46 protein-coding genes, 1 tRNA gene and 1 pseudogene are annotated in these 57,671 nt (G+C 66.4%); 30 read left to right on the top strand and 18 right to left on the bottom strand.

Annotation, left to right across the window (positions count from 1 at the left end; translation table 11 throughout):
• Positions 1-127 precede the first annotated feature (127 nt).
• A tRNA-Gln gene (locus tag QZ755_RS08035) sits at positions 128-202 on the bottom strand.
• A 137-nt stretch (positions 203-339) separates the two neighbouring features.
• On the opposite strand from QZ755_RS08035, the gene QZ755_RS08030 reads away from it, so the two are divergent.
• Positions 340-819 carry a pyridoxamine 5'-phosphate oxidase family protein gene (locus tag QZ755_RS08030; protein WP_294321710.1) on the top strand — a complete coding sequence of 160 codons (480 nt, stop codon included), beginning with the start codon at positions 340-342 and terminating at the stop codon, positions 817-819.
• A 55-nt stretch (positions 820-874) separates the two neighbouring features.
• On the opposite strand, the gene phaZ is transcribed toward QZ755_RS08030, so the two are convergent.
• A complete protein-coding gene (gene phaZ / locus QZ755_RS08025) occupies positions 875-2,107 on the bottom strand; it encodes a polyhydroxyalkanoate depolymerase (RefSeq protein ID WP_294321708.1) in 1,233 nt (410 codons plus the stop codon).
• A 246-nt stretch (positions 2,108-2,353) separates the two neighbouring features.
• On the opposite strand from phaZ, the gene QZ755_RS08020 reads away from it, so the two are divergent.
• The 4 genes from QZ755_RS08020 (at position 2,354) to QZ755_RS08005 (ending at position 8,138) form a co-directional block, all read left to right on the top strand.
• A complete protein-coding gene (locus QZ755_RS08020) occupies positions 2,354-4,132 on the top strand; it encodes an ABC transporter transmembrane domain-containing protein (RefSeq protein ID WP_294321706.1) in 1,779 nt (592 codons plus the stop codon).
• Positions 4,133-4,195: 63 nt separating this feature from the next.
• Complete coding sequence (gene otsB, locus QZ755_RS08015; RefSeq protein ID WP_366509170.1) at positions 4,196-4,966, top strand: trehalose-phosphatase; 771 nt, start codon at positions 4,196-4,198, stop codon at positions 4,964-4,966.
• Positions 4,963-6,759 carry a glycoside hydrolase family 15 protein gene (locus tag QZ755_RS08010; protein ID WP_294321705.1) on the top strand — a complete coding sequence of 599 codons (1,797 nt, stop codon included), beginning with the start codon at positions 4,963-4,965 and terminating at the stop codon, positions 6,757-6,759. The genes otsB and QZ755_RS08010 overlap by 4 nt, the downstream gene beginning before the upstream one ends.
• Positions 6,756-8,138 (top strand): trehalose-6-phosphate synthase, encoded by a 1,383-nt coding sequence (locus QZ755_RS08005; protein WP_294321703.1) that lies wholly within the window; start codon positions 6,756-6,758, stop codon positions 8,136-8,138. Before QZ755_RS08010 ends, QZ755_RS08005 begins: the two co-directional genes overlap by 4 nt.
• Before the next feature lie 324 nt (positions 8,139-8,462).
• Here the strand turns inward: QZ755_RS08005 and QZ755_RS08000 are convergent, their stop codons facing one another.
• Entirely contained in the window at positions 8,463-9,983 is a 1,521-nt protein-coding gene (locus QZ755_RS08000) for a fumarate hydratase (protein ID WP_294321701.1), read from the bottom strand.
• Between the two features lie 119 nt (positions 9,984-10,102).
• Between QZ755_RS08000 and QZ755_RS07995 the strand changes: the two genes are divergently transcribed.
• The 6 genes from QZ755_RS07995 (at position 10,103) to QZ755_RS07970 (ending at position 20,003) form a co-directional block, all read left to right on the top strand.
• Positions 10,103-12,169 (top strand): EAL domain-containing protein, encoded by a 2,067-nt coding sequence (locus tag QZ755_RS07995; protein WP_294321700.1) that lies wholly within the window; start codon positions 10,103-10,105, stop codon positions 12,167-12,169.
• A 79-nt stretch (positions 12,170-12,248) separates the two neighbouring features.
• Positions 12,249-14,387 carry an NAD-dependent DNA ligase LigA gene (gene ligA / locus QZ755_RS07990; protein ID WP_294321698.1) on the top strand — a complete coding sequence of 713 codons (2,139 nt, stop codon included), beginning with the start codon at positions 12,249-12,251 and terminating at the stop codon, positions 14,385-14,387.
• Positions 14,388-14,540: 153 nt separating this feature from the next.
• On the top strand, positions 14,541-17,018 hold the full coding sequence (locus tag QZ755_RS07985; protein WP_294321696.1) for a TonB-dependent receptor: 2,478 nt from the start codon (positions 14,541-14,543) through the stop codon (positions 17,016-17,018).
• Between the two features lie 149 nt (positions 17,019-17,167).
• Entirely contained in the window at positions 17,168-18,268 is a 1,101-nt protein-coding gene (locus QZ755_RS07980; protein WP_294321694.1) for a histidine kinase, read from the top strand.
• Positions 18,265-19,068, top strand: coding sequence for a LytTR family DNA-binding domain-containing protein (locus QZ755_RS07975; RefSeq protein WP_294321692.1), 804 nt, complete (start codon positions 18,265-18,267; stop codon positions 19,066-19,068). Before QZ755_RS07980 ends, QZ755_RS07975 begins: the two co-directional genes overlap by 4 nt.
• The gene (locus QZ755_RS07970) at positions 19,068-20,003 is read left to right on the top strand and encodes a rhodanese-related sulfurtransferase (protein WP_294321690.1); all 936 of its coding nucleotides are present in this window, start codon (positions 19,068-19,070) and stop codon (positions 20,001-20,003) included. Before QZ755_RS07975 ends, QZ755_RS07970 begins: the two co-directional genes overlap by 1 nt.
• A 197-nt stretch (positions 20,004-20,200) precedes the next feature.
• Here the strand turns inward: QZ755_RS07970 and QZ755_RS07965 are convergent, their stop codons facing one another.
• Together QZ755_RS07965 and QZ755_RS07960 are read right to left on the bottom strand one after the other, a co-directional pair.
• Entirely contained in the window at positions 20,201-20,491 is a 291-nt protein-coding gene (locus QZ755_RS07965) for a DUF3297 family protein (RefSeq protein ID WP_294321688.1), read from the bottom strand.
• Positions 20,492-20,567: 76 nt separating this feature from the next.
• Positions 20,568-20,981, bottom strand: coding sequence for a hypothetical protein (locus QZ755_RS07960; RefSeq protein WP_294321686.1), 414 nt, complete (start codon positions 20,979-20,981; stop codon positions 20,568-20,570).
• Between the two features lie 140 nt (positions 20,982-21,121).
• On the opposite strand from QZ755_RS07960, the gene QZ755_RS07955 reads away from it, so the two are divergent.
• The gene (locus QZ755_RS07955) at positions 21,122-21,520 is read left to right on the top strand and encodes an EVE domain-containing protein (RefSeq protein WP_294321684.1); all 399 of its coding nucleotides are present in this window, start codon (positions 21,122-21,124) and stop codon (positions 21,518-21,520) included.
• A 150-nt stretch (positions 21,521-21,670) separates the two neighbouring features.
• Here the strand turns inward: QZ755_RS07955 and QZ755_RS07950 are convergent, their stop codons facing one another.
• A complete protein-coding gene (locus QZ755_RS07950; RefSeq protein ID WP_294321683.1) occupies positions 21,671-22,954 on the bottom strand; it encodes an MFS transporter in 1,284 nt (427 codons plus the stop codon).
• A 271-nt stretch (positions 22,955-23,225) separates the two neighbouring features.
• A complete protein-coding gene (locus QZ755_RS07945; RefSeq protein WP_294321681.1) occupies positions 23,226-24,026 on the bottom strand; it encodes a 2-keto-4-pentenoate hydratase in 801 nt (266 codons plus the stop codon).
• Between the two features lie 118 nt (positions 24,027-24,144).
• Between QZ755_RS07945 and QZ755_RS07940 the strand changes: the two genes are divergently transcribed.
• Both QZ755_RS07940 and QZ755_RS07935 read left to right on the top strand, forming a co-directional pair.
• Positions 24,145-25,182, top strand: coding sequence for a LacI family DNA-binding transcriptional regulator (locus tag QZ755_RS07940; RefSeq protein WP_294321679.1), 1,038 nt, complete (start codon positions 24,145-24,147; stop codon positions 25,180-25,182).
• Positions 25,183-25,307: 125 nt separating this feature from the next.
• A complete protein-coding gene (locus QZ755_RS07935; protein ID WP_294321676.1) occupies positions 25,308-26,840 on the top strand; it encodes a carboxylesterase family protein in 1,533 nt (510 codons plus the stop codon).
• 68 nt (positions 26,841-26,908) lie between these two features.
• Here QZ755_RS07935 and QZ755_RS07930 read toward each other — a convergent pair whose 3' ends face one another.
• On the bottom strand, positions 26,909-27,640 hold the full coding sequence (locus QZ755_RS07930) for a ThuA domain-containing protein (RefSeq protein ID WP_294321674.1): 732 nt from the start codon (positions 27,638-27,640) through the stop codon (positions 26,909-26,911).
• Positions 27,637-29,016: a pectate lyase gene (locus QZ755_RS07925; protein WP_294321673.1), complete on the bottom strand. Its 1,380-nt coding sequence runs from the start codon at positions 29,014-29,016 to the stop codon at positions 27,637-27,639. Before QZ755_RS07925 ends, QZ755_RS07930 begins: the two co-directional genes overlap by 4 nt.
• A 234-nt stretch (positions 29,017-29,250) precedes the next feature.
• Here QZ755_RS07925 and QZ755_RS07920 point away from each other — a divergent pair, with 234 nt between their 5' ends.
• The 4 genes from QZ755_RS07920 to QZ755_RS07905 all read left to right on the top strand — a co-directional run bounded on the left by QZ755_RS07920 (position 29,251) and on the right by QZ755_RS07905 (position 35,832).
• Entirely contained in the window at positions 29,251-32,088 is a 2,838-nt protein-coding gene (locus tag QZ755_RS07920) for a TonB-dependent receptor (RefSeq protein WP_294321670.1), read from the top strand.
• Between the two features lie 68 nt (positions 32,089-32,156).
• The gene (locus QZ755_RS07915; RefSeq protein ID WP_294321716.1) at positions 32,157-33,665 is read left to right on the top strand and encodes a family 43 glycosylhydrolase; all 1,509 of its coding nucleotides are present in this window, start codon (positions 32,157-32,159) and stop codon (positions 33,663-33,665) included.
• Positions 33,666-34,031: 366 nt separating this feature from the next.
• A complete protein-coding gene (locus QZ755_RS07910) occupies positions 34,032-35,300 on the top strand; it encodes an MFS transporter (RefSeq protein WP_294321669.1) in 1,269 nt (422 codons plus the stop codon).
• 79 nt (positions 35,301-35,379) lie between these two features.
• Complete coding sequence (locus tag QZ755_RS07905) at positions 35,380-35,832, top strand: MarR family winged helix-turn-helix transcriptional regulator (RefSeq protein WP_294321666.1); 453 nt, start codon at positions 35,380-35,382, stop codon at positions 35,830-35,832.
• A gap of 4 nt (positions 35,833-35,836) precedes the next feature.
• Here the strand turns inward: QZ755_RS07905 and QZ755_RS07900 are convergent, their stop codons facing one another.
• From QZ755_RS07900 to QZ755_RS07890, 3 genes are read right to left on the bottom strand one after another with little or no spacing between them, the layout of a single operon-like run.
• The gene (locus QZ755_RS07900) at positions 35,837-36,145 is read right to left on the bottom strand and encodes a 2Fe-2S iron-sulfur cluster-binding protein (protein WP_294321665.1); all 309 of its coding nucleotides are present in this window, start codon (positions 36,143-36,145) and stop codon (positions 35,837-35,839) included.
• Positions 36,145-37,377 carry an FAD-dependent oxidoreductase gene (locus QZ755_RS07895; RefSeq protein WP_294321663.1) on the bottom strand — a complete coding sequence of 411 codons (1,233 nt, stop codon included), beginning with the start codon at positions 37,375-37,377 and terminating at the stop codon, positions 36,145-36,147. Before QZ755_RS07895 ends, QZ755_RS07900 begins: the two co-directional genes overlap by 1 nt.
• Entirely contained in the window at positions 37,374-38,471 is a 1,098-nt protein-coding gene (locus QZ755_RS07890; protein ID WP_294321662.1) for an aromatic ring-hydroxylating dioxygenase subunit alpha, read from the bottom strand. Before QZ755_RS07890 ends, QZ755_RS07895 begins: the two co-directional genes overlap by 4 nt.
• A gap of 114 nt (positions 38,472-38,585) precedes the next feature.
• Between QZ755_RS07890 and QZ755_RS07885 the strand changes: the two genes are divergently transcribed.
• Positions 38,586-39,536 (top strand): LysR family transcriptional regulator, encoded by a 951-nt coding sequence (locus QZ755_RS07885; RefSeq protein ID WP_294321660.1) that lies wholly within the window; start codon positions 38,586-38,588, stop codon positions 39,534-39,536.
• Positions 39,537-39,569: 33 nt separating this feature from the next.
• On the opposite strand, the gene QZ755_RS07880 is transcribed toward QZ755_RS07885, so the two are convergent.
• Positions 39,570-41,948, bottom strand: coding sequence for a TonB-dependent receptor (locus QZ755_RS07880; RefSeq protein ID WP_294321658.1), 2,379 nt, complete (start codon positions 41,946-41,948; stop codon positions 39,570-39,572).
• A gap of 254 nt (positions 41,949-42,202) precedes the next feature.
• On the opposite strand from QZ755_RS07880, the gene QZ755_RS07875 reads away from it, so the two are divergent.
• The 4 genes from QZ755_RS07875 to QZ755_RS07860 are packed head-to-tail and all read left to right on the top strand — an operon-like array spanning position 42,203 to position 46,590.
• Complete coding sequence (locus QZ755_RS07875) at positions 42,203-43,252, top strand: alpha/beta hydrolase (protein ID WP_294321657.1); 1,050 nt, start codon at positions 42,203-42,205, stop codon at positions 43,250-43,252.
• Between the two features lie 21 nt (positions 43,253-43,273).
• Positions 43,274-44,263: an alpha/beta hydrolase gene (locus QZ755_RS07870; protein ID WP_294321655.1), complete on the top strand. Its 990-nt coding sequence runs from the start codon at positions 43,274-43,276 to the stop codon at positions 44,261-44,263.
• 60 nt (positions 44,264-44,323) lie between these two features.
• Positions 44,324-44,842, top strand: a complete 519-nt coding sequence (locus tag QZ755_RS07865; protein ID WP_294321653.1) for a DUF3237 domain-containing protein — start codon at positions 44,324-44,326, stop codon at positions 44,840-44,842.
• Between the two features lie 14 nt (positions 44,843-44,856).
• Positions 44,857-46,590, top strand: coding sequence for a tannase/feruloyl esterase family alpha/beta hydrolase (locus QZ755_RS07860; protein ID WP_294321652.1), 1,734 nt, complete (start codon positions 44,857-44,859; stop codon positions 46,588-46,590).
• A gap of 54 nt (positions 46,591-46,644) precedes the next feature.
• Here the strand turns inward: QZ755_RS07860 and QZ755_RS07855 are convergent, their stop codons facing one another.
• Genes QZ755_RS07855 through QZ755_RS07845 form a run of 3 tightly spaced genes read right to left on the bottom strand, consistent with a single transcriptional unit; the run spans position 46,645 to position 49,248 of the window.
• Positions 46,645-47,532, bottom strand: a complete 888-nt coding sequence (locus tag QZ755_RS07855; protein ID WP_294321651.1) for an amidohydrolase family protein — start codon at positions 47,530-47,532, stop codon at positions 46,645-46,647.
• Positions 47,529-48,584 carry a 4-oxalomesaconate tautomerase gene (locus tag QZ755_RS07850; RefSeq protein WP_294321650.1) on the bottom strand — a complete coding sequence of 352 codons (1,056 nt, stop codon included), beginning with the start codon at positions 48,582-48,584 and terminating at the stop codon, positions 47,529-47,531. The genes QZ755_RS07855 and QZ755_RS07850 overlap by 4 nt, the downstream gene beginning before the upstream one ends.
• On the bottom strand, positions 48,577-49,248 hold the full coding sequence (locus QZ755_RS07845) for a 4-carboxy-4-hydroxy-2-oxoadipate aldolase/oxaloacetate decarboxylase (RefSeq protein ID WP_294321649.1): 672 nt from the start codon (positions 49,246-49,248) through the stop codon (positions 48,577-48,579). The genes QZ755_RS07850 and QZ755_RS07845 overlap by 8 nt, the downstream gene beginning before the upstream one ends.
• A gap of 106 nt (positions 49,249-49,354) precedes the next feature.
• On the opposite strand from QZ755_RS07845, the gene QZ755_RS07840 reads away from it, so the two are divergent.
• The 7 genes from QZ755_RS07840 (at position 49,355) to pobA (ending at position 55,942) form a co-directional block, all read left to right on the top strand.
• The gene (locus QZ755_RS07840) at positions 49,355-50,551 is read left to right on the top strand and encodes a LysR family transcriptional regulator (protein WP_294321648.1); all 1,197 of its coding nucleotides are present in this window, start codon (positions 49,355-49,357) and stop codon (positions 50,549-50,551) included.
• A gap of 54 nt (positions 50,552-50,605) precedes the next feature.
• On the top strand, positions 50,606-51,436 hold the full coding sequence (locus QZ755_RS07835; protein WP_294321645.1) for an NAD(P)-dependent oxidoreductase: 831 nt from the start codon (positions 50,606-50,608) through the stop codon (positions 51,434-51,436).
• Positions 51,433-52,452, top strand: coding sequence for an amidohydrolase family protein (locus QZ755_RS07830; protein ID WP_294321642.1), 1,020 nt, complete (start codon positions 51,433-51,435; stop codon positions 52,450-52,452). The genes QZ755_RS07835 and QZ755_RS07830 overlap by 4 nt, the downstream gene beginning before the upstream one ends.
• Complete coding sequence (ligA, locus tag QZ755_RS07825; protein WP_294321640.1) at positions 52,449-52,859, top strand: protocatechuate 4,5-dioxygenase subunit alpha; 411 nt, start codon at positions 52,449-52,451, stop codon at positions 52,857-52,859. The genes QZ755_RS07830 and ligA (QZ755_RS07825) overlap by 4 nt, the downstream gene beginning before the upstream one ends.
• Entirely contained in the window at positions 52,859-53,701 is an 843-nt protein-coding gene (locus tag QZ755_RS07820) for a class III extradiol dioxygenase subunit beta (protein ID WP_294321639.1), read from the top strand. The genes ligA (QZ755_RS07825) and QZ755_RS07820 overlap by 1 nt, the downstream gene beginning before the upstream one ends.
• Positions 53,702-53,828: 127 nt before the next feature.
• Positions 53,829-54,776 (top strand): Gfo/Idh/MocA family oxidoreductase, encoded by a 948-nt coding sequence (locus QZ755_RS07815; RefSeq protein WP_294321637.1) that lies wholly within the window; start codon positions 53,829-53,831, stop codon positions 54,774-54,776.
• Complete coding sequence (gene pobA, locus QZ755_RS07810) at positions 54,773-55,942, top strand: 4-hydroxybenzoate 3-monooxygenase (RefSeq protein ID WP_294321635.1); 1,170 nt, start codon at positions 54,773-54,775, stop codon at positions 55,940-55,942. The genes QZ755_RS07815 and pobA overlap by 4 nt, the downstream gene beginning before the upstream one ends.
• Positions 55,943-56,159: 217 nt before the next feature.
• Here pobA and QZ755_RS07805 read toward each other — a convergent pair whose 3' ends face one another.
• On the bottom strand, positions 56,160-57,119 hold the full coding sequence (locus QZ755_RS07805) for an IS481 family transposase (RefSeq protein ID WP_294321633.1): 960 nt from the start codon (positions 57,117-57,119) through the stop codon (positions 56,160-56,162).
• A gap of 343 nt (positions 57,120-57,462) precedes the next feature.
• A pseudogene (locus QZ755_RS07800) lies at positions 57,463-57,671 on the bottom strand (MBL fold metallo-hydrolase); the annotation flags it as partial.

The raw sequence follows: 57,671 nt of genomic DNA, 5'->3' as shown, positions 1-57,671 counted from the left end.
CGCGGCCTTCCCGGCCAGCGCATTGGCACAATCCGATGCACAATTGTGCAGGTGCCAACGGCCGACCCTTATAGTCAGCCAGCATCTTCAAACACTTAGCAGCCAATTGGCTGGGATTTCAGGCAGATGGCTGGGGCGGCAGGATTCGAACCTACGAATGCCGGTACCAAAAACCGGTGCCTTACCGCTTGGCGACGCCCCAGCGACCGCGGCGTGCGCGGTGGAGGGAGGCACTAGGGGGAACTGCCGGGATTCGCAATGGGGTTTGCGTGGGGGTGCCGTGGGAAACCTCACGCCTCTGGGTCGTTGGGAGGAGGCATTGTCCAGGAAGGAAAATCCATGTCGACCAAAAGCCCCGCTGAAATCCGCGACGCCATGTGGAAAGCGATGGCGGCCAACCCGTATGTCATGCTGGGCCTGACCGGCAAGCACCAGCATAGCGAGCCGATGTACGCCGTGCTGGACGAGGACGCGCACAGCGAGTTCTGGTTCTATACCAAGCGGGACAACCGTGCCGCGTCGGGCGGCCCGGCGATGGTGCAGTTCGTCGCCAAGGGCCATGACCTGTTCGCCTGCATCAGCGGTACGCTGACCGAGGAAACCGATCCGGCGGTGATCGACCGCTATTGGTCGAAGCCGGTCGAGGCCTGGTACGAACAGGGCCGGCAGGACCCGTCGCTGTTGATGCTGCGCTTCGACCTCGACAGTGCCGAGGTGTGGGAAACCGACCAGTCGCTGCTCGGCAAGCTGAAGATGTTCACCGGCCAGACGATCAAGAGCAGCGACGAAGCCGGCAGCCACGCGGTCATCGACGTCTGAACAAAAAAGGGCGGGGGGTTGCACCCCCGCCCCTTTCCAATGCGTCGGCCAGCGATCACCCGTTATGGGTGGCGATCCATTCCTCCAGCACCGGCGCGATGCGGGTGCGCCATTTCGAGCCGTTGAATATACCGTAATGGCCAACTTCCGGCGCCATGTGGTACTGCTTCATGGCGTCGGGCAGCGCGGTTGCCAGCGTGAGCGCGGCGCGGGTCTGGCCCAGGCCGGAAATGTCGTCGCGCTCACCCTCGATCGCCAGGACGGCCGTATCGGTGATCGCGCCCGGATCGACCGCACGCCCGCGATGCTTCATCGTGCCTTCGGGCAGGGCATGGGTCTGAAACACCAGATCGATCGTCTGGAGATAGAATTCGGCGGTCATGTCGCATACCGCGCGATATTCCTCGTAGAAGCGCTGCGTCGTACCCGCTCCCTCGCCATCGCCCTGCACCAGATGCTTGAACATCTCGTAATGCGAGATCATGTGGCTGCCCAGATTCATGCTCATGAACCCGGCGAGCTGCAGGAAGCCCGGATAGACGCGGCGGCCGGCACCCGGATAGGTCATCGGCACGGTCGCGATGACATTCTGTTCGAACCAGGCGTGGGGGCGCTGCGTCGCCAGCGTGTTGACCGCGGTCGGCGCCTCGCGCGTGTCGATCGGCCCACCCATCATGGTCAGCGTGCGCGGACGGTTGGGATGCCGGTCCGCGCCCATCAGCGCCGTCGCGGCATAGACCGGGACCGAGGGCTGGCACACCGCCAGCACATGCGACCGAGCGTCGCCGGTTTCGCCCATCTTTTCGAGGAAGGCGACGACATAATCGATATAGTCGTCGAGGTCGAAGCGCCCATCGGCCACCGGCACCAGCTTCGCATCGCGCCAGTCGGTGATGTACACATCGGCGCTCGGCAGCATCCGTTCGACGGTACCGCGCAGCAGCGTCGCATAATGGCCGCTCATCGGCGCGACGATCAGCAGCTTGGGACCGCCCTCCACGCCGTCGCGGACGAAGCGTTTCAACTGGCCGAACGGGCGGCGCAGCACGATTTCCTCGCGCACCGCCACCGGCTTTCCGTCGACCGTCGTACCGGTGATGCCGAACGCCGGCTTGCCGCGCGGCGCGGCGGCGTGGGCGAACACCTGCAACGCCGATCCCAGCACCGGGCCGCCGCCGAAATAGGCGAACGGATTGCTGGGGTTCTGCAACAGGCCTGCGCCGAAATTCGCCATCGCGCTGGCCCCGGCCAGCAGCGAGCGTTGCCATTCATATGCGTCGTACAACATGGGCATCCCCGGACCTTCTCTGACGGGAACTACCCGTACCAGTGAAAATATAGCGATTCGTTGCCATCGGCAACGCTTCGAACGTCGTACGCCAAACCTGTCCCGACGCTGAAAGCGCACCCCTGTCCCGCGTCCCGAAGGCCCGGAGGCGGACACCGTGCCTGGCGCCCTTCGATACGTTCAAGCAACGAAGGTGGTCGGAGGTTCCCTTTGCGATAGCCGCTGGCAGGCGCTAGGCAGCGCGTCATGGCCGACACGCCCCCCGCCCCCGACCGCGCAAAGATGCTGCCGGCGCTCCAGCTCGTCTGGCGCTTCACCTTTCGCTACAAGCTGCAACTGATCGGCGCGCTCGTCTCGCTGATCACCGCCGCGGTCGCGACGCTGTGGATCCCGCGCACCTTTCAGAAGGTGGTCGACAACGGGTTCGCCGACGGGGCGAGCATGACGGACATCGGCATCTATTTCGAAGGCTTGCTGGGCGTCGTCGTCGTGCTGGCCATCGCCACCGCCGGGCGGTTCTATTTCGTGTCGTGGCTGGGCGAGCGGACCGTCGCCGACCTGCGCGTGGCGGTGCATCGCAACCTGCTGACGCTGTCGCCCGGCTGGTTCGAGGAGAACCGGCCATCGGAGATCGCGTCGCGCCTGACCGCCGATACCGCGATCGTCGAGGGGATCGTCAGCACCACCGTGTCGGTCGCGCTGCGCAACCTCTTGGTCGGGGTCGGCGGGGTGATCTACCTGTTCAGCCTGCAGCCCAAGCTGACGCTGTACCTGATCGTCGGCATACCCGTGATCGTGTTCCCGATCATGTGGCTGGGCGGGCGGGTGCGCAAATTGTCGCGGTCCAGCCAGGACCGGATCGCCGACATCGGATCGGTCGCATCCGAAACGCTGGGCGCGATGAAGATCGTGCAGGCGTTCGGACAGGAAGGGCGCGAGGGCGAACGGTTCGAGGCCGCGGTCGATCGCGGCTTCGCCACCGCCAAGAAGCGTTTCGCCACCCGCGCGGTGATGACCGCGTTCGTCATCGGCATGTTGTTCGCCGCGATAACCCTCATCATGTGGGATGCGGTGAGCGACGTCGCCGCGGGGCGGACGACCGGTGGCGCGATCACGGCGTTCGTGCTGACCGCCGCGCTGGTGACGGGATCGTTCGGCGCACTGACCGAAGTCTATGGCGACCTGCTGCGCGCATCGGGTGCCGCCGGGCGGCTGGCCGACCTGCTCGCGCAGCGCCCGGTCATCGCCGCGCCGGCCGACCCGGTCGCGCTGCCCGAACCGGCACGCGGCGCGGTGACGTTCGACGGCGTGACCTTCCATTATCCGACCCGGCCGGAAGTCGCCGCGCTGTCCGACTTCACGCTGGACGTGACACCGGGGGAAACGGTGGCGGTGGTCGGCCCGTCCGGTGCAGGCAAGTCGACGCTGTTCCAGCTGATCCAGCGCTTCTACGATCCGGAAAGCGGGCGGATCGCGGTGGATGGGGTCGGCGTCCGGAATGCCGATCCGGCGGCGGTGCGTGCGCGGATCGCGATGGTGCCGCAGGAAACGGTGATCTTTGCCGCATCGGCGCGCGACAATCTGCGCTATGGCCGCTGGGACGCCAGCGACGAACAGCTCTGGGCCGCCGCCGATGCCGCCAATGCCAGCACGTTCCTGCGCGACCTACCGCAAGGGCTGGACACGTATCTGGGTGAAGGCGGGGCGCGGCTGTCGGGCGGGCAGCGGCAGCGGGTGGCGATCGCCCGCGCGCTGCTGCGCGATGCGCCGATCCTGCTGCTGGACGAAGCGACCTCGGCACTGGATGCGGAGAGTGAGCGGCTGGTACAGGATGCGCTCGACCGGCTGATGGCGAACCGCACGACGCTGGTCATCGCCCACCGGCTGGCGACGGTGCGCGCGGCGTCGCGGATCATCGTGATGGAGCAGGGCCGCATCGTGGAGAGCGGGCCGCACGCGGAGCTGATCGCGCAGGGCGGCCTCTATGCCCGGCTGGCGAACCTGCAGTTCCACGAAGCGGGTTGAGGGGAGCGTCATCCCCTACGACAAAGGACATTCGCCAAAATACACCGCACCTGCGAAACGATTTTGCCCGACGCCGCGTTCACGAACGTGATGCCGTACCAGGACCTCCCTCCCCCGCCCGCCGGCCTGCTCGATGATGCCGGCCTGTTCCTCGATTTCGACGGTACGCTCGTCGAGCTGGCCGATAAGCCCGATGCGGTGACGGTCGATCCGGCGCTCCACGCCTTGCTCGCCCGCCTGCCCGCGCGGCTGGACGGACGGGTAGCGATCGTCAGTGGGCGGTCGATCGCACAGATCGACGGCTTCCTCGGCGACACGATCCGCGACTTCGCGGTCGTCGGCAGCCATGGCGCCGAAATCCGCCCGGCCGGTGGCGACACCCTGCTGCCCGATCGCCCCGCCAGCCTGACCGCCGCCGAGCGCGCCTTTACCGATCGCTTCGCCGACGATCCCCGTATCGTGATCGAGATCAAGACATTGGGCGTCGCGATCCATTATCGCGGCGCTCCGGAGGTCGAACAGGAGGCACACGCTCTGGTCGATGCCTTCGCCCAGCGCGACTGGCTGACCGCACAGGCAGGCAAGATGATGATCGAACTGCGCATGGCCGGCCATGACAAGGGCACCGCGATCGCGACCCTGTGCGAGGACGCCCCCTTTGCCGGCCACGCGCCGGTGTTCGTCGGCGACGACCTGACCGACGAACCCGGCATGGTGGTCGCCGCGCATCACGGCGGGGCGGGCATATTGATCGGGCCGATGCGCGACACTGCCGCTGCCTATCGGCTGGACGATGTTGCCGCATTCCTCGACTGGCTGGAGAACAACGCATGACCGCGACGATGGACCTCTGGCCGATCGGCAATTGCCAGGTGTCGGCGCTGGTCGACCGCAACGGGCGGTTCGTGTGGGGCTGCCTGCCGCGGGTGGATGGCGATCCGGCGTTTTCGTCGCTGCTCGACGATCGGCGGCGCGCGTCGGACGGGGCGTTTGGTTTCTGGGAAATCGACCTCGACGGCTGTGTCGAGACGCAGCAGACCTATATCCGCAACACGCCGGTGCTGGTGACACGCCATGTCGACGCGCAGGGCAACGCGATCGAGGTCGTTGACTTCTGCCCGCGCTTCAAGCGGCACGACCGGATGTACCGTCCGGTCGCGTTCTGCCGGATCGTCCGGCCGCTGGCCGGGTCCCCCCGCATTCGCGTGCGCCTGCGCCCCTCGGTCGACTGGGGCAGCGCGCCGGCCGAGCGCACGCGCGGGTCGAACCATATTCGCTACCTGCTGGATCAGGAGGCGATCCGCCTGTCAACCAGCGCACCGGTCGGCTGGATCGAGGACGAGCGGCTGTTCCGCGTCGAACGCACGCTGCATTTCTTCCTTGGGCCGGACGAGAGCTTTTCCGACGAGCTGCCCGCTTCGATCGAACGGATGCTGAAGAACACGATAGACGAATGGCGGCACTGGGTGCGCGGCCTCGCCACGCCGATCGAGTGGCAGCAGGCGGTGATCCGCAGCGCGATTACGCTGAAACTGTGCCAGCATGAGGAAACGGGCGCGATCGTCGCCGCACTGACCACCTCGATCCCCGAACATGCGAATAGCGGGCGGAACTGGGACTATCGCTACTGCTGGATTCGCGACGCCTATTACACCGTGCAGGCACTCAACCGCCTCGGCGCATTGGATGTGCTGGAGGGGTATCTCGAATATCTCCGCAACATCGTCGACAATGCCGCCGACGGGCAGATCCAGCCGCTCTACGGCGTCGGCGGCGAAGCGACGCTGGTCGAGCGCGAGGCGGAAGGGCTGGACGGCTATCGCGGCATGGGGCCGGTGCGCGTCGGCAACCAGGCCTATGAACAGGTCCAGCACGACGCCTATGGCCAGATCATCCTGTCCAATGCGCAGGGCTTTTTCGACCAGCGGCTGTTCCGCGTCGGCAAGCAGGCCGATTTCGAAGCGCTGGAGCCGATCGGCGAGCGGGCATGGGAAGCCTATGACAAGCCCGACGCAGGCCTCTGGGAACTGCGCACCAAGAGCCATGTCCACACCTATAGCGCGGCGATGTGCTGGGCAGCGTGCGACCGGCTCGCCAACGTCGCCGGTACGCTCGGCCTTACCGAGCGAGAGATCTTCTGGCGCGACCGGGCGACGGCCATGCGCTCGAAGATCGAGCGCGAGGCATGGCGGCCGGAAACGAACCGCATGTCGGCGACCTTCGGCGGCGACGACCTCGACGCCAGCATCATCCAGCTCCTTGACCTGCGCTTCCTCGAGCCCAGCGATCCCCGCTTCATCGGCACGCTGGAGGCGGTGGAAAAGGGCCTCAGGCGCGGCAGCCACATGCTGCGCTATGCGATCGAGGATGATTTCGGCCTGCCGCATACCGCTTTCAATGTCTGCACGTTCTGGCTGATCGAGGCGCTGCACGCGACCGGGCGCGACGAGGATGCGCGCGAATTGCTGGAGGAGATGCTGTCGCGCTGTACGCCCGCCGGGCTGCTGTCCGAGGATATCGACCCCGAAACCGGGGAATTGTGGGGCAATTATCCCCAAACCTACTCGCTGGTCGGCATGATCAATTCCGCCGTCCTGTTGAGCAAGTCATGGAATGTCGTCAGATGAGTCGCTTGATCGTCATCTCGAACCGGGTGCAGGCCCCGCAGCCGGGCACCGGCGGCGGCGCGCAGGGCGGCCTTGCCGTCGCGCTGAACGCTGCGCTCGCCGAAGAGGACGGTATCTGGTTCGGCTGGTCGGGCGACACCAGCGACAATCGCGAGTTGCGGTTCCAGACCTATGGCGGCGTCACCAGCGCGGTGATGGATCTTTCGGAGCAGGACGTCGAGGAATATTATGACGGCTATGCCAACCGCACGCTGTGGCCGCTGTTCCACTACCGGTTGGACCTGACCGAGTTCGAACGCGATTTCCAGGGCGGCTATGAACGCGTCAACCGGGTGTTCGGCGAACGCATCGGCCCGCATATCCAGCCAGACGATCTGGTGTGGGTCCATGACTATCACATGATCCCGTTGGGCTGGGTGCTGCGCCAGCAGGGGGTGACCAACCGCATCGGCTTCTTCCTGCATATCCCGTGGCCGCCGCGCCGGCTGTTGACCGCGCTGCCCGATCATCGCCGCATGGTCGAGGCGCTGTTCGCGTACGACGTGGTGGGGTTCCAGAACGAGGAATGGCTCGACAGCTTCTTCAACTATGTGAAGGAGGAGATGAGCGGCACGGTCGAGGGCAACAACGTCACCGTCGGCGGGCGCACGATCTGCGCGATCAGTTGCCCGATCGGGATCGAGGCGAAGGACTTCATCGCCGGCGCCGCCGGGCCGGTGGCGCGGGCGGCACAGCTCAACCAGCTGGAAAGCGCGGTCGGGCGCAGCCTGATCGTGGGCGTCGACCGGCTGGATTATTCGAAGGGCTTGCCCGAGCGGTTCTCGGGCTACGAACGGTTCCTGCAGAACCATCCCGACCGGCGGGCGCTGGTGTATCTGCTGCAGATCGCGCCGCCATCGCGCACCGCGGTGCAGACGTACCGCGACATCCGCAACACCCTCGAACAGATGTCGGGGCGGATCAACGGCGCCTATGCCGATACCGACTGGGTGCCGATCCGCTATGTGAACAAGGGCTATCCGCGCGAGGTGCTGGCCGGCATCTACCGCGCGGCGCGGATCGGGCTGGTCACGCCGCTTCGCGACGGCATGAACCTGGTGGCAAAGGAATATGTCGCGGCACAGGACCCACGCGATCCGGGCGTGCTGATCCTGTCGCGCTTTGCCGGGGCGGCGCAGCAGCTGTCAGTCGGGGCGCTGATGGTGAACCCGTACAGCGCCGAAGACATCGCCGACGGTATCGACAAGGCGCTACGGATGCCACGCGCCGAACGGATCGACCGGTGGCAGGCGATGATCGAGAATGTCGTCGACGAGGACGTGATATGGTGGCGCAAGCGGTTCATCGGCGCGCTGTCGGTGGACACGAACGCAGGGTAGCGTCCAGCCGAGCATTTCGTCACCCCGGCGCCGGCCGGAGTCTCGCGCGGCCCTTGTCCCGTTCCATTACCGGGAGACCCCAGCCTGCGCTGGGGTGACGTGACTGGGAAGGATCAGGTCACGCACCCCCGTCATCCCGGCCTGCGCCGGGATGACGACGTTGAGGGGGACAGGTTGTCCGCCCCATCGTCGTTCCCGCGAAGGCGGGAACCCATAGACGCAACGCTCGCACTTCTATCCGCAACGTCAGTGTCTATGGATTCCCACCTTCGCGGGAATGACGGAAGGGAGCGTCATCCGCTCCCGCCCGTCCCTGAGCCAGGATCACGCCCCCTCGAGCAACCGCTCCTTCGCGATCTTTTCCCGCCACACGAGCGGCGCGAGGTGGTGGACGTTCTGCCCCTCGCTATCGACCGCGACGGTCACCGGGAAGTCCTGCACCTCGAACTCGTAGATCGCTTCCATGCCGAGGTCCTCGAACCCGACGACCTTCGATCCCTTGATCGCACGCGCGACGAGGTACGCCGCGCCGCCGACCGCCATCAGATACGCCGACTTGGCCTCGGCGATCGCCTTGGTCGCATCGGCGCCGCGCTCGGCCTTGCCGACCATCGCCAGCAGGCCCTGGTCGAGCATCATGCGGGTGAACTTGTCCATGCGGGTCGCGGTGGTCGGGCCGGCCGGGCCGACCACTTCCTCACCCACCGGATCGACCGGCCCGACATAATAAATGACGCGCCCGCGGAAATCGACGGGCAGCGCCTCGCCCTTCGCCAGCATGTCGGCGATCCGCTTGTGCGCGGCATCGCGGCCGGTCAGCATCTTGCCATTGAGCAGCAACCGGTCGCCATGCTTCCACGTCGCGACGACTTCGGGGGTCAGCGTGTCGAGGTCGACGCGGATCGCCGCCTTGTCCGGCGTCCAGTTGACGTCGGGCCAGTCGGCAAGGTTCGGCTGCTCCAGATAGGCCGGGCCGCTGCCGTCGAGCGTGAAGTGCGCGTGGCGGGTCGCGGCGCAATTGGGGATCATCGCCACGGGCTTCGATGCGGCATGGGTCGGCCAGTCGAGGATCTTGACGTCCAGCACGGTCGACAGGCCGCCCAGTCCCTGCGCGCCGATGCCAAGCGCATTGACCTTGTCCATCAGCTCGATCCGCAGCGCCTCGATGTCGGTCTGCGGCCCGCGTGCCTTCAGCTGGCCCATGTCGATCGGCGCCATCAGCGATTCCTTGGCGAGCAGCATCGCCTTTTCCGCCGTGCCGCCGATGCCGATGCCGATCATGCCCGGCGGGCACCAGCCGGCACCCATCTGCGGGATCATCTCCAGCACCCAGTCGACGATCGAATCACTGGGGTTCATCATCTTGAACTTGGACTTGTTTTCCGACCCGCCGCCCTTGGCCGCGACATCGACCGATACCGTATCCCCCGGCACCATTTCGACGTGCAGCACCGAGGGCGTATTGTCCTTCGTATTCCGCCGGGTGAACGCCGGGTCGGTGAGGATCGAGGCGCGCAGCTTGTTCTCGGGGTGCAGATACGCACGGCGCACGCCTTCGTCGACGACCTCCTGCAACGACCGGTCGCTGTCGAGGCGGCAATTCTGGCCCCATTTCACGAACACCGTGACGATGCCGGTATCCTGGCAGATCGGGCGATGCCCCTCCGCACACATCCGGCTGTTGGTCAGGATCTGCGCGATCGCGTCCTTGGCCGCGGGCGACGTCTCGGCGGCATAGGCCTCTCCCAACGCGCGGATATAGTCCATCGGATGGTAATAGCTGATGAACTGGAGCGCGTCGGCGACGCTGTCGATCAGGTCGGCTTCGGTGATGGTGACGGTCATCCTGGGGTCCATGTCTGTCGAAAATCTTTCTCGCCCTACAGGGGGATGGCCCGCCCGTGCAAAGAATTCGTTCACTTATGTGACGCTATCCTTGCCCCGCATCACGCAGGGGAAGCGCATTGACGAGCGGCGGTTTGAAGGCGGCACTGCGGTCGTTGGTCCAGGGGACCGACGACAGCGCGCGCGCGCCGGCCGACCGCGACCATCGCCTGATCCGCGAGGCGGAAAACCACAGCCCCAACTGGTTCTGGCAGACCGATCGCAACGGCCGGATTTCGTATCTGAGCGACAAGATCGTCGCGGTGTTCGACGCCGCCGGCATCGATCCGCTCGGCCGGCCACTGATCGACATATTGCGTATCGCCGGCGACGAATCGGCACAGGGCGATGCCGAACGCACCATCGCCTTTCACCTGTCGGCGCGCACCGCCTTCACCAACTATGTCGTGACGCCGGCGGCATCGGGACAGGGCGATCGCAACTGGACCGTATCGGGCAGCCCGTTCACCGACCCCTATGGCCGGTTCGAAGGGTTCGTCGGCACCGGCACCGACATCGCCGCCGTCCAGCAATCCGACGCGGCGATCACCCGCCTTGCCCTGTTCGACAGCCTGACCGGCCTTGCCAACCGGCAACGGATGCGGATGTCGCTGGAACAGACGCTAGCCCAGCCGGGCTATGACGGCACCGCACTGTTCCTGCTCGACCTCGACCGGTTCAAGGCGGTCAACGACACGATGGGCCATCCGGTCGGCGATGCGCTGCTCAAGCAGGTGGCGCAGCGGCTGCTGCGCACCGTCGGCGATGCCGGACTGGTCGGGCGATTGGGCGGTGATGAATTCAAGGTCATCCTGCCGCGCATCGGCAGCCGGGCGGGAATGGCCGCGCTGGCACAGGCGATCATTACTGCGCTGTCCCAGCCCTATTTCCTGAACGGCGCGGCGGTGTCGATCGGCTGTTCGGTCGGCATCGCCGTCTCGCCTGACCATGGCACCACCCCCGATGCACTGGTCAGCCATGCCGACCTTGCCCTTTATGCCGCCAAGGACGCCGGGCGCGGCGTCGCCCGCTTCTTCAACGATGCAATGCTCGATGGCGCCCGGTCGCGGCGGCAGATGGAGGACGATCTGCGCGTCGCGCTGTCGCTCGACCAGATGCGGATCGTGTACCAGCCGCTCGTCGCGCTGGACGACAACCGCATCACCGGGTTCGAGGCGCTGCTGCGCTGGGAACATCCCACGCGCGGCACCCTGCTGCCCGCCGAGTTCCTTGGCGTGGCGGAGGAGAGCAAGCTGATCGAATCGATCGGCGAATGGGTCCTGCGCACCGCGTGCCACGATGCCGCCACATGGCCGGGCCAGCCGCGCCTCTCCGTGAACCTGTCGGATGCGCAGTTCGGCAACCCCGCGCTGCCCGCGATCATCGCCAATGCCGTCGCCCGGTCGGGCCTGCCGCCCGAACGGCTCGAACTCGACATCGACGAAGCCGCCGTGCTGCGCGACATGCGTGCCGCGATCGGCACCTTCGCGGCATTGCACGGCATCGGCGTGCGCATCGCGCTCAACGATTTCGGCGCGGGACAGGCGTCGATGTCGTGCCTGCGCCGCGTGCAATTCGACCGGATCAAGATCGATCGGTCGTGCGTACGCGGGATCGGCGATCCGGAAGGGCGCAACGCCGCAGTCGTCCGCGCCATCACGACGCTGGCCGACACGCTGGGCCTCGACATCACTGCCAAGGGCGTGGAATATCACGACGAACTGACCGCGCTGCGCGACCTGGGCTGCACCGACGTGCAGGGCTTCGTCTATGGCCAGCCGCTCGACAACGGGGCGGCGGCGGCGCGATTGCTGGCGGAGGGCGGCGCGCTGACGCCCCGCGGTCCCAAGGCGCCACGCTCGCCGCGCACCCGGATGCTGCGGTCGACCACGATCGAGGTCAACGGCACCCGTCGCTCGGCCCGCATCCGCGACCTGTCGAGCAACGGCGCGCTGATCGACCTGGTCGATTTCGACGAATCCGCGATCGGCACGACGCTGCGCATCGATACCGGTGGCGGACAATGGACGGCGGCGACGCTGCGCTGGGCCGAGGATGGCCGCGCCGGGCTGCATTTCGACCACCCGATCGTCGTCGAACGCCGCGTGACGATCCGCCGCGCCGCCGGACGCGAAGCTGGGGCGTAACGCTCCGCGTCCTGCCGTCCGTCCCCCTCGCAACCCGCACCCCCTTGATCGCCCCGCATCGCCCCGATAGCGGTCGGCCATGACCAGCGAAGCCCTGCCCGCCACCGAAGACGACGCCCGCGCCGAACTGGCGGAGCTGGCCGATCGCATCGCCCGTGCCGACACCGCCTATCACGGCGATGACGCGCCGGAGATGACCGATGCCGAATATGACGCGCTGGTCCGCCGCAACCGGGCGATCGAGGCTGCGTTTCCCGCCCTCGTCCGCGCCGACTCTCCGTCGCTGCGGGTTGGCACGACGCCAGCGGGGCATCTGGCAAAGGTCGCCCATGCCCGCCCGATGCTCAGCCTCAACAACGCCTTTGCCGATGATGACGTCGCGGAATTCGTTGCCAGCGTCCGCCGTTTCCTGCGCCTGACCGATACCGAATCCGTCGCGCTGACCGCCGAGCCGAAGATCGACGGCCTGTCCTGTTCGCTGCGCTATGAGGATCGCCGGCTGGTCCGCGCCCTGACCCGCGGCGACGGCGCGGTGGGCGAGGATGTGACCGCCAATGTCGCGACCATCGCCGACATTCCCCGGACGCTGCCCGCCGCCGCGCCGGACGTGTTCGAGGTGCGCGGCGAGGTTTACATGGCCAAGGCGGACTTTGCCGGCCTCAACGCCCGGCTGCTCGCCGAAGCCACCGATCCGGCCAAGGCACGGCAGTTCGCCAACCCGCGCAACGCCGCCGCCGGATCGCTGCGGCAGAAGGACGCCGCCATCACCGCCACGCGCCCGCTTAAATTCCTGGCGCATGGCTGGGGCGAGGTGGCCGCCCTTCCCGCCGACAGCCAGGCGGGCGTGGTCGCGGCGCTGCGCGACTGGGGCTTCCCGATCGCCGACGCCTTTCAGCGCTGCGACGGTGCCAGCGAAGCGCTTGCCGTGTACCGCACGATCGAGGGGAGCCGCGCCGACCTGCCCTATGATATCGACGGCGTGGTCTATAAGCTCGACCGGCTCGACTGGCAGGAACGGCTGGGCTTTGTCGGCCGGGCACCGCGCTGGGCGATCGCGCACAAATTCCCGGCAGAACGCGCGCAGACCACGCTGAAGGCGATCGACATCCAGGTCGGCCGCACCGGCGCGCTGACCCCGGTCGCGCGGCTGGAGCCGGTGACGGTCGGCGGCGTCGTCGTCACCAACGCGACGCTGCACAATGCCGACGAGATCGAACGGCTGGGGGTACGCCCCGGCGACCGGGTCGTGGTGCAGCGCGCCGGCGACGTCATCCCGCAGATCGTCGAGAACCTGACCCGCGACGAGGCCCGTGACCCCTGGGCCTTTCCGACCAGCTGCCCCGAATGCGGGTCGCTGGCCGAACGCGGCGAAGGCGAAGTCGTCGTGCGCTGCACCGGCGGCCTCGTCTGCCCGGCGCAGCGGGTCGAGCGGCTGATCCATTTCGTGTCGCGCCACGCCTATGACATTGCCGGATTGGGGCTCGTCCGCGTCGAGGCGTTTTTTCGCGACGGGCTGATCGCCTCGCCCGCCGACATCTTTCGCCTCCACACCCACCGCGACGCACTGGTCCAGCGCGAGCGCATGTCGGAACTGGTCGTCGACAAGCTCCTCGCCGCGATCGATGCGCGGCGCAGCATCGGGCTGGACCGGTTCCTCTTCGCGCTCGGCATCCGCCATGTCGGCGAAGTCACCGCCCGCGACCTCGCCCGCCGCTATGGCACGATCGAGGCATTCCTAGAGATGATCCAGCGCGCGCTGGTGGTGCGCGCCGAAACCGTGCCGGCGATCGGGGAGAACGACCGCAAGTTCGTGCTGCGCCGCGGCCGTGCGCTGGTGGCGGCGGTCGAGACCCAGGGCATCGGTCCCGAAGTCGCCGACGCGCTGCTCGCCTTCTTTGCCGAGGAGCATAATCGCGCGGTGGTCGACGATCTTCTCGGCGAGGTCACCCCCCTGCCCGTGGAACACAAGGCGGTCGCGTCCGAACTGACCGGCAAGACCATCGTCTTTACCGGCAAGCTGGAAACCCTCAGCCGCGACGAGGCAAAGGCGCAGGCGGACGCCTTGGGCGCGCGCGTATCAGGGTCGGTGTCGAAGAAGACCGACCTGGTCGTGGTCGGTGCCGATGCGGGGTCCAAGCGGGCGAAAGCGGAGGAACTGGGCATCCGCGTAATCGACGAAGCGGGGTGGGCGGAGATCGTATCCGCTGCAACAACGTGACGTTTTTGCAACGCACCGAAAGAGACTGAGTTCCCCGCTTCCGGTTGTCGCAAAATAGAAATATGGCGCGTTCATTGGCGCCGGGACGGTGAATGCCACCGCCTGAACCAGCGTACTCGAGTCGCGCCAGACACTGCGATTCAAAGGGGACTTATGAACACCAAGCTTTATGCCGGCGTGGCCTTCGCCGCGCTCCTCCTGCCTGCTTCGGCCTTTGCGCAGTCGACCGGTTCGACCGATTTCGAATCGGAAGAAATCGTCGTGACCGGTTCGAGCGTCCAGAACGGCGTCGACGGCATCAAGATTCCCGACAGCCCCAAGGCGCGCGTCGTGCTGGATCAGGAGTTCATCGCGAAGCAGGCGCCAGGCAACACCGTTCTCGACGCGCTGAACATCGTGCCGGGCGTGAACTTCACCCAGAGCGATCCGTTCGGTTCGGCCGGCGGCAACATCCGCATCCGCGGCTTCGACAACAACCGCGTGTCGCTGACCTTCGATGGTTTCCCGCTGAACGATTCGGGCAACTACGCGATCTATTCGAACCAGCAGCTTGATCCCGAGCTGATCGACGAGATCAACGTCAACCTCGGCGCGACCGACGTCGACAGCCCGACCGCATCGGCCGCCGGTGGCACGATCAACTATCGCACGCTGATTCCGTCGGAAACCCTGTCGGCGACGCTGGTCGCCTCGTACGGCGATTATGATTTCCACCGCGTGTTCGGCCTGATCGAAACCGGCAACCTGACCTCGTTCGGCACGCGCGCCTTCCTGTCGGCGTCGAAGGCGTCGAACGACAAGTTCCGTGGTCCGGGCGGCATCCGCAAGCAGCAGTTCAACGCGGGCATCTACCAGCCGCTCGGCGACAATGGCGACTTCATCCGCATCTCGGGCCATTACAACGAGAACCGGAACAACTTTTACCGTTCGGTCTCGGTGGGCGACATGCGCACCCTGTTCGGCACCGGGGTCATCCCGGCGAATGCCAATGCATCGCCGTCGAACCCGATCCGCATCGACCTGACCGACAGCCAGTTCGAAACCGTCAACAATTTCGAGAATGACGAGTTCTGCTCGACGCCGACCCCGGTCAACGGCACGGCGCAGGCGGCGAACAACTGCTCGAACTATTACGGCATTCGCGTCAACCCGTCGAACACCGGCAACGTCCGCGCCAATTCGCGCTTCTCGCTGACCGATCAGCTGACGCTGACGCTCGACGGTTCGTACCAGTACACGCTGGCCCATGGCGGCGGCACCTCGACGCTGGCCGAGAACTCGGCGCGCGCCAAGGGTAGCCTGACGACCTCGCCGGGTGTCGATTTCAACGGTGACGGCGACTTCCGCGACACGGTGCGCTTCTTCTCGCCCAACATCACCAACACCAACCGCTACACTGGCATCGCGTCGCTCCGCTACGACTTCAACGACGACCAGCGCGTCCGCGTCGCCTATACCTACGACAATGCGAACCACCGTCAGACCGGCGAATGGGGCTATCTCTATTCGAACGGGATGCCGGAGGATATCTTCTCGGGTCGTAACGGTCGTCCGGTGCTTGCCGCCGACGGGTTCGTGATCTCGCAGCGTGATCGCAAGTCGGTGGCCCTGCTGAACCAGATCTCGGGCGAATATATCGGCCGCTTCTTTGACCGGGCGTTCACGCTGCAGGTCGGCCTGCGCGCGCCGTTCTTCAAGCGCAACCTGGAAACCTACTGCCCGATCGAGGCACGCGGTTCGGGCTTCGCATATTGCACCAGCGAACCGGTCGCCTCGCTGCGCATCATCGCCCCGAACGCGGTCGTCCCGACCACCGGTGCGACCCCCTATTATGCGCCGTTCGCGCAGACCTATAAGTATGATGCGTTGCTGCCCAACGCCGGCTTCACCTACAACTTTGCTGACACCAACGTCAGCATGTTCGGTAGCTATGCCAAGGGCTTCTCGGCACCGCGCACGGACAATCTGTACCGCGCCCCGTTCATCGGCGTGCAGCCGGAAAAGACCGACTCGTTCGATCTCGGCGTTCGTTACAACAGCCGCATGGTGCAGTCGCAGCTGACCGGCTGGTACATCAAGTACAAGAACCGTATCGTTACCTCGTTCGACTTCGATCAGGGCATCTCGTTCGACCGCAACATCGGTGCGGTGGAAAGCTATGGCTTCGATGGCACCGTCACGGTCCGTCCGACGACCTGGTTGGGGCTGACCGCGATCGCGTCGTACACCCACACCGAACTGCTCTCGAACGTGCAGACCGCCGGCACGGCGATCGCGCAGACGAAGGGCAAGAAGGTGCCGGAAACGCCGGAATGGCAGTTCGGTGGTCGCGCGGAGTTCAACTACGGTCCGCTGAACGTCGGCGTGCAGGGCAAGTATGTCGACGAGCGCTTCGCGACCGACGTCAACGACGTCGTTGTCGGTGCCTATACGCTGGTCGATCTGGACGCGCGCTTCAGCCTCGAACAGTACGGCCTGAAGCGCACCAGCTTCTCGGTGAACGTCCGCAACTTGTTCGACGAGAAGTATTTCGGCAACATCAGCACGCAGGTCGATGCGCTGTCGGGCAACCCGAACTTCTCGGTCGGCTACCCGCGCACGGTCATCGGTTCGATCAAGTTCGGCTTCTAAGCCCTACCCGGACCCACCAAACGGCAACCGCCGTCCCGGCAACGGGGCGGCGGTTTTCGTTTGGGGGCCGCTTGCGCTAAGGCCATTTTGCCAACCCGCCCCCGCCCGGCTATGACGCGCATCGGGGCACAAGACGACTGACGGAGCGCATGACGCCGAAGCCCGCCATTTTCTCGCGCCCCTTCTTCGAACAGAAGAACCGCGCCTTCTGGCTGCTGCAGGCCGCCGGCTGGACCGGCTATCTGCTGCTGCGATCGGTTTCGACCGTCGCCAGCGCCGCGTCGCTGAAGAATGTGCTGGGCAATATCGTCGAGGTGATCGTCGGTTACTGCCTGACGCTGCTGATGAGCGTGCTGTACGGCTATTACCGGTCGCTGCCGCGGGTGCCGGCGATCTTCCTGACGATGTGTACGCTGTCGGCGGCGACCTTTGCCTATTCGCTGATCGACGCGTTCGTCTTCACCTTCATCCGCAACGTGTCGCCCGATGTCAGCCTGTCGCTGGTGCTGGGCACGCTGTTCCTGAACTTCACCGTGCTGACCGGCTGGTCGGCACTGTATTTCGGGATCAATTTCTACCTGGTGGTCGAACAGCAGGTCGACGAGATGCGGATGCTGGAGATGCAGGCGTCCTCCGCACAGCTTGCCATGCTGCGCTACCAGCTGAACCCGCATTTCCTGTTCAACACGCTCAATTCGATCTCGACGCTCGTGCTGCTGAAACAGACCGAGAAGGCGAATGTCATGCTCAGCCGGCTGTCGTCGTTCCTGCGCTATACGCTGGCCAACGAACCGACCGCGCATGTCACGCTGGAGCAGGAGGTTGAAACGCTCAAACTCTATCTCGATATCGAAAAGATGCGGTTCGAAGATCGCCTGCGCACCAGTTTCGACATCGACGGCCGCGTCGCGCACGCGCGGCTGCCGTCGCTGCTGCTGCAACCGCTGGTCGAAAACGCGATCAAATATGCGGTCACGCCGCAGGAGGACGGGGCCGATATTTCGATCACCGCTCGACTGGCCGGGGATCGGGTGCAGATCGCCGTGTCCGATACCGGCCCCGGCTTGATCGACGGACCGAAGCGGCCGACGCTGTCCACCGGTGTCGGCATACAGAATATCCGGGACCGGCTGGCACAGGCATATGGCCCCGACCATCGTTTCGATACCCGTTCCGGCAATGACGGCGGGTTCGTGGTCGAGATCGAACTGCCGTACCAGACGCAAGACGTTACCAAAGAGGCTGCATGACCATCCGTACCATCCTTGTCGACGACGAATCGTTGGCGATTCAGGGCCTCGAACTACGCCTGCAGGCGCATGAGGATGTCGAGATCATCGACCGATGCCAGAACGGCCGCGAGGCGATCCGTTCGATCAAGACCCACAAGCCCGACCTCGTGTTCCTCGACATCCAGATGCCGGGCTTTGACGGCTTTTCGGTGGTGCAGGGACTGATGGAGGTCGAACCGCCGCTGGTCGTCTTCGTGACCGCGTACAGCGACCACGCGATCCGCGCGTTCGAGGCGCAGGCGGTCGATTACCTGATGAAGCCGGTCGAGGAATCGCGCCTGGCCGATACGCTCGACCGCGTGCGCCAGCGGCTGACCGAAAAGCGGGGCCAGGCCGAGGTCGAAAAGCTGAAGGAAGTGCTGGCCGAGGTCGCGCCCGACACGGCGGCCGAGATGGAGGCGGAAGGCGACGATGCGGTCGGCGCGAACCGCTTCGAAAAGCTGATCAACATCAAGGATCGCGGCCAGATCTTCCGCGTCGATGTCGACACGATCGAGATGATCGAGGCGGCGGGCGATTACATGGTCATCAACACCGGCGACAATTCGCTGGTGCTGCGCGAGACGATGAAGGACCTCGAAAAGCGCCTCGACCCGCGCCGGTTCCAGCGCGTCCACCGCTCGACCATCGTCAATCTCGACCTGGTCAAGCAGGTGAAGCCGCATACCAACGGCGAATGCTTCCTGATCCTCGAATCCGGGTCGCAGGTGAAGGTCAGCCGCTCGTATCGCGACGTGGTGGCGCGCTTCGTCCACTGATGACCGGGTTGACGGTAGCGGCGCTGTACCGCTTTACGGACATCGCCGACCCGTCGGGGACCCGCGACACGCTGGAGGCGGTACTGGCTGGCGCCGGCGTTCGCGGCACGCTGCTGATCGCGACCGAAGGGGTCAACGGCACGATCGCCGGCAGTGCGGAGGGCATCGCCACCGCGCTCGCCGCGATCCGCGCCCTGCCGGGCTGCGAGGATCTGGCGCCCAAGTTCAGCCACGCGGCGGCGATGCCGTTCCACCGGCTGAAGGTGCGGGTGAAGCAGGAAATCGTGACGATGGGCGTGCCCGGCACCGACCCGACCGCGATCGTTGGCACCTATGTCGCGCCCGCCGACTGGAACGCGCTGATCGCCGATCCGGAAACGGTCGTGATCGATACCCGCAATGCCTATGAGGTGAAGGTCGGTACCTTCGCCGGCGCAGTTGATCCGCACACCGACAGCTTTCGTGACTTTCCCGACTGGTTCCGCGCCAACCGGACCAAGTTGCTGGCCGGCAAGCGGAAGGTTGCGATGTTCTGTACCGGCGGCATACGCTGCGAGAAATCGACCGCCTTCCTCAAGGGCGAGGGCATTGAGGATGTCTATCATCTCGACGGCGGCATCCTGAAATATCTGGAGGACGTGCCGGTCGAGGCCAGCGCCTGGGAAGGCGAATGCTTCGTCTTCGACGAACGTGTTGCGGTCGGCCACGGCCTTGAACAAGGTACCCATGCACTATGCCGCGGCTGTCGGATGCCCGTCAGTCCCGAAGACCGTGCATCACCGCTGTTCGAGGAAGGCGTGCAATGCCCCGCCTGCGCCGGCACCCGCGACGCCGCGACGCTGGCGGCGAAGGCGGAACGGCATCGGCAGGTGACGCTGGCGGCGAAGCGCGGCGAGCAGCATGTCGGCAGGCGGATGGAGCGGGAAGAGGATTGATCGCCCCCATCCTTCGCCGCCTTCGGCGCCTCCTTCCCTCTCCGTCGGAAGAGGGAAGGAGGCGCAGAGCGCCGGAAGGGTGAGGGTCGCCGCCGTCGATCGGTTTTGATGCCGACTACGAACTATGCTGCGGTTGCTGGGTAGCGGACGCGCGCATCGCTGCAAGAGGTCCCGGCCTGTGCCGGAGCAACGGAGCCTTATTCCGCCTCGTCGGCCTTCACGTCTTCGGCCGGCGCTTCCGCGCCCTCGGCCGGGGTCTGGAAATAGGCTTCGACTGGGCCGGACAGCTTGATGGTCAGCGGCTGGCCCTTGCGGTCGACCTTCTTGCCGAGCGCGACGCGAATCCAGCCTTCGGAAATCGAATATTCCTCGACGTCGTTGCGCTCGGCGCCCTTGAAGCGGATGCCGATGCCACGCTCCAGCACGGGCTGGTCGAAATGCGGGCTGCGCGGATTGATCGAGAGGCGATCGGGGGGCGTATCTGTCATGGGCGCGGCCCATGCCGCAAAACGCCGCCCCCGCCAAGCGGAAAGGGCGGAGGATCATGCTCCCCCGCCCCGTCCATCAGTTGCAGACGCGCACGCGCACGGTCTGGTCGTAATAGGGATCGTAGCGGCGTTCGACCCAGCAACGCTGATAGTTGTTGTAGCGATAGGCGTAATAGCCGTCGTTCGGATAATAGCCGCGCTGACGATAGTAACGATCGTCATAATCATAGGCATAGCCGCGGTCGCGGTAATAGCGGTCGCGATAGCGGCGGTCGTTGGCGCTCGATACCAGCGCAGCACCGATCGCAAGTCCGGCGATCCCGGCAACGACGGCGGCACCGCCATTGTCCCGGCCCCGGTGCCAGCCGCGATCATAGCCCCGGTCCCAGCCATAGCCGCGACGCCACTGCGCATCGGCAGGGGCAGCGGCGGTGAGCGCGGTCACGGCGAGCGACAGCCCCAGGCCCGCCTTGGTCAGCAAGGTGTTCATGCCAATCTCCTCAACATGCGTGGGGGCCACGTCGCCCCTTGTCACGTCGACGCATCTGCGCCGATGATCGATTCGATACGCCCGTGCGACTGAACGGACGTGGAACCGGGCATTCACCGGCCGTTTAGGAAAGGTTGACCATGGCGTACTGGCTGTTGAAGTCCGAACCCGACAGCTATGGCTGGGACGATCTGGTGCGGGACGGCGGTACCGAATGGGACGGCGTGCGCAACCACGCCGCCGCGAACCATCTGCGCGCGATGGCGGTCGGCGACCGGGCGCTGTTCTACCATTCGGGCAAGGACAAGGCGGCGGTCGGCGTGGCGCGGATCGCCCGCACGGCGCAGGCCGATGGCGACGATGGCTGGGTGTCGGTCCGGGTCGAAGCGGACCATGCCCTGCCTCGTGCGGTGACGCTCAGCGCGATGAAGGCGGAGGAGGCGCTGAAGGACATGGCCATGCTGCGCCAGTCGCGCCTGTCGGTGTCGCCGGTGCGTGACGCCGAATGGGCGGTCGTGACCGGGTTGGCGGGGGAATAGCTGCCGTCACCTCACCCACACCGTTCGGTCCGAGCAGCTTCGAGCGAAGTCGAGAAGCGTCCGTCGAGAACGGGGTGCCCCAAACCGGGTGTTCCCGACGATCGCTTCTCGACAGGCTCGAAGCTGCTCGAACCGAGCGGAGCGGGTAAGCTACGCCCCCTCCACCCGCGCCAGCCGTGGCGACAGCACATGCACCAGCAGCAGCGCGACGAAGTACGCCGACCCGGCGACGAAGAACAACGGCGCATAGCTGCCGATCCCGTCCAGCACATAACCGGCATACTTCGCCATCAACATGCCGCCGACCGCGCCGACCGTCCCGCCAATGCCCACGACCGACCCGACCGCCGCGCGCGGGAACAGGTCGGAAGGGAGCGTATAGAGGTTCGCCGAGAACGCCTGGTGCGCCGCCGTCGCGATCCCGATCACCAGCACCGCGACCCACAGATTGTCGATCGACTGGGCAAAGAACACCGGCAGCACCGCGACCGCGCAGACGAACATCGTCGCCTTGCGCGCAAAATTCACGGTTCGTCCGCTGGCGATCAACCGCGACGACAGCCAGCCACCTGCGACGCTGCCCAGGTCGGACAACAGGTAGATCGCGACCAGCGGTGGCCCGAAGCTCAACAGGTCGAGGTCGTAGCGGTCGCCCAGATAGCCCGGCAGCCAGAACAGGAAGAACCACCAGATCGGGTCGATGCAGAACTTGCCCAGCGCATAGGCCCAGGTCTCGCGCTTCGTCACCAGCCGCCTCCAAGCGATCGTCTGTACCGGATCGGCCGGGTCCTGTTCGATCCACGCCAGTTCGCCCGACGACAGCTTCTGGTGATCGCGCGGGGACCGGTAAAAGGCGAGCCACGCGACCAGCCACACCAGGCTGACGACGCCGGTCACCACGAACGCCATGCGCCAGCCATAGGCGATGGTCAGCACCGGCACCGCCAGCGGCGTGATGATCGCGCCGACATTGGCCCCGGCATTGAACACGCCGATGGCAAAGGCGCGTTCCTTGGCCGGGAACCATTCGGTCACCGCCTTGATCCCCGCCGGGAAATTTCCCGCCTCGCCCAGCCCCAGCCCGAACCGCGCCATCGCAAACTGGGTGACGCCGTAGGCGCCGCCATGGGCGATATGCGCGACCTGCCAGATGACGAAGGCGACGGCATAGCCCATCCGCGCGCCGATCACGTCGACGATCCGCCCGAACCCGATATAGCCGATGGCGTAGGCCATCTGGAAAAAGAAGATGACGTTGGCGAAATCGGTCTCGGTCCAGCGAAGGTCCTTCGACAGCGTGGGTTTCAGCACCCCGATCATCTGCCGGTCGACATAGTTGATGACCGTCGCCATGAACAACAGCGCGACGATCCCCCAGCGATAGCGACCCGCGCGTGCCACCGCGCGTTCGATGCCGTCACCCTGCTCCGTCATTCCACGCCTCCGCTTGCATCCTCTGCGGCCCGGCCCGTCTGCTGGGGCCGATTCCGCGTTGTTGGTTTGGGGCGGGATAGGGCGACCTTCCGATCGCCATCATCCCTCACCGCCGTTTCGTACCCCGGCGAAGGCCGGGGCCCAGTTGGGGGACGCCTGTGCCTTGCCGGAAGGCCTTCCCAACTGGACCCCGGCCTCCGCCGGGGTACGACCATGTATGCCAAGGCACGCCGCGCCCACCGTCTATCATAGGATCGCGGGCGCGTGCCGATCAGGCAGCATCGACCTGCGCCCCGGCCGCCGCCACGATCCCGCACGCCACATGCAGCACCCCAAAATCCGCCTCGAACCGCTGGCCCGGCCGGATCTGATGCACGCCGGTCACCGCGCCCGACGACACCCATGTTCCCGGCGCCAGCGGCTGTCCGCGCGCCGCGAGGCAATCGACCAGGAACGCCACCGCGCCGATCGGCCCGTCGAGCATGGTCCGTGCCGTCGCGCTGCCGACCACCACATCGTCGATACGCGATTCCACCGGCCAGTCCAGAAAGCCCAGTTCGCGCCAGCCCGGCACTTCCGCCCCAATCAACAGCCCGAAATTATTGCCGTAATCGCTGATCGTCACCAACGGGCCATCGGCGTTGATCCCGACATAGGGCGAACTGGCGATCTCGACGCCGATATGCACCGCATCGACCAGATCCAGCGCTTCGTCCAGCGACAGGGCGGTGCGGCCCGGCGCGGGCGCGCGACCGATCCGCACGCAATATTCCGCCTCCGCAGCGGCAAAGCCATCGGCGATGACCGCCATTTCTGCCGTATCCATGCCGAACACCTGGTCGGCGAAGATTGGTCCGGCCAGGCGGTTTGCGCCCAGCGCTGTATCCAGCGGCGCGTTGATCCGCCCGACCTTCCACCCGGCGACAACGCGCCCGTCGATGGCGATTGCCCGGTCCTGCACCGCATAGGCATCGGCAAGCGTCTTCGGCGCGTCGCCGGGATAGGGCGACAGGCCCGTCGCCTGCCGCCGCGCCGTCACGAACGCCTGTGCGATACGATCGCGATTACCCATGCCCCAGCCTCTCTCTTCTCTAAGCCGCGGCGTATAGGAAACCGGTGTCACACGCAAGGCGATGAAATCGTCCCACCGGGACATTGGCGGATCGCGCGCCCCGCGCTATCGATCGGCCATGAAGAAGACCGGCCAGCCGACCATCAACGACGTCGCCCGCCTTGCCGGGGTTTCCAAGAAGACGGTCAGCCGGGTGATCAACCAGTCACCCCTGCTGAACGGTGAGACACGGGACAAGGTACAGGCGGTCATCGCCGAGCTGGGATACATCCCCAATCCGCAGGCACGCGCGCTGGCGTTGCGCCGCAACTTCCTGATCGCGCTGATCCACGACAATCCCAATGCGCAGATGGTGTTGCGGGTGCAGCAGGGGTTGCTGGAGGTGTTGCGCGACACCGAATTCGAACTGCTGGTCCATCCCGTTGATCGCGGCGCGCCCGACATGCGGGACGAAATCCGCCGCTTCCTCGAACGGCAGCGGCCGTACGGCGTCATGCTGCTTCCCCCCATCTCCGAAAACGATGCGCTGGCGGCACTGTGTGCGCAGATCGGCTGCCGCTATGTCCGCATGGGGTCGGCCGCGTTCGACGATCCGGGGCATATGGTGTCGTCGAACGATCGGGAGGCGGTGCGCGGTGCGATCGATCACCTGTTCGCCGCCGGGCACCGCCGAATCTGCATGATCGCCGGTCCGCACGGCTTCCGATCGGCGTTCGAACGGCAGCAGGGTTACGAGGAGGCGATGGAGGCCGCCGGTCTGGGCGTACAGCGCACCTGGATCGCGCAGGGTGACTATACCTTCGAATCGGGAATGCGTGCCGCCGAACGGCTGCTCGACCTGTCGCCGCGCCCGACCGCGATCTTTTCATCCAACGACGAAATGGCGGCGGGCGCGCTGCATATCGCGCGGCAACGCGGGCTGGACGTGCCGGAGAACCTGTCGATCGTCGGGTTCGACGACACCTCGATCGCGTCGCACCTGTGGCCGCCGCTTACGACCGTCCGCTGGCCGATCGCCACCATGGCCCGCGCCGCCGCGTTGAAGCTGATCGGCGAGGATGACGACGAACCCGACGCCGATGCGCCAGAGGCGGAGGCGACGCTGTTCGTCTCGACGTTGATCCGCAGGGCATCGGTCGCAAAACCGCAGGGGTAACTTGCCCCAGCGGATGACACCGATTACCCTCTCCCTACAACGCTCGCGCCACCGCGTCGCCCCGTAAGCGCGCAAGGGCGATGCGACCGCCGGCAACGACCGGCATTTTCTGGGGGAGAGGACCCATGACCCTGCCGATCGCCCGTCGTGACCTGATCGCCGGTGCCGCCGCCCTCACCCTGATCCGCCCGGCGCGCGCCGCCGGTACCGACCCGGTGGTCACCGCGCCCGGCGGTCGGTGGCGCGGTACGACGCAGGCCGGGGTGCAGGTGTTTCGCGGCATCCGCTACGGTGTCGACCCGACCCGCTTTCGTTTCCGACCGGTCGCGGCGCCCGCACCGCAGCGCGAGACGCTGGACGCGACCGCCTTCGCACCCTCCTGCCCGCAGCGCGCCGACACCGCCAACCAGCGCGAGGACTGCCTGTTTCTCAACGTCTGGACGCCCGAGGCCCGTCCGGGGGCGAACCGGCCGGTAATGGTCTATTTCCACGGCGGCGCCTATATGAACGGCACCGTCGTCGACCCGCTGGTCGATGGCCAGCGGCTGGCGGCGGACGGCGACGTCGTGGTGGTGACGGTCAATCACCGCCTCAATGCGCTGGGCTATCTGTATCTCGCCCGGCTCGACCCGCACTTTCCCGACAGTGGCAATGTCGGTCAACACGACCTGCTGCTCGCGCTGCGCTGGATACGTGCCAATATCGCGCGGTTCGGTGGCGATCCCCGCCGGGTCATGCTGTTCGGCCAGTCGGGCGGCGGGGCAAAGATCGCGACGCTGATGGCGATGCCGGACGCCCATGGCCTGTTCCACGCTGCCGCGACGATGAGCGGGCAACAGGTCACCGCCTCCGGCCCGCTCAACGCCACCCGCCGGGCGCAGGCGTTCCTCACCCGGTTGAAGGCAACGCCCGCCGAAGCGGCAACCCTGCCCGTCGCCCGGTTGATCGACGCGCTGTCGGCCGAAGACCCGATCCTTGGCGGCGGGGTCTATATGGGGCCGGTGCTGGACATGCGGTCGCTGACACGTCACCCCTTCTGGCCCGACGCCCATCCGCTGGGCCGGCCCATCCCGTTGATATTGGGCAACACGCGCGAGGAAACCCGCGCCTTCATCGCGCCCCAGCCGGACCCGACATGGGACAACCTCGCCGCCCGCATCGCGCCGCAACTGCGCGTCGACGCGCTGCCCGAATGGGTCGTGGCGCAATATCGCGCGCAATTTCCGGCGATGACGCCGACCGACATCCTGTACCGCGCGACCACCGCCGGGCGCAGTTGGCCGGGACAGGTGATCGAGGCAGAGGCGCGCGCCGCCGCCGGTTCGCCCGCCTGGGTCTATCAGCTCGATTACAGCTCGCCCGTCCGGCCCGGTGGCCGGGCAGCGCATACCGACGATATTCCATTGGTGTTCGGCACGCTCGACGCGCCCGGATCGATGAGCGGCACCGGCCCCGCCGCCCGTGCGCTGTCGGCACGGATGATGGCGGCGTTCGTCTCCCTGGCCCGCAACGGCCATCCCGGTCGCGACTGGCCGCGCCACACCCTGCCCCGGCGGGAGACGATGGTGTTCGACACGACCAGCCGCATGGCCGACGATCCCCGGCGCTGGGAACGCGAACTGTTCGCCCGCTTTCCGTATATCCAGCCGGGGACCTGAGGGCCTACGATCCGATCGTCATCCCAGCGCAGGCTGGGACAACCTACCGGATCGGCGCGTAACCCCGGTCAGCGCCGCCGCCCGGTCGCCCAGTCCAGCGCCCCGCCGACATGGGCAAGCACGCGCGGATCGCCCCAGCTTTCCTTGCGGTGGCCAAGTCCGGTGTAGAATACCCGCCCCTTCCCCACGCGATGCGCCCAGGCGAGCGGCTTGGGGTTCACGTCGCCGGCACCGATCGACTGCGGATCGAACGTCAGCAGGTGGTCGATGTCGGTCGACAGGTCGCGAAAGCCGTACCATTCGTCGGCGATCCGGAAATGATCGGGCAGGCCGTTGGTCGCCGGGTGGCGATGCGGGGTTCGCGTGACCTCCGCCTCCGGCGTGCCCGGCGGATGCTGCGCGAACCGCCCGCCGATCATCCGCGCATACCACGGCCAGTTGTAATGCGAATCGGCCGCGGCATGGATCGCGACGATGCCGCCGCCACCCTCGACATAGCGCTGCAGCGCGCCCTGTCGCGGACCGACGAACCATTCGCTCTCTGGCCGTTTCGGGTCGGTGGTCGTCGATACCAGCACGATCGCGGCATAGGTCAGCGGCTGGTCGAATACCGCCGGATCGTCGCTGGCGACCGGCTCCATGCCACGCTCGCGCACGATTTTCGTCAGCGTGACGACGGCGGCCGGGATCGAGTCGTGGACGAACCCGGTCGCGCGGTGGAACAGCAGCACGCGCGGCGCCGCATGTCCCGGCACCGCGAACAGCAGCGCCAGCAGCGTGACGACCAGCCGCACGATCATTGCCGCATCGCCCGGTCGCGCACCGAAAGCGATTCCTGGATCGGCCCCTTCTGCCCCGGATAGCGTCCCGATTTCGGTTCCATCGTCACCAGATCCCACTCCCCCTCGACGAACGGCGCCGTGGTCGGCACCGGATGGGGATATTCGCTCACTTGCCGTTCGTCGTCGATGATCTTTCCGCGCCCCTCGGCCACAAAGAACAGCACGCGGATATCGTCGGCATCGCGGTCCCATGGCCGCGCACCGGCATTGGCCAGCACATGGGTCTCGACATCCTGCGCCGGCAGCACTGGCAGCCCGGTCGGCCAGACCGGCGGGGTCTTCACCTCGATCAGCTTCGCCCGCGTGTATCCATAGCGGCCGAACATCGGCAGCGGGCCGCCATGCTTGTCGACCGCGACGTTATCGCGTCCGTGATAGCGCAGGTCGCCATCACCGCCCAGCATCAGGAACGGCAGGTTCGCATCGGTCGACGGCCCGGCGCGCAGGACGTTGCCGACCGCCGACAGCTTGCCCTCCTGATATTCGTGCCCCGCCCATTCGAGCGCCATCAGGTTGTAATGCACCGCGCGCGTGCCGGGGTCGTAGATCAGGTTGTTGACCACCGCCGCCTGCACGCCCCCTTTCAGCAGCGGGCTGCGCTCGACATTATGGGCATAGATGTTGCGCCAGATCAGCACGTTGGTGGCGTTGTCGTGGATCAGCGACCCCTTGCTGTGTTCGCCCTTGGGATGGCTGGCATCGGCAAGGCCTTCGGACAGCAGATTGTAGCTGAAGGTGATGTCGTGGCTGGTTCCGCGCCGCCAGTCGTCGGGCGTCGTGCCGGCAAAGCGCGGGCCGGACGCGGACAGGTTCTCGTCCAGCGCCCAGCTCATCGTGCAATGGTCGACGATGACGTTATGCGCCGACACGGTGTTCATCGCATCGACCTCCCACCCCGATCGCTTGGGCTGCCCGTCGAGGCCGGGCCGAACGCGCAGGTGGCGCACGATCACGTCATGCGCGCGAATGTCGATGCCGCCGCGGATGATCGTGATGCCAGGCGACGGTGCCGTCTGTCCGGCGATGGTCAGATAGGGTTCGGTGATGGTCAGCGTCGAGCGGCCAAGGTCGATCACCCCGCCCACCTCGAACACGACGATGCGCGGGCCTTTCGCCTCCAGCGCCGCCTTGAACGATCCGGGGCCATCCGCCGCCAGCGTCGTCACGCGCAGGATGCGCCCGCCACGCCCGCCGGGCGTCGCCGCGGCCCAGCCCTGCGCCCCCGGAAATGCGCCGACACCCGCCGGGGTCGCGACAGTTTGTGCAGGCGCGGTGCCTGCGATCAGCGCGATCGGCAAAAGCCCGCACAGGGTCAGGGCGATCCGTCGGTTCATATCGATTTCCTCTCCGAGCGCTTCTTGACAGCTTCGTCGTGACGGCACAATGTCGCGTTGACACCGGTTTCTCAAGCCGAAAACGGCAAAACCGGATTCTCGCGGCGGTTCGCATCGCGGCGGGGAGGATCGACGGAGGCACGGACCGAACCGGGACCCGCGCCGCCGATAGCTGGATGACCGGCGGGGTAGCGAAATTGCCCCCGGTGTCATCGCGCAGGGAGAGGGATTGCCATGGAAGTTCGCACCGATCGTCGCCTCATTCGCGCGCTGCTTGCCGCGACGTCGCTCATTGCCGTCGCCGGCGCGGCGCACGCACAGGAAACGCCCGCCCCCGCCGAACCGGCACCGACCGCCGAGGATGCCGAGGGCGAAATCGTCGTCACCGGCTTTCGCGCGTCGCTGAACGCCGCGCTGAACGTCAAGCGCCAGTCGGTCGGTGCGGTCGACGCGATCGTCGCGGAAGACATCGCCAAATTCCCCGACCAGAACCTCGCCGAATCGCTGCAGCGCATCCCCGGCATTGCGATCCAGCGTGACGGCGGCGAGGGCCGCGCGATCACCGTACGTGGTCTCGGCGCACAGTTCACCCGCGTCCGCGTCAACGGGCTGGAAACGGTCACGACGTCGAGCGACGGCGCCTCGGCCAATCGCGACCGGTCGTTCGATTTCAACGTGTTCGCGTCCGAACTGTTCAGCTCGATCGTCGTCCACAAGACCGCCTCGGCCGATCTGGACGAAGGGTCGCTGGGCGCGGTCGTCGACCTGAACACCGGCAATCCGCTGGCCGGCAAGACCGGCGTGACCGTCGCCGCCTCCGCCGTCGCCAACTATAACGACCTGTCGAAGACGGTCGGCCCGCGCTTCGCCGGGCTGATCGGGTGGAAGTCGCCCGATGGCACGCTCGGCGCGTCGGTGTCGGTCGCGTACCAGGACACGGTGACCAAGGAGATCGGCAACAACACCGTCCGCTGGGCACAGGCGCGCTTCGATTCGGTCGACGGCACGCGCTGCTGGACTGCGCCGAACCGGGGCGGCACCTATGTGTCGAGCGCAGCGTGCGACAAGGCGGCACTGTCATTCCACCCGCGCATCCCGCGCTATGGCGAAGTGACGCACAGCCGCGAACGCCTGGGCATCACCGGCAGCGTGCAATGGTCGCCGACCGATGCGACCAAGGTGTCGATCGATGGCCTCTATTCGCGCTTCCGCGCCGACCGCGAGGAAAAGTGGGGCGAGGTGCTGCTGCGCTCGAACGAGCGGCAGATCGACGTGCTGAACCCGACCTATGATTCGAACAACAACATGGTGTCGGCGACGCTGAACGACGCATGGGTCCGCACCGAACATTATCTGCGCCAGTCGCAGACCGAATTCTACCAGATCGGCGGCACCTGGGATCAGGATGTCGGCGACAAGTTCCGCTTCACCCTGCTCGGCGGCTTCTCCAAATCCGATGCCAGCGTGCCGGTCGAAACCACATTGGTGTTCGATGATCGCGATGCGCAGGGCTATCGGTTCGATTACAGCGACAAGAATTCACCGCTGCTCGCCTTCGGCACCAGCGTGACCGACCCGGCTAATTTCCAGCTGGCCGAAATCCGCGACCGCCCGTCCGACGTGGTGAACCAGTTCAAGACCGCGCAGCTGCGGACCGAATGGGACGTGGCCGAAGGGTTCCAGGTCCGTGTCGGCGGCGTATGGCGGCGCTATGATTACGACACCACCGCCTTTACCCGCGATACGGCGGTGTGCGGCAATGGCGGACGCGATCTGGTGCTGGGCACGATCACCTGTTCGGCCAGCACAGCGTTCGGCCCGACCGCCGTCTATGGCTTCCAGGCAACGCAGCAGCTGTCGGACCTGTTCACGCTGAAGGGGGCGAAGGCGCCATCGGGCACCACCACCCAGTGGCTGATCCCGAACCTCGACGCGGCGACGCAGTTCACCGGCCTGTACAACCGTCCGCTGGCACTCGACGTCGGCAATAACCGTGGCGTGACCGAAGAGACGAAGGGCGGCTATCTGCAATTCGATGCCAAGGGCACCGTCTTCGGCCTCGAATATGCCGCCAATGCCGGCATTCGCTACGTCCGCACCGACCAGTCGTCCTATGGCATCAACAGCGGCGTCAACGTGACGGTGAAGCGCGATTACGAGGACTGGTTGCCCTCGATGAACGTCGCGCTCTATCCAACGCCCGACATCATCGTGCGCGGCGCGATCGCCAAGGTCATCACCCGCCCCTCGCTCGGCAACCTGACGCCGGGCGGGTCGGCGGACGGCTTCAACTTCCGCGTCACCAGCGGCAATCCGTTCCTCGAACCGTTCCGCGCGACCAATTTCGATCTCGCCGCCGAATGGTATTTCGCACCGCAATCGGCCTTCTCGGTCGCGTTGTTCCGCAAGGACGTGGCGAGCTTTCCGGTCGCGATTTCGCGCAGCGGTACCTTCACCGAAACCGGCCTGTCGCCCGCCGTGCTGGTATCCTCCTCGCCCGCCGCGCTGAACCCCGCGCTGCAGTCGCAGGACATCTGGACGATCTCGACCACCGGCAATGGCGAGGGCGCGAAGCTCGACGGGATCGAAATCGCATTGCAGGCGCCGTTCCGCTTCCTGCCGGGCGTGCTGCGCAATTTCGGCGGGATCGTGAACGCGACCTTCGTCCGCTCGAGCGCCGATTATACGCAGCAGGGTCCGGCGACGACGCCGGGCGGCACGCTGCCGACCGTGACGCGCACCGAAACGCTGTACAATGTGTCGAAGCGGCAGTTCAACGCGACGCTGTATTACGAGGATGCGAAGTTCAGCGCGCGTACCTCGGTCGCCTATCGCGGGCCCTATGTCGATGGCGGGTCGGGCACCGGCAACATCTTCGAAGGCTATGATTCGATCGCCAACGTCGATGCGTCGATCCGCTACAAGCTGACCGACTTCCTCGAATTGTCGCTGGAGGGCACGAACCTGACCGATGCCTATCGCCGCCGGATCACCGACGTCGATGCGCGCCGCAATTACGAGAACAACCATTTCGGGCGCACGCTGCTGGTCGGCGCGCGGGTCAAGATGTGAGGGACCTGTCGCGGCGCGGGGTGATGGCGGGCGCGACGCTGGGCGGCGCGCTCTCCGCGCTGCCCGCCATGGGATGGTCGACCCCCGCCCCGTCGCCCCGCCGCGGGTACGATAACCAGCGGATCGCCGATCAGGGCGACGGGCGGTTCCTCAACCCGCTGATGGCGGGCGACCATCCCGATCCGACGATCCTGAAGGATGGTCGCGATTATTACATGACCTTCTCCACCTTCGATTCCTATCCGGGGCTGGTCCTCTGGCATTCGCGCGACCTGGTAAACTGGACTCCGCGCACCGCCGCGCTCAAGGCCAATATCGGGTCGGTCTGGGCGCCCGAGCTGACGAAGCACAAGGGGCGCTACTACCTCTACATTCCGACCAAGAACCCGACGACCAGCTGGGTGATCTGGGCCGATCATATCGACGGGCCATGGTCCGAACCGATCGACCTGAAGCTGCCCGACCATATCGATCCGGGCCATGCTGTCGGCGAGGACGGGTCGCGCTGGCTGTTCCTGTCGGGCGGCGACCGCATCCGACTGTCCGACGACGGGCTGTCGACGGTGGGGACGGTCGAGCATGTCTATGACCCATGGCGCTATCCCGATACGTGGGACGTCGAGGGGTTCAGCCCGGAGGGGCCGAAGGTCACGCGGCGCGGCGACTGGTTCTACCTCGTCACCGCGGTCGGCGGGACGGCGGGTCCGCCCACCGGCCATATGGTCATCGCTGCGCGCTCGCGGTCGATCCACGGGCCGTGGGAGCATCATCCGGGCAACCCGATCGTCCGGACGACCTCCCCGCAGGAAAGATGGTGGTCGCGGGGGCACGCGACCCTGGTCGAGGGACCGGACGGCAGCTGGTGGTCGGTCTATCACGGCTATGAGAATGGCTATTGGACGCTCGGCCGACAGACGTTGCTCGATCCGGTCGAATGGAGCGCCGATGGCTGGTTCCGCATGACCGGCGGCGACCTGTCCCGCCCGCTGCCAAAGCCGCGCGGCGGACAGGTGGTGCGCCATGGCCAGCCGCTGACCGATGACTTCAGGATGCTGGCGCTCGGCACGCAGTGGAATTTCTTTCGGCCCACGCCGCAGGACCGCACACGGGCACGTGTGGAGGACGGCGCGCTGTTGCTGGATGCGAAGGGCACGGCACCCTCCGACGGATCGCCACTGCTGCTGATCGCCGGTGATACGCGCTATCGCTTCGAATGTGATGTCGAGATCGCGCCGGGCGGGACCGCCGGGCTGATCCTGTTCTACGACGACAGGCTCTATTGCGGGCTGGGGTTCGATCGGGACCGCTTCGTCACCCACCAATATGGCATCGAACGCGGGCGCCCGGCCAATCCGTTTGGAGCGAGGATGCGGATGCGGGTCACCAACGACCGCCACATCGTGTCCTTCCATACCAGCGGCGATGGCGGCGCGACATGGCAGCGGTTCGACCGGGGGATGGAAGTGTCGGGCTACCACCATAATGTGCGCGGCGGCTTCCTGATGCTGCGGCCGGGACTGTATTCGGCGGGCGCGGGTACGGCCCGGTTCCGCGATTTCCGGTTTCACGCGCTATAGCAAGCTATTCGTCGACCCGGATCCAGTCGTGACCTCTGCGAAAGCTCCCTTGCGCTACCCCGGCGAAGGCCGAGGTCCAGTGGGATAGCTTTTCCGTATCCTGGGCCACTTCCCCAACTGGACCCCAGCCTTCGCCGGGGTAGCGCAAGGGGTCGGCTTCGCTAGAGACTAGAACCAATCGACATTCAGGGCTGATTGCCTTCCTCGACGCATCTGCCTGAATCACGCTCCTTCCTGGAAGGGAGGGGAAATGCTGACTGTCGATCAAGCCCAAGCCCCAGATGACAACTATGTCTGGGACGATGGCGGCTTCCGAAATCCGCTTGCCGCCCGTCCGATAACCCGCCACCACCCCCACCGAAGGGAATGGCGATGAACGATGGCGGCACGCAGCACGGGCTTTCGCGCCGGTCGATGACCATCGCCGCCTTTTCGACGGTGGTCGAATGGTACGACTTCACCCTGTATCTCTATCTGGCGACGATATTGTCGCGAGTCTTCTATGGCGGGGGCACGACGTCGCTGGCGGTGACGCTGGGCGGGTTCGCCGTGTCGTACCTGATGCGGCCGATCGGCGCCCTGGCGTTCGGGCAGGTCGGCGACCGGTTCGGGCGGCGGCGGATGATGTTGCTGTCGATGGCGCTGATGACCATCGCCATGCTCGGCATCGCGCTGCTGCCGACGCGTGCCGCGATCGGACCGGCGGCGGGGTGGCTGTTGCTCGCCCTGCGCTGTGTCATGGCGTTCTCGGTCGGGGGCGAATATACCGGGGTCGTCGCCTATCTCTACGAAGGGGCGCGGCCCGACCGACGTGGGCTGGTCACGTCGTCGGCTTCGGCGGCGAGCGAGGTCGGCGGGTTGCTCGCGGTCGGCATTTCAGCGGCGGTCGTATCGCTCCTGTCCACGGCGCAGCTGGCGGCATGGGGCTGGCGTATCCCGTTCTTCATCGGCGCGGCGCTGGCCGCGACCATCGGCATCGCGCGATCGACGTTGCAGGAATCGCCCGAGTTCGAACGGCAGCAACGCGACGGGTCGGTCCCGACCAACCCGATCGCCCATGCCCTCACCCATCATCGTGCGGCGATCGCGCGCGGTTTCGCCATCTCGGCATTGGGGTCGATCACCTATTATGTCGGCATCGTCTATGTGCCGTCGTTCCTGACCAGTACCGGCGCGATGGGCGAAGGGGCGGCGCTGTGGCTGGCGACGGCCGCCGCCGTCATGGTGATCGCGGTGACACCGCTGGTCGGGTTGTGGTCCGACCATGTAGGGCGCAAGCCGGTGCTGATCGCGATCTGCATCGCCGCCGCGATCCTGCCGATGACGATGTTCGCATGGATGGCGGGTGCCGGATCGGCTGCGCTGATCGGCGCGCTGGTGCTGGCGGCACTGGGCGGCGCGATGAGCGCAGTCGGCGCGGTCGCCACCGCCGAACAACTGCCGGGCGAGGGGCGGCTGAGCGGCCTCGCGCTGGGCGCGACGGCAGCCACCGCGATCTTCGGCGGGCTGACGCCGCTGGTGTCGCACTGGCTGCTGGAATGGACCGGCTGGGTCATGGTGCCGGGCGCCATGATCGCGGTCGTGGCGCTGGCGGTGGTTCCCGCCATCCTGGCCCTGCGCGCACCCCTGCGCTGATGCTTCGGGAGCGCCCGATCGCGCGGCCTGCAAGCGATTTGGATTTGACGCGGTTCGCGGAACATGGCTTGCCGTCGGAATGACCGAACCCCAACCCCATACCCGGACGCTCGGCCGGCTGGTCGGCTATCGCCTGCGTCGCGCCTCCGCCGTCTTTGCCAGCGACTTCGCCGTGACGCTCGAAGGGACCGGCATCCGCCAGATCCCGATGGGCATTCTGGCGGTGGTCGCCGACAATCCCGGCATCAACCAGGGCACGGTCGGTCGCCTGCTGGGGATCAAGCGCGCCAACATGGTGCCGCTGATCAACGAACTGATCGAGGCCGGGCTGATCGTTCGCGAAACCGACCCGACCGACCGCCGTGCCTTCACGCTCGACATGTCAGTGGAGGGCAATCGGATGCTGACCGAGTGCGTTGCCCGGATCGAGGCGCATGAGGAACGGTTGCTGACAGGCTTCACCGACGCGGAAAAGGCGTTGTTGCTCGACCTGCTGGAGCGGATCGAACAGCGGGCGGTGACGACGGACTAGCGCGTCAGTCCTCCGGCGCGATCTCCACCCGCAATCCGTCGAACATCGCGATCTGACACGACAGGCGCGACCGTTCGGTGCGATGCTCCGACACATCGAGCAGATCGTCCTCGTCCGCCGACATCGGCGGCAGCCGCGCCAGATCGGCCGCATCGACATAGACATGACAGGTCGCGCACGAACAGCATCCGCCGCAGACCGCCGCCAGTTCGTCGATCCCGCCGTCGCGAATGGCCTCCATCACCGACAGCCCGACCTGTCCGTCAAGGGCGCGTACCGATCCGTCGCGGGTCGTCACGGTCAGCATGGGCATCAGAGCAACTCCTTGAGCGGCATGTTCGCATCGGCCAGCCGGTCGCGCGGCGGCGATGCACCCTGCTCCACCAGCTTGCGCCCCTGCACATAGTCCCGCGTGACGTTCACGCAGTCGAGCGCAATCACCTGCCCCCCGCGCAGATAGACGATCGAAAAGGCACGCGCGGCCATGTCCCCCCGGACCACCGCATCGTCATGCCCGATCGACAGCCCGACCGTCTGCAGGCGCAAGTCGTACTGGTTCGACCAGAACCATGGCAGCGCGGCGTGGGGAGCCACATCGCCGGTCGCGATCAGCGTCGCGACGGTCGCGGCCTGGTCGTTGGCATTCTGCACGCTCTCGACCCGGATGCGCGCGCCTTGCGCAAAGCGGTTCGCCTGCGCCGCGCAATCGCCGATCGCAAAGACATCGGGCAACGTGGTGCGGCACCACGCATCGACCTCCACGCCATTGCCGCCGGCCGCCCCGGCCGCCAGCAGCGGATCGACCGCCGGCACGATGCCGATGCCGACGATCACCATCTCGCACGCGAAGGCGCCGCCATCGGCGGTCCGCACCGACAGCTTGGTCCCCTCGCCACGCTCGACGCAATCGACCGTCACCCCGGTCCGCAGGTCGACGCCCGCCGCACGATGTTCGGCTTCGTAAAAGGCCGACAGCGGCGCCCCCGCGACGCGCGCCAGCACGCGGTCCTGCGCCTCGAGCAGCGTCACCTGCTTGCCGAGCTTCGTCAGCACGGCAGCCGCCTCCAGCCCGATATAGCCGCCGCCGATGATGCAGACCCGCGTCACCCCGTCCAGCTCGGCCATGATCGCATCGACATCGGCGCGTGTCCGGACACCATGGATGCCGGGCAGGTCGTGGCCGCTGCACGTCAACCGGCGCGGGCTGCCGCCGGTGGCCCAGATCAGATGACCATAGCCGAACGCCTCACCGTGATCGGTTTCGACCCGGTGCGCATTGGCATCGACCGCCACGACCCGCCGGCCGAGCAGCAACTCGAGCGACCGCTCCTCCCAGAAGGCCACAGGACGGAGGAGGATGCGGCCGAACGGTTTGTCGCGGGCAAGATATTCCTTGGACAAGGGCGGGCGTTCATAGGGCGGGTCGCGTTCGTCGCCGACGATCGCGATGCTTCCCGCAAACCCTTTCTGCCGGAGCGCAATCGCCGCCTGCGCGCCGCCATGGCCGCCACCGACGATCAGCACATCGAACCGGCGCTCGCTCATTCGGGCTCGACCCGTTCGCGCGCGATCGCCCGGTCGATCATCAACCGCGACCGCACGCCGCCGGCATCGATGTTCAGCTTCAGCAACTTGCGCTCGGGAAATTGGCTCAGGTTGCGCTGCTGCTGTTCGAGCATGTCGAGATCCTCGGAGAAAATCTTGCCCTGCCCCGTGCGGATCGTCTCGGTCAACGCCGCATCGTCGACCGCGAACTGCCGCGCCATGCCCCAGAAATACCAGTGCGACGTCTCGGTCTCCGGCGTGATGAAGTCGACGACGATGCTCGCCGCCTTCTTGTCCGCAGGCGCGTCATAACCGCCCTCCCCCTGCAGCGCGACGCCGACCTCGATCATCACATGGCTGGGCAGGGTGAACCGGCATTTCTGCCACCGGTCGACGACGGCATCCTCGGGCAGGCCCGCGCCGCGCATCGCCATCTGCCAGAAGGGCGGTGCCGTCACGCCGTCCATCGTGCGGCTCGTCACCACTTCCTCGGGCGTCGCCTCGGTCCTGACCGGGGCCTCGTCGATCTCCTTCTGCCCGATGCTGCTGGCATGGACATAGGTTTCGTGGGTCAGGTCCATCAGATTGTCGATCATCAGCCGATAATCGCACGCGATATGGAACAGCCCCCCGCCATAGGCCCAGTCGGGGCTTTCCGCCCAAGGGAGCGGATGCAGCTTATCCGCCGACGCCTGCGCCGGATCGCCCGGCCACACCCAGATAAAGCCATAGCGTTCGATCACCGGAAAATTCTGCGCCGAGGGGAACTTACCGACCTGCTGCCCCGGCATATTGTCGGGCCGCCCTTTGCAGTTCAGCGCCAGCCCGTGATAGCCGCACACGATCGTGTCGTCGCGCACGAAGCCCAAGGACAGCGGCGCGCCGCGATGCGGGCAGAAATCCTCCAGCGCGACCACGGTGCCGCTTGTCGGTCGGAAGAACACCATGCGCCGCCCGGTGATCTGGCGCGCGAGCGGCTTCGCCGTCACTTCGGCAGCGGTCGCGGCGACATACCAGGCGTTGACCGGCCACGTCGCGCGTGGGACATCGGTGGTACGCGGCTTGGCGCGCGCGACGAAGGTGTCGGTGGTCATATCCTGCTCCTGTTCGGTCCGGTTCCTGGTTCCGGTACGCGATCGGGCAACGCTACCACTCGTCCACATCATAAGCATCGCGCATTATCGTTATAGCCAGTATAAGCACGACATATGTCGCCGCTCGACCTCAACCTGCTGCGCGTACTGGATGCGCTGTTCTCGCACGCCAGTGTTTCGGGTGCCGCCCGCGCGCTTGGCCTGACCCAACCGGGGGTCAGCATCGCGCTGCGCCGGCTGCGGGAGCATTTCGGCGACGACCTGTTCGTGCGACAGGGCGGCGCGATGGTGCCGACCGCGCTGGCGGAGGCGCTACGCGAACCGGTGCTGCGCACGCTGGCAACGATCCAGTCGGAAATCCTGCCCGCCGGGCGGTTCGATCCGCTGCGGTCCGATCGCAGCTTCGCGATCAGCCTTTCAGACCTTGGCGACCTTGTTTTCCTGCCCGACCTGATGGCGCGGCTGCGCGAACGGGCGCCGGGCGTCACGGTGCAGTCGGTCGCCGCCGATCCCGCCCAGCTGATCGACGGCATGGCGCGCGGCACGATCGACCTTGCCATCGGCCACCTGACCGACGCCAATTCGGCCAGCCTGTTCGAACAGACGCTGTTCGTGCAGCATTTCGTCTGCCTGGTACGCGGGGATCATCCGGGCGTAGGCGACACGCTCACCCTCGACCAGTTCCTCGCCCTCGACCATATCGTCGTGTCGCAGGAAGGGCGCAGCCAGGAACGGTTCGAACGGCAGGTGCGCGAACTGGGCCTCGACCGCCGCATTGCGCTGCATTCGCCGCATTTCATGAGCGTGCCGCTGCTGGTCGCGGGGTCGGACATGATGACCGTGGTGCCGCAGGCGGTCGGGCGCATCTATGCCCGGTTGCTGGGGCTGAAGCTGTTGCCGCTGCCCTTCACCGTGCCGGGCGTCGAGCTGCGCCAGTTCTGGCACCGGCGCGCGCATACCGACCCGGCGGTGTCGTGGCTGCGCAAGCTGGTCGCCGAATGCTTCATCGGGCGCGACCCGACCCAGGCGCGCGATTCCGTATTCTGGTCCGATTACAGCGCATGACCGAAGCGGCTCCCCGCCGCCCCGGCCCACAGATCAGCGCAAATTCATGCCCAGCCGCACGCCATAGGTGCGCGGCGGATCATAGTTCGCGGTGGTCGAACTCCACACCGTCACCAGCGTGTTGGGCACGCGGCTGTCCTCGACATTGTTGACGAACGCGGTGATCGAATAACGGTCGTCGGCGTCCTCGAACCGCAGGTTCAGGTCGGTCTTGGTATAGGCGTCGCGCCGGCTCTGCGCATAATTCTGCACGTCGCTATAGGTGTGCGACTGGGCATAGAAATCGACGCTGGGGATCACCCGCCCGCCGCTCGACAGGTCGAAGGTGTGGGCATAGCTGAACCGCCCGCTCCACTCCGGCGCATTGGCCAGCCGGTTGCCCGACGCATCGATGCTGAGGTTGGACGGCAGCGGGCGGAAACCGAAGGCGGGTGCAAAGGCATTATAGTTGCCGCTCGCCGAATTGAGGTTGTCCGATGCGGTCGGGAAGGATTTGATCCGCGCGTCGAGGTAGGACACGTAGCCGCTGATCCGGTCGGCGGGCGTTGGACGCAGGCTCGCCTCCAGCTCGATCCCGCGCAGCCGGGCGGTGGCGGCGTTGGTGGTGACGGCCGATACCTGGTTGGTGAGCGGGTTCAGCACGATGCTGGACACCTGCAGGTCCTTATATTCCATGTTGAAGCCGGTGGCGCTGAGGTACAGCTTGCCGTCCAGCAACGTCGTGCGCACGCCCGCTTCGTAATTGGTCACGGTTTCCGGGCGATATTGCCGGAACTGCGGGGCGTTGCCGCTGGCCTCCAGCCCGCCGCCGCGGAAGCCGGTGCTGACCGTCGCATAGACGAGGGTGGTCGGGCTGACCTCGTAATTCGCGCCGACCTTCCAGCTGATATTGTCGAACTTCGCTTCGGGCCGGTTGGTATCGTTCGACAGCGCAAAGACGAACGGGATACCGGGACAGGTCGTGGCGGTAATATTCTGCCGGTTGATCGTGTCGCCGGGGCAGACCAGCTCGATGTTGCGCGCATTCACCTGTTCCCAAGTCGACCGGATGCCGCCGATCAGCTTGAGGCCCGGCAGAATCTCCAGCGTCCCCTGCCCGAACACCGCCTGCGACTTGGTGCCCTGCCCGCGATAGCTGGTGACGACATCGACGCCGCTGATGGTCGAGATGCCGGTGCCGGTCCCGCGCACCTTCGCGCCGATCAGGTTATAGACGGTGTTGAACGGCGCGGGCGCGGTGTCGCCCGCATGGAGCAGCCGCGTGCCCGAAGGCTGGCGATCCTGATACAGGAACCCGCCGACCACGAGGTTCAGGATGCCGCGATCGTAGTTCACGTCGACCTCGTGCGACCAGCTCTCCGTCCGGCGGTCGATCGATTCCTGCGTGAACACGCCGGTCGCGGCATCGATGCCGTCATTCTTGAGCAGCGTGTAGCCCGCCAGATAGGTGAGCGACAGACCATCGGCGACCTGCCACGCCAGCCGCGAGCGCGCCGAATAATATTCGAGGTCCATGCGATTGTCGGTCACCGCCGCCTGTCCGACGTTCAGCGCATCGGTTTCGATCACCTGCCGCGGCCCGAAGGTGCCGGCGGCAAGGTTGCCCTGCGGATAGGTGTTGATGCTGGTCAGGTAGCTGGCCGGGATCGTCCCTTCGTTGCGACCATAGTTCAGCGACAGCCGCCACGTGACCGGCCCGACATCGAGCAAGGAGGTGACGCGCAGCCCCGACTGGTCGGTCTTGCCGTATCCATGACGCGCGGCGTAATGGTCGTCCACCCCGTCATCGACCTGGCGATAGGCGGCGAAGCGCAGGCGGAACGCATCGCTGACCGGCAGGTCGACCGCAGCCCGCGCGCGGACCTCGTTGAAGCGGCCGAGTTGCAGGTCGGCGGTGACCCCGCGCGTCTTGCGCGGATCGGCGGTGTTGATGTTGACGACGCCGGCGGTGGCGTTGCGGCCATAGACGGTGCCCTGCGGCCCACGCAGCACTTCTACCGCGCCCAGGTCATAGAGGCCGAACGACAACGCCTGTGCTGATGGTTCGTAGATGCCGTCGATCTGCGTCGCGACGGTCGAATAGCCGCTGAAGCTGTTGTTGCTGCCGATGCCGCGCACCGCGAAACCGTTGGCGCTCAGTTGCAGGTTCGGCACCGTGGTCGCCAGCGCCGTGGCGGAATCGACGCCCTGCCGGGTCAGCGTATCCTGCGACACGACGCTGATCGCGATCGGTGCGCGCGACAGGCGTTCGGACGTCTTCTGCCCCGTCACGATGATGTCGCCGACCGCGCTGTCGTCGCTCGCGGCGGTCGCGGTGGCGGGTTCGGCGGGCGGCGCGGCATCCTGTGCCCAAGCGGTCGCAGGCAACAGCGCGGTTCCGGCCAGCAGCAACGTCCATCTACGCATCATCATCTCCCCGGTGTCGGTCGTTTTGCCGGACACGAACGAAGCGACGGCAACCGCCGCGCACGGCGCGACCGGTCGACCATGCGGATGCGCCGCATGGTTCCTCTCCTCCGTTGGCATCCTCCAACTGCAATGCTTCATAGCAATATGTTAAATCGTTTGCAAACGGAAGTTGCCACGTACGAAAATAACGTTATCGATCATAACGAAGACGCAAACCGATCGACAGGAATCGGACGCGCCGCAATTGGGAGAGCGGGATGACACTGGAACGACGGGATCTGCTGCGCGGTGCGGCGCTGACGGGAATCGCGGCGATGTTGCCAGTCCGGTCGCTGGCGGCGACACCGCTCGACCCGATCGCGGCGGTTGCCCCCGAACTACGTGCCGCCGCGCGACAGATCCAGGCGATGGTGGCCGCGATGCCGCCGATCACGCAGGCTTATCGAACGATGCGCGCCGGCCCGCAGCCGCCGCCCGCGACCGACATCCCCTATGTCGAACGCCGCATCCCCGGCGCCGCCGGACAGCCGCCGGTAACGATCTATGTCATCAATGCGAAGCCCGGCACGCGTCGCCCGGCGATCCTGCACACCCATGGCGGCGGCTATATCGTCGGTTCAGCCAAGGGGTCGGTCCTGCAGTGCCAGGACATCGCCCGACAGCTCGACTGCGCGATCGTCACCGTCGAATATCGGCTGGCCCCCGAAACCACCTATGCCGGGTCGGTCGCCGACAATCACGCCGCGCTGCTGTGGCTGCATGCCAATGCCGCAACGCTCGGCGTCGATCCGGGCCGGATCGCGCTGTTGGGCGAAAGTGCCGGCGGCGGCCATGCCGCGCTGCTGGCGCTGATGGCGCGCGACCGGCGCAGCGTGCCACTGTGCGCGCAGGTGCTGATCTATCCGATGCTGGACGACCGTACCGGCAGCAGCCGCGCGATACCCCCGTTCATCGGCAAGGTCGGATGGGACGCGCCCGCCAACGTCTTCGGCTGGAAATCCTTTCTGGGGCAGGCACCCGGCGGCGCGGCGGTGCCCGTCGCCGGCGTTCCGGCACGGGTGCGCGACCTGTCGGGCCTGCCGCCGACCTTCATCGGCGTCGGTTCGGTCGACCTGTTCGTCGAGGAGGACATCGATTATGCCCGGCGGCTGATCGCGGCGGGGGTGCCGACCGAACTGGTCGTGACGCCGGGGGCGTTCCACGGGTTCGATGCGGTCGCCCCCGATACCGGGCTTGCCAAGCGCTTTACCGCCGCCAAGATCGCCGCGCTGCGCCGTGCCTTCGGGTCCGACGGCACGCCGACATGACTCATCGACAGGATATTGCCCATGGCCGCCCGTTCCCTGCCCCTTCGCGCCGCGTTGCTGTTGTCGCTCGCCCTGCTGCCCGGCGCCGTTGCCGCGCAGGGCGTCGTGGCTGAACGCCCCGCCCCGCCGGCGGCATGGACCGCCGCACCGTTCGTGCCGCTATGGACCGGCACCCCGCCCGGCGGCGGTTTCCGCCGGGTCGCCGTGCCCGCCGACAGCCCGGCGACCTTCCTGCGCAATATCGACCGGCCCGGCCTGCGCCTGTTCCGCCCGGCACGTGCCAATGGCGCATCGGTAATGGTCATCCCCGGCGGGGCCTATGACTTCCTGTCGATCGGCAACGAAGGCGTTGAGATCGCGGAGCGGCTGAACGCGCTGGGCTATACCGTCTATGTCCTCGTCTATCGCCTGCCGGGCGAAGGCTGGGCCAACCGGTCGGACGTGCCCTTGCAGGATGCGCAGCGCGGCCTGCGCATGGTCCGCGCCGCCGCCACGAAGGACGGGCTGGACCCGCACCGGGTCGCGGTGCTGGGCTTTTCGGCGGGCGGGCATCTGGCCGCCACGCTGGAAACCGATTTCGCGCAAGGCGTCTATGCCCCGCGCGACGCCACCGACCGGATCGACGCCCGGCCCGATGCCGCTGCACTGATCTATCCGGTGATCGCCGCCAGCGCACCCTTTACCCATGCCCTGTCCGCCGAACGGCTGCTGGGGCCGAAGCCCGATGCGACGGCGGTCGCGCGGCGATCGCCCGTCGATCATGTGACGGCGACCACGCCGCCGACCTTCCTGCTGCACGCGATGGACGATGGCGCGGTCGTCCCAGACAACAGCCTGGCGATGATGGCCGCGCTGCGCCGCGCCGGTCGCCCGGTCGAGGCGCATTTCCTGGCCGAAGGCGGCCATGGCTTCGGCGTCGGATCGTCCACTCTGCCCGCCGGCCACTGGGTCGAGGCCTTCGACCATTGGCTGCAACGGGAATCTGCGAAGGCGACGCCAAGCGCCGGTTGACGCCCCATCGATTTTAGCTATGCATAATAGCAAATAACGAGAGGATCGAGAATGCCGGACGTGAAGACCGACGGTTTGACCCGGCGCTCGATCCTCGGGGCGTCGGCCGCCCTGGCGGGATCGGCCGCGTTGCCGGCGCTGGCGGCCACTCCACCCGAACGGCTGACCAGCATCGGCCTGACCTTCGCTTATGAAGCGATCGTGACGCTGGGCAAGGCGGAGGAGGTCGGCGCGACGCCGCTTGGCAAGCGTATCCGCATTCCGATCACCGGCGGCCGCTTCGCCGGACCGCGCCTCTCCGGCACGATCCTGCCCGAAGGGATGGACTGGCAACTGGTCCGCGCCGACGGATCGACCCTGCTCGAAGCCGCCTATCTGATGCGCGAGCGCGACGGCACGCTGATCCACATCACTAATAAGGGCGTCGTGTTCGACGGAAAGGTCCGCACGACCCCGGTGTTCGAAGTGCCGTTGGGCAAGCATCAATGGCTGAACCAGGGCAATTTCCTCGGCACGGTCGGCCCAGCCGATCCGGCGGACGGCGCGGCGGTGCGGATCACCGTCTATCAACTGGCATGACGATGGAGCGCGACATGATGCAACGATCGATCACGATCGCCGCGATGCTGGCCGGATCGGCACTGGCAGGATGCGCGACCCCGGTGACGCCGGTGGCCACGACGCAGGCATCCGCGCCGCAGGGCTGTGCCGCGCTGATGGCGGGCGGTTGGAGCGATCCGACCATGCGCATCCTGACCGCCGACGACCGCGCCGCCGGGATGGTCGTCGACATGGGGATGGGGGCCAAGACCGCCCCCCTGCCCGCGCATTGCGAGGTCACCGGCACCTTACGCGAACGCACCGGGCAGGACGGCCAGAAATACGCCATCCATTTCCGGATGCGCCTGCCCGACCAGTGGAACCGGCGGTTCCTGTTCCAGGGCGGTGGCGGCACCAATGGCGATATCGGTTCGGCGATCGGCCCGCTGAACGCCGGACAGACCGCATTGGCACAGGGCTTTGCCGTCATCAGCCAGGATTCGGGCCATTCGAACGAGACAAACGCCGATCCGGCACGCGGCGGGACGGTGGCGTTCGGCTTCGATGCACAGGCGCGCGCCGACTATGGCCATGCCGCGCTGAAGGCCAGCTACGACGCCGCTCGCGCGATCCTTCGGCGGCGCTATGGCGGCGATCCGGCACACAGCTATTTCGCGGGCTGTTCGAAGGGTGGGCAGGAAGGCATGGCCTTTGCCCAGCGCTATCCCGACGCGTTCGACGGCATCCTCGCCGCCGCGCCGGGCTTCGCCCTGCCCAAGGCGGCGATCGCCGAGGCATGGGACACACAAAGCTATGCGGCCGTCGTCCGCGTGGCCGGTGAACAGAGCGTACCCATTGCGCGGCTGGCACAGGCGTTCTCCAACGCCGACCTGCTGCTCGCGCGGCAGGCGGTGCTGGCGGCGTGCGATGCGAAGGACGGCCTTGCCGACGGGCTGGTCGGTGCGTTCGCACAATGCAGCACCCCGGAGGTCGTCCGCGAACTGCGTGCGCGCCAGTGCAGCGGACAGAAGAACCAGAGCTGCCTTGCCCCGGCACAGATCGATGCGATGGTGCGCGGGTTCGGCGGCCCGCGCGACAGCCGGGGACAGGCGCTCTACGCCAGCTTCCCGTGGGATGCCGGCATGGCCGACAATGGCTGGCGCATCTGGAAGATGGGGCTGGAGACGCCGGCCGTCCCCGCGATCAACGCGGGCATGGGGGCGCCGGCGCTCGCCACGATCTTCTCCACGCCGCCGCGCGCGCTGGGTCCCGGACCACAGGCGGGGATGGACTATGCCATGGCCTATGACTTCGATCGCGATCCCGCCAGGATCCATGCCACCGCGCCGGGCTTTCCGCGATCGGCATGGGCGGACATCGCCGCGCGGTCGAGCGACCTGTCCGCTTTCCGCAGGCATGGCGGGCGGATGATCGTTCCGCACGGCGCGTCCGACCCGGTGTTCTCGATCAACGACACCATCGCATGGTGGAACGATGTCGACGGCAGGAACGGCGGGCAGGCCGCGTCGTTCGTCCGCGTCTTCCCGGTGCCCGGCATGGCGCATTGCCAGGGCGGGCCGGCCACCGACCAGTTCGACGGGCTGGGCGCGCTGGTCCGCTGGGTCGAACAGGGGCAGGCCCCCGACCGGATCGAGGCCAGCGCCGGCCCGATGACGCCATGGCCCGGCCGCACCCGCCCGCTCTGCCCCTACCCGCTGGTCGCCCGGCCGGTGGCGGGGGCGACCGATACGGAAAAAGCGACGGCCTTCACCTGTCAGAAGGCGTAACGCCCCCTCCATCGTCACTCCTGCCTCCGCGGGAATGACGATGGGGTTCGAAGTTTATCCTTCCTCCGGCCAGTATAGCCGCATCGGGTTGTCGACCAACAGCTTCCGCTGCAATTCGGTCGTCGGCGCGATCGCCGGGATCACATCGACCAGCGCACCGTCGTCGGGCAGCACGCTCTCCATATTCGGATGCGGCCAGTCCGTCCCCCACAGCACGCGGTCCGGATAAGCCTCGACCAGCGGCCGCACCGCCGCCACGAAATCGGCATAGGGCGGCCCCGCCGGGTCCAGCCGGTCGGGGCACGTCACCTTGGTCCAGATGTCATCGCGGCTGTCGAGCAGCGACCGGAATGCGGCCAGGTCCGCGCCGTCCGGCCCCTGGGTGACGTCGGGCCGTCCCATATGGTCGATCACCACCGGCACCGGGATCGCCGCCAGAAAGGGGCGCATTTCCTCCAGCAGATCCGCCTCGAAATAGACGACGACATGCCAGCCGAGCCGCGCGATGCGCTGCGCGACGTCAAGGAACTTGTCCTTTGGCGCATCGTCGACCAGTCGCTTGAGGAAATTGAAGCGCACCCCGCGAATGCCGCCCGCGTGCAGCGCATCCAGCTCCGCATCGGTAATCGCGGGATCGACCACCGCCACCCCGCGACAGGTCCCGTCCGACACCGCGATGGCGTGCAAGGTCGCGCGATTGTCGGTGCCGTGGCAGCTTGCCTGCACGATGACGTTGCGGCTGAAGCCCAGCGCCTTGCGCAACGCGAACAGCGCATCCGGGCCGGCATCCTGCGGCAGGTACTTCGCCTTGGCGCTGAACGGAAATTCCGCCTGCGGGCCGAAGACGTGGCAATGCGCATCGACCGCCCCCGGCGGCGGGGTGAAGCGCGGGGTCGACGGCTCCAGCGTCCAGCTGCGGATGCGTCCCTGTTCGTCCTTCACGCAAAAATCTCCCCGTCCATCAATTTGCGCGCGGTGCGCAGCATCCCCGCCTCGACCGGCTGTCCCGCATCGTCCAGCGTGACGACGCATTCGGTAACGCCGGTCGGATGCTCGACGCCCAGCGTCAGTTGCCGTCCCGCCGGCACCCGCGCGACGGAGGCGGCAGGCGATCCTTCGATCAGGCACGCCGTCGCAACACTCACCGCCCCCAGCACGCCGATCGACGCATGGACCCGGTGCGGGATCAGCGACCGCACCGCGATCGCCCCGCCGTCCCTGGGGGCGGCGACCAGCATCATCTTGGGCACCGACTTCGCGGTCACGTCGCCCAGGTTCATCAGCGGTCCCGCCTGCAGCCGGATCGCCTCCACCTTCGCCTTCATCGCGTCGTTCGCGTCGAGGGTTTCGCGATCCTCATAGCCGGTGATGCCGACATCGCTCGCCGCGATCACGACGCAGGGCATGCCGTTGTCGATCATCGTGACCGCGATACCGTCGATGCTATCGACCCCGTTCCCAGTCGGCAGCAGCGCCCCGCACGACGCCCCAGCCGTATCGCGGAACGCCAGCGGCACCGGCGCGGCGGTGCCGGGCACACCACTGATCGCCGCATCACCGGCATAGATCACGCGGCCGCCCGGCGTCTGCACCGTGGCGACCGCGACCTGCCCCGTATTCTCCATGAAGATCGCGACCCGCGTCTCACCAGCCTGCGCCGCGACCAGCCCGCGCTCGATCGCGAACGGGCCCACGCCCGCCAGGATGTTGCCGCAATTCTGCGCATCGGTCACGATCGCCTGGTCGACGAACACCTGCAGGAACAGATAATCGACGTCCACGCCGTCGCGCGTCGAGCGGCTCACGACCGCCACCTTGCTGGTCAGCGGGTCCGCGCCGCCCATGCCGTCGATCTGCCGCGGATCGGGCGATCCCATGGCGCGCAACAGGAACGCGTCGCGTACGGCGGGGTCGGCGGGCAGGTCGTCCTTCAGGAAATAGCCGCCCTTCGACGATCCACCCCGCATCCACATGCACCGCACGCCGTCAGACATATTTCAGCCCCATCGCTTCAAGGCGCGGGCGCATGTCGTAGATGTCGAGGCCCAGTTCCCCGGCCGCCAGCCGCACCCGCTTGCCCTCCTCGGCCGCCTCGCGCGCGCGCGCCTTAACCAGCACCGCCGCCGCATCTGCACGCTTCACCACGCATACGCCGTCGTCGTCCGCCACGATCACGTCGCCCGCCTCCACACCCGCCCCGGCGCAGACGACCGGCACGTTCACCGATCCGAGCGTGTTCTTGACCGTTCCTTGCGCGAACACCGCCTTCGACCATACCGGAAAGCCCATCTGCGTCAGGTCGCGCACATCGCGCACCCCGGCGTCAATCACCAGCCCGCGACAACCACGCGCCATCGCGCTGGTCGCCAGCAGGTCGCCGAAATAGCCATCGACACAGGGCGATGTCGGCGCCAGCACGAGGATGTCGCCCGCCTGCAACTGTTCGATCGCAACATGCACCATCCAGTTATCGCCGGGCGCGGCGGAGATCGTCACCGCGCTGCCCGCGATCCGCGCACCGGAATAGATCGGGCGCAGCTGGTGCCCCAGCAGCCCGATCCGCCCCTGCGCCTCATGCACCGTCGCGACCCCAGCCGCGGCAAGGCCGTCGATGACCGCCGCATCGGCCCGTTCGATATGCTGCACGACGACGTTCATGGCGGTCCTTCCGTTCGGGTAAGTCGGATCGTCCGTCCCGCGTCGCGCCCGGTTATGCCAATCCATCTTGCGCGCACCCGATAAGTTTTTGCTATATCCGCGTCCCGTGAAGCCGTTCGACCTCAACCTGCGCCACCTGCGCGCGATCGGCCATATCGTCGCCGAGCGCAGCCTGAACCGCGCCGCCGATGCCGCCGGCCTGTCACAACCCGCGTTGACCCAGGGTCTTGGCAAGCTGGAGCGACAGCTCGGCACGCAATTGTTCGAGCGGCACCCCGACGGCATGACCGCCACCGCCGCGGGGCAGGCGCTGGCCGAGCGGACCGAACGTGCCTTCGCCCTGCTGGCCGCAATCGGGCGGCGCGGCGGCAAGCGCAGCTTTGCCCGGCCCGACGCGCTGATGACCGCGACCCAGGCGGAGGCGTTCCTGCATTTCGCCGATGCCGGCGGTTTTGCCGGCGCGGCGGCAAGCAGCGGGCTGTCGCAACCGGCGATCCATCGCGCGGTACGCGAACTGGAGGCGATCTGGGCGACGCCGCTGGCCGAACGACGCGGGCGCGGCATGGTGCTGACCGCCGCCGGCCGCGCGCTGGCACGCGGCGTACGACTGGCGGCGGGCGAGATCGCGGCGGGCATCGTCGAGGCGCGCGGCGACGCCGACGAAGGCGGACGCATCGCGATCGGCGCGATGCCGCTCAGCCGTGCGCTGCTGCTGCCCCATGCCCTTGCGCTGTTCCTCGCCGATGCGCGCGGCACGGTGATCGACGTGGTGGAGGGGTCGTGGCGCGAGCTGGTCGACCCGCTGCTCGACGGCGTGATCGACCTGATGATCGGGGCGCTGCGCAGCGATCCGCCCGCCGGGATCGATCAGGCGCCGCTCTTCACCGACCGGCTCGCCATCTTTGCGCGCGCCGGCCATCCGCTCGCGGGTCAGGCAGTCGATCTGGCCCGGCTCGCTGCCCAGCAATGGGTCGTGGGGCCGGTCGGCACGCCGCTGCGCAGCCATTGGGAAACGCTGTTCGCTGGTCGTCCCCTACCCCCGGTGCCGGTCGAATGCGGGTCGGTGATGGTCATTCGCGGGCTGCTGGCGAAAAGCGACCTGCTGACCCTGCTGTCCCCCGATCAGGTCGCGTTGGAGGTCGATGCCGGATTGCTGGTGCGGATCGGGCCTGAACTGACCGATACGGTCCGCACCATCGGCATCACTACTCGCACCGGATGGCGTCCGACCGCCGGGCAGGCACGGTTGATAGCGCTGTTGGAACGCGCGTCGCAGGAAACAAGACTTCAGGAAAACCGATAATCGCCGGCGCTTTCCGATTGGCGGTGAAAAGCGTCGCCTGCCACCCCATGATGCATGGCAACCACCATCGCATCGATCGGGTTCGGGGAAGCGGGGCAGGCATTCGCCCGGCCGGGCATTTGCGCCTATGACCGAAAGGGCGCGGCGCTGGGTGAGGCGTACAGCGCCGCCGGCGTCCTCGGCTGTGACACGCCGCAGGCCGCGCTGGGCGATGCCGACGCGATCTTCTCGCTGGTAACCGCGGACCAGGCACTGCCCGCTGCGCGCACCTATGCCGCGCTGCTCGCTCCCCATGCGCTGTGGCTCGATATGAACAGCGTCGCTCCCGGCACCAAGCGTGCCGCGGCGCAAGCGATTACTGCCGCCGGCGGACGCTATGTCGACGTCGCGGTCATGGCGCCGGTCCTGCCCGCCCGGCTCGCCGTACCGCTGCTGCTCGCGGGGCCACACGCAGCGGAGGCCGAGGTGGTGTTGCGCGGTCATGGCTTTACCAACATCACCATCGCCGGCCCGACCATCGGCGCGGCTTCGTCGATCAAGATGATCCGGTCGGTGATGGTGAAGGGGCTGGAGGCGCTGACCGCCGAATGCGCATTGGCTGCCGACCGCGCCGGGGTGCGCGATGCGGTGATCGCCTCGCTCGACGCCAGCTGGAAGCTGCAGGGGTGGGAAACCCGGATCGATTATAATCTCGACCGGATGATGGCGCATGGCCAGCGCCGCGCCGCCGAGATGGAGGAGGTCGCCGTCACGCTGGAGGCGCTGGGCGTCGAACCGGCCATGACGCGCGGCACGATCCTGCGGCAGCGTGCGCTCGGCAGCCTCGGCCTCACCCCGCCCGATGGCCTGACCGCCAAGCTCGCCGCTTTGGGAGACACTGCATGATTATCGACTGCCACGGCCATTACACCGTGCTGCCCAGGGCACATGACGCATGGCGCGAAGCGCAGGTCGCGGCCTACCAGGCCGGGGAACCCGCCCCGCCCTATCCGGACATCACCGACGCCGATATCCGTCAGACGATCGAGGCGAACCAATTGCGCCTTATCAAGGAACGCGGCGCCGATCTGACGATCTTCTCGCCGCGCGCCTCCGCCATGGCGCCGCATGTCGGCGACGAAGCCATGGCGATCGAATGGGCACGGCGTTGCAACGACCTGATCGCGCGCGTCGTCGGCCTGTTTCCCGAAACCTTCGTCGGCGTATGCATGTTGCCGCAAAGCCCGAAGGCGGACATGACCGCAAGCGTCGCCGAGCTGGAACGCTGCGTGCGCGAGCTGGGCTTTGTCGGCTGCAACCTGAACCCCGATCCCGGCGGCGGCCATTTCACCCATCCGCCGCTGACCGATCGCTACTGGTATCCCTTTTACGAAGCGATGGTCGCGCTGGACGTGCCGGCGATGATCCACGTGTCGGGCAGCTGCAATCCGGCGATGCACGCGACCGGCGGCTATTATATCGCCGCCGATACCGTCGCCTTCATGCAGCTGCTGCAGGGCGACCTGTTCGCCGATTTCCCGACGCTGAAGTTCATCATCCCGCATGGCGGCGGCGCGGTCCCCTATCACTGGGGGCGCTATCGGGGGTTGGCCGACATGCTGAAGAAGCCCGCGCTCGACACGCATCTGATGAACAACATCTTCTTCGACACCTGCGTCTATCACCAACCGGGCATCGACCTGCTGGCGGACGTGATCGACAACAAGAACATCCTGTTCGGCAGCGAGATGGTCGGCGCGGTGCGCGGCATCGATCCGACGACCGGGCAATATTTCGACGACACCAAACGCTATGTCGACGCGCTGGACATCACGGATGCGGACCGCGCCGCGATCTTCGCGGGCAATGCCCGCCGCGTCTTCCCGCGTCTCGACACGCTGTTGAAGGAGCGCGGCCGGTGAGCGAGCCAAGGGACATCCACGCCTATCTCGCCGAGTTCGAGGATATTCCCGGCACCCGCGTCTTCACCGCCGCGCGGGCGCGACAGGGCTATCACATGAACCAGTTCGCCATGAGCCTGATGAAACCCGAGAACCGCGAACGGTGGAAGGCGGACGAGGCGGCCTATCTCGACGAATGGCCGCTGAGCGACGACCAGCGCGAGGCGATCCTGTCGCGCGATTACAACCGCTGCCTCGACTTGGGCGGCAACATCTATTTCCTCGCCAAGGTGTTCTCGACCGACGGCCTGAGCTTCGTACAGGCGGTCAGCACCATGACCGGCGTGTCGGTCGAGGATTATCAGGCGATGATGAACGCTGGCGGCCGTTCGCCCAACGGCGTCCGTTCCAAGAAGGACCCGCGATAATGGCCCGCATCACCGCCGGCGTGGCGACCAGCCACGTTCCCCTGCTCGGTGTCGCGCACGACCTGAAAAAGGATCGCGACGAGTATTTCGGCCCGATCTTCGCCGGATACGACTGGACCCGCGCATGGGAACAGGCGGAGAAACCCGACGTCGTCATCCTCGTCTATAACGACCATGCGTCCGCCTTCGACATGAAGTTCATCCCGACCTTCGCGATCGGCTGCGGCGAAACCTATCAGCCCGCCGACGAAGGCTGGGGCCCGCGGCAGGTGCCCGCCGTCCACGGGCATCCCGACCTCGCCTGGCACATCGCGCAGAGCCTGATCCTCGACGAATTCGACATGACCATCATCAACGAGATGGATGTCGATCACGGGCTGACCGTACCGCTCAGCATGATGTTCGGCGATGTGGCGGAATGGCCGGTCAAGGTCATCCCGCTCGCGGTCAACGTCGTCACCTATCCCCCGCCATCGGGCAATCGCTGCTGGGCGCTAGGCGAGGCGATCGCGCGGGCCGTCGCCAGCTTCCCGGAGGATCTGAACGTACAGGTGTGGGGCACCGGCGGCATGAGCCACCAGTTGCAGGGGCCGCGCGCCGGCCTCATCAACGCCGAATGGGACAATGACTTTCTGGACGGTATGATCGGCGACACCGACCGGCTGCGTCATATCCCGCACATCGAATATCTGCGCGAAACCGGGTCCGAAGGGATCGAGATGGTAATGTGGCTCATCATGCGCGGCGCCATGGGCAAGAGGACCAAGGCGCTACACCGTCACTACCACGTCCCGTGCAGCAACACCGCGATCGGCCATCTCGTGCTGCAACCAGACAATTAAAGCCCTCTCCCCTGCAGGGGAGAGGGTTGGGAGAGGGGCAGTCGACAACCAAGAACGACAGGGCTGGGAATGAGAGACTGCCCCTCTCCCCAGCCCTCTCCCCGCAAGCGGGGAGAGGGAGATCAGTATGAAAATCGCACTCGCAGGCGCCGGCGCATTCGGTGAAAAGCATCTCGACGGCCTGAAGAACATCGACGGCGTAGAAGTCGTCTCGGTCGTTGGCCGCAATCTCGAACCGACCCAGGCGGTGGCCGCGAAATACGGCATCGGTCACGCCACTACCGACCTTGCCGAAACGCTGGCGATCCCCGGCCTCGACGCGGTGATCCTTTGCACCCCGACCCAGATGCACGCCGCGCAGGCGATCCAGTGCCTCGACGCGGGCAAGCACGTTCAGGTCGAAATTCCGCTGTGCGACAGCCTGGCCGATGGCGAAGCGGTGCTGGCCAAGGCGCAGGAAACCGGCCTGACCGCGATGTGCGGTCACACCCGGCGCTTCAACCCCAGCCACCAGTTCGTCCACGACAAGATCACGGCGGGCGAACTGCATCTCCAGCAGATGGACGTGCAGACCTATTTCTTCCGCCGCAAGAACATCAATGCGAAGGGGCAGCCGCGGTCGTGGACCGACCATCTGCTGTGGCACCACGCCGCGCACACCGTCGACCTCTTTGCCTATCAGGCCGGGCCGATCGTGCAGGCGAATGCGATCGAAGGACCGCACCACCCCGATCTCGGTATCGCGATGGACATGTCGATTCAGCTGAAGGCGGAAAGCGGTGCGATCTGCACCCTGTCGCTGTCGTTCAACAATGACGGGCCGCTCGGCACCTTCTTCCGCTATATCGGCGACACCGGCACCTATATCGCGCGCTACGACGATCTGGTGACCGGCAAGGAAGAACCGATCGACCTGTCGGGCGTGGCGGTGTCGTCGAACGGGATCGAACTGCAGGACCGCGAATTCATTGCCGCGATCCGCGAAGGGCGCGAACCCAATGCCAGCGTGGCACAGGTCATGCCCTGCTACCGCATCCTCGACGCCCTCGACCGGCAACTGGCGGCCGCACGATGAGGGCTCCGGTCGTCATCATCGGCGCAGGTCCGTCCGGCCTGTTGCTCGGCCACTTGCTGCGCGCCGAGGGAATCGACTGCATCCTCGTTGAACGTCAATCTCCCGACTATGTCCTCGGCCGCATCCGGGCCGGGGTGCTGGAAGCGGTGACGACCGGCCTGATGGCCCGGCTTGGTCTCGACCAGCGGTTGCGGGCGGAAGGACTGGTCGAGGAAGGCTTCAACCTGGCCACCGCCGACCATCTGATCCGTATCGATATCAAGGCGCTGACCGACAAGCACGTCACGGTATATGGCCAGACCGAGGTCACGCGCGACCTGATGGATGCGGCCGCCGAACGCGGCCTGACGATCGTTTACGAAGCCAAGGACGTGGCGCTGTACGACATCGATACCGACGCGCCGTTCGTTACCTTTACCAGGGACGGCGTGGCGACCAGGATCGATACGCAGTTCATCATCGGTTGCGACGGGTTTCACGGCCCCTCACGCAAGGCGATCCCCGCATCGGCGGTGCGCGAGTTCGAACGGGAATATCCGTTCGGCTGGCTGGGTATCCTGGCGGATGTACCGCCCTGCCATCCCGAACTGATCTACGCCAACACCGATCGCGGCTTCGCGCTGGCATCGATGCGTTCGGCGACGCGCAGCCGCTATTATATCCAGGTACCGCTTACCGACCGGGTCGAGGATTGGAGCGAGGACCGGCTGTGGGACGAATTGTCCGAACGGTTCGATCCGCTTTCTCACCACGGCGTGGCACGCGGGCAGGCGCTGGAAATGTCGATCGCGCCGCTGCGCTCCTATGTGTTCGAAACGATGCGTCATGGCCGCCTGTTCTTGGCCGGCGACAGCGCACACATCGTTCCGCCAACCGGGGCCAAGGGGCTGAACCTTGCGGCATCCGACGTCGCCTATCTGTCGGACGCGCTGATCGCATTTTTCAAGCGCGGTGACGATACCGGTTTGACCGGCTACCAGCCCCGCGCGCTGGCACGAATCTGGAAGGCCGAGCGGTTCAGCTGGTATCTGACCAAATTGATGCACCGCTTCCCGGAAGACGGGGCGTTCGAACACCGGATGCAGACCGCCGAGCTGGATTACGTGGCCACGTCGCGCACGATGCAGACGGCGATCGCGGAGAATTATGTCGGGTTGCCGTTATAGCCGCCGGACGCGAAAAAGCCCCGGACGCTGGTGCGTTCGAGGCTGGACAGATCGAGATGGTTGCGGGGACAGGATTTTACCGCTGTAGAACTCGATTTAAGTTGCCAAGCGGCTTGATCGTAGGCCCGTGACGCTCGAAAGCGACCTGATGGACCTGCACATACAAATCCTGCACCGTTAGAAATAGACGCTAGTAGTGAGTAAGAGACGCAAGAACCTAGGTGTTCAGTCCCGGCATCTGGTGGATCGGATCAACGATGAACCGGTCTGGCTCTGAGGTCCAGATCTTGGCGATGTATTCGTAGGGGGTGAGCCCGCTGAGCGTCTTGAGTCGGCGGGCGAAGTTGTAGGCTGCCATGAAGTCGGCGAGGTGCGTGCGCAGCTGGCCGTGGCTCTCGTAATGGAAGCGTTTGACGGTCGCTTCCTTGATGGTGCGGTTCATCCGTTCGACTTGGCCGTTGGTCCACGGATGGTTCAGCTTTGTCAGACGGTGCTCGATGTCGTTCGCCTCGCAGATCATGTCGAAGCGCATCTGACGCGACCAGGCGGTGTTGCGGTTACGAGGCTGGTCGGCAAACTGGATGCCGTTGTCGGTCAGGATGGTGTGGATGCGGTAAGGCACGGCCTTCAGCAGGTGTTCGAGGAACTCCCACGCGGTTCGCCTGTCCGCCTTGTCGACCAACTGGGTGACCGCGAACTTGCTCGTGCGATCAACGGCGACGAACAGGTAAAGCTTGCCTTCGGCGGTCTGCACCTCGGCGATATCGAGGTGGAAGAAGCCGATGGGATAACGCTTGAAGCGTTGACGCTTCGGCTTGTCGCCTTCGATGTCCGGCAGGCGGGAGATGCCGTGCCGCTGGAGACAACGATGCAGCGCTGACCGCGTCAGGTGCGGAATCGACGGCTGCAACGCGTACAGGCAGTCGTCGAGCGGCAGCAGCGTGTGGCGCCGGAACGCCACAACCATTGCCTCCTCGGCCTCGGACAAGGTGGTTGAATGAGGAGCCTTCGGCCCGGTCTTCAGATCCTCGACCGTCGCCCGTTTCCGCCACTTCGCGACCGTCTTCGGGTTGATCCCCAGCTCTCGGCTCAGCGTCGCGAGCGAAGCTTGCGATCGCTGTATTGCTGCTCGGACGGCGTGCGTGGTCGTGGCGCACCCATGACGAACATGTCCCATGCGGCTTCCTTCCATTCCAACGAAAGGATCGCACCATCAAACCGTGGGATCAAACACCTAGGCAATGGGTCGCTGAATACAGAAACGACACGCTTGTCGCTCTATCGAGTTAGAATTGCCTACCCAACGCGCCCCAGTCCCAACCCAAGCGCCGACCAAGGCGAACGGCCTTCCACAAGGCAACATCGCGTCAAGCTTCGTCATGTATCTGAAGAAAAGTGGTGCCCCACAGGGGACAAAGCTGGGCACTCAGATTGTTGGACAATTTCCATCGCCCGCCGGTGATGCGCGCGCGATACGGCTGACGTTTCAACGAAGCCGGCAGTAAAGCCTCGCTGCCATTTTAATCAGCTACCCACTTTACCGGGATGCGCAGATAGGTCACGCCGTTGGCCTGCGCCTCTTGGAAGCGGCCTGCTCGGATGTTGACCTGTATCGACGGCAGCAGGAGCTTGGGCACCGAGAGTCCGGCGTCCCGCTGCTCGCGCATCGCGACGAAGTCGTCCTCGGTCACACCGTCGTGAACATGGACGCTGGCGCGCCGCTGCTCGC

Origin of the sequence: uncultured Sphingomonas sp. (genome assembly GCF_913776855.1) — a bacterium.
Lineage (GTDB): Bacteria > Pseudomonadota > Alphaproteobacteria > Sphingomonadales > Sphingomonadaceae > Sphingomonas.
This window is presented reverse-complemented; position numbering and strand designations above follow the sequence as displayed.

Bases quoted from the DNA above. Each gene is read 5' to 3' on its own strand.
- QZ755_RS07860 (WP_294321652.1), top strand. From the start codon at position 44,857: ATGATGCAACGATCGATCACGATCGCCGCGATGCTGGCCGGATCGGCA.
- QZ755_RS07845 (WP_294321649.1), bottom strand. From the start codon at position 49,248: ATGAACGTCGTCGTGCAGCATATCGAACGGGCCGATGCGGCGGTCATC.
- QZ755_RS07815 (WP_294321637.1), top strand. From the start codon at position 53,829: ATGAAAATCGCACTCGCAGGCGCCGGCGCATTCGGTGAAAAGCATCTC.
- QZ755_RS07905 (WP_294321666.1), top strand. From the start codon at position 35,380: ATGACCGAACCCCAACCCCATACCCGGACGCTCGGCCGGCTGGTCGGC.
- QZ755_RS07895 (WP_294321663.1), bottom strand. From the start codon at position 37,377: ATGAGCGAGCGCCGGTTCGATGTGCTGATCGTCGGTGGCGGCCATGGC.
- QZ755_RS07965 (WP_294321688.1), bottom strand. From the start codon at position 20,491: ATGACAGATACGCCCCCCGATCGCCTCTCGATCAATCCGCGCAGCCCG.
- QZ755_RS07955 (WP_294321684.1), top strand. From the start codon at position 21,122: ATGGCGTACTGGCTGTTGAAGTCCGAACCCGACAGCTATGGCTGGGAC.
- QZ755_RS07885 (WP_294321660.1), top strand. From the start codon at position 38,586: ATGTCGCCGCTCGACCTCAACCTGCTGCGCGTACTGGATGCGCTGTTC.
- QZ755_RS07970 (WP_294321690.1), top strand. From the start codon at position 19,068: ATGACCGGGTTGACGGTAGCGGCGCTGTACCGCTTTACGGACATCGCC.
- QZ755_RS07935 (WP_294321676.1), top strand. From the start codon at position 25,308: ATGACCCTGCCGATCGCCCGTCGTGACCTGATCGCCGGTGCCGCCGCC.
- QZ755_RS07920 (WP_294321670.1), top strand. From the start codon at position 29,251: ATGGAAGTTCGCACCGATCGTCGCCTCATTCGCGCGCTGCTTGCCGCG.
- QZ755_RS07875 (WP_294321657.1), top strand. From the start codon at position 42,203: ATGACACTGGAACGACGGGATCTGCTGCGCGGTGCGGCGCTGACGGGA.
- QZ755_RS07805 (WP_294321633.1), bottom strand. From the start codon at position 57,119: ATGGGACATGTTCGTCATGGGTGCGCCACGACCACGCACGCCGTCCGA.
- phaZ (WP_294321708.1), bottom strand. From the start codon at position 2,107: ATGTTGTACGACGCATATGAATGGCAACGCTCGCTGCTGGCCGGGGCC.
- QZ755_RS07980 (WP_294321694.1), top strand. From the start codon at position 17,168: ATGACGCCGAAGCCCGCCATTTTCTCGCGCCCCTTCTTCGAACAGAAG.
- QZ755_RS08000 (WP_294321701.1), bottom strand. From the start codon at position 9,983: ATGACCGTCACCATCACCGAAGCCGACCTGATCGACAGCGTCGCCGAC.
- pobA (WP_294321635.1), top strand. From the start codon at position 54,773: ATGAGGGCTCCGGTCGTCATCATCGGCGCAGGTCCGTCCGGCCTGTTG.
- QZ755_RS07925 (WP_294321673.1), bottom strand. From the start codon at position 29,016: ATGAACCGACGGATCGCCCTGACCCTGTGCGGGCTTTTGCCGATCGCG.
- QZ755_RS08005 (WP_294321703.1), top strand. From the start codon at position 6,756: ATGAGTCGCTTGATCGTCATCTCGAACCGGGTGCAGGCCCCGCAGCCG.
- QZ755_RS08010 (WP_294321705.1), top strand. From the start codon at position 4,963: ATGACCGCGACGATGGACCTCTGGCCGATCGGCAATTGCCAGGTGTCG.
- QZ755_RS07880 (WP_294321658.1), bottom strand. From the start codon at position 41,948: ATGATGATGCGTAGATGGACGTTGCTGCTGGCCGGAACCGCGCTGTTG.
- QZ755_RS08020 (WP_294321706.1), top strand. From the start codon at position 2,354: ATGGCCGACACGCCCCCCGCCCCCGACCGCGCAAAGATGCTGCCGGCG.
- QZ755_RS07890 (WP_294321662.1), bottom strand. From the start codon at position 38,471: ATGACCACCGACACCTTCGTCGCGCGCGCCAAGCCGCGTACCACCGAT.
- QZ755_RS07975 (WP_294321692.1), top strand. From the start codon at position 18,265: ATGACCATCCGTACCATCCTTGTCGACGACGAATCGTTGGCGATTCAG.
- QZ755_RS07850 (WP_294321650.1), bottom strand. From the start codon at position 48,584: ATGTCTGACGGCGTGCGGTGCATGTGGATGCGGGGTGGATCGTCGAAG.
- QZ755_RS07945 (WP_294321681.1), bottom strand. From the start codon at position 24,026: ATGGGTAATCGCGATCGTATCGCACAGGCGTTCGTGACGGCGCGGCGG.
- QZ755_RS07835 (WP_294321645.1), top strand. From the start codon at position 50,606: ATGGCAACCACCATCGCATCGATCGGGTTCGGGGAAGCGGGGCAGGCA.
- QZ755_RS07985 (WP_294321696.1), top strand. From the start codon at position 14,541: ATGAACACCAAGCTTTATGCCGGCGTGGCCTTCGCCGCGCTCCTCCTG.
- QZ755_RS07830 (WP_294321642.1), top strand. From the start codon at position 51,433: ATGATTATCGACTGCCACGGCCATTACACCGTGCTGCCCAGGGCACAT.
- QZ755_RS07960 (WP_294321686.1), bottom strand. From the start codon at position 20,981: ATGAACACCTTGCTGACCAAGGCGGGCCTGGGGCTGTCGCTCGCCGTG.
- ligA (WP_294321698.1), top strand. From the start codon at position 12,249: ATGACCAGCGAAGCCCTGCCCGCCACCGAAGACGACGCCCGCGCCGAA.
- QZ755_RS07910 (WP_294321669.1), top strand. From the start codon at position 34,032: ATGGCGATGAACGATGGCGGCACGCAGCACGGGCTTTCGCGCCGGTCG.
- QZ755_RS07915 (WP_294321716.1), top strand. From the start codon at position 32,157: ATGGGATGGTCGACCCCCGCCCCGTCGCCCCGCCGCGGGTACGATAAC.
- QZ755_RS07950 (WP_294321683.1), bottom strand. From the start codon at position 22,954: ATGACGGAGCAGGGTGACGGCATCGAACGCGCGGTGGCACGCGCGGGT.
- QZ755_RS07940 (WP_294321679.1), top strand. From the start codon at position 24,145: ATGAAGAAGACCGGCCAGCCGACCATCAACGACGTCGCCCGCCTTGCC.
- QZ755_RS07820 (WP_294321639.1), top strand. From the start codon at position 52,859: ATGGCCCGCATCACCGCCGGCGTGGCGACCAGCCACGTTCCCCTGCTC.
- QZ755_RS07900 (WP_294321665.1), bottom strand. From the start codon at position 36,145: ATGCCCATGCTGACCGTGACGACCCGCGACGGATCGGTACGCGCCCTT.
- QZ755_RS07930 (WP_294321674.1), bottom strand. From the start codon at position 27,640: ATGATCGTGCGGCTGGTCGTCACGCTGCTGGCGCTGCTGTTCGCGGTG.
- QZ755_RS07870 (WP_294321655.1), top strand. From the start codon at position 43,274: ATGGCCGCCCGTTCCCTGCCCCTTCGCGCCGCGTTGCTGTTGTCGCTC.
- QZ755_RS08030 (WP_294321710.1), top strand. From the start codon at position 340: ATGTCGACCAAAAGCCCCGCTGAAATCCGCGACGCCATGTGGAAAGCG.